General features: G+C 68.0%; 41 protein-coding genes (1 of these 41 running past the window's edge). 19 read left to right on the plus strand and 22 right to left on the minus strand.

The window, feature by feature from the left end; translation table 11 throughout:
• Both AC5YGJ_RS19085 and ubiH read right to left on the minus strand, forming a co-directional pair.
• Positions 1-280: the start of a UbiH/UbiF family hydroxylase gene (locus AC5YGJ_RS19085; protein ID WP_496187425.1), read on the minus strand. 902 nt of this gene lie to the left of the window's left edge; only the first 280 of its 1,182 coding nucleotides appear in the window; it begins with the start codon at positions 278-280; its stop codon lies beyond the left edge, outside the window.
• Positions 277-1,485, minus strand: a complete 1,209-nt coding sequence (gene ubiH / locus AC5YGJ_RS19090) for a 2-octaprenyl-6-methoxyphenyl hydroxylase (protein ID WP_496187426.1) — start codon at positions 1,483-1,485, stop codon at positions 277-279. The genes AC5YGJ_RS19085 and ubiH overlap by 4 nt, the downstream gene beginning before the upstream one ends.
• 107 nt (positions 1,486-1,592) lie before the next feature.
• Between ubiH and AC5YGJ_RS19095 the strand changes: the two genes are divergently transcribed.
• The 10 genes from AC5YGJ_RS19095 to AC5YGJ_RS19140 all read left to right on the plus strand — a co-directional run bounded on the left by AC5YGJ_RS19095 (position 1,593) and on the right by AC5YGJ_RS19140 (position 11,452).
• A complete protein-coding gene (locus AC5YGJ_RS19095) occupies positions 1,593-2,177 on the plus strand; it encodes a hypothetical protein (RefSeq protein ID WP_496187427.1) in 585 nt (194 codons plus the stop codon).
• 8 nt (positions 2,178-2,185) lie between these two features.
• Positions 2,186-2,740, plus strand: a complete 555-nt coding sequence (locus AC5YGJ_RS19100) for a cob(I)yrinic acid a,c-diamide adenosyltransferase (protein WP_249841871.1) — start codon at positions 2,186-2,188, stop codon at positions 2,738-2,740.
• Between the two features lie 9 nt (positions 2,741-2,749).
• Entirely contained in the window at positions 2,750-3,688 is a 939-nt protein-coding gene (locus AC5YGJ_RS19105) for a histone deacetylase family protein (RefSeq protein WP_496187428.1), read from the plus strand.
• A gap of 89 nt (positions 3,689-3,777) precedes the next feature.
• Positions 3,778-6,258, plus strand: a complete 2,481-nt coding sequence (gene lptD, locus AC5YGJ_RS19110; RefSeq protein WP_249841873.1) for an LPS-assembly protein LptD — start codon at positions 3,778-3,780, stop codon at positions 6,256-6,258.
• Positions 6,255-7,598 (plus strand): peptidylprolyl isomerase, encoded by a 1,344-nt coding sequence (locus AC5YGJ_RS19115; protein ID WP_496187429.1) that lies wholly within the window; start codon positions 6,255-6,257, stop codon positions 7,596-7,598. Before lptD ends, AC5YGJ_RS19115 begins: the two co-directional genes overlap by 4 nt.
• Before the next feature lie 3 nt (positions 7,599-7,601).
• Positions 7,602-8,582 carry a 4-hydroxythreonine-4-phosphate dehydrogenase PdxA gene (gene pdxA, locus AC5YGJ_RS19120; RefSeq protein WP_249841875.1) on the plus strand — a complete coding sequence of 327 codons (981 nt, stop codon included), beginning with the start codon at positions 7,602-7,604 and terminating at the stop codon, positions 8,580-8,582.
• The gene (gene rsmA / locus AC5YGJ_RS19125) at positions 8,579-9,382 is read left to right on the plus strand and encodes a 16S rRNA (adenine(1518)-N(6)/adenine(1519)-N(6))-dimethyltransferase RsmA (protein WP_369352424.1); all 804 of its coding nucleotides are present in this window, start codon (positions 8,579-8,581) and stop codon (positions 9,380-9,382) included. Before pdxA ends, rsmA begins: the two co-directional genes overlap by 4 nt.
• A gap of 13 nt (positions 9,383-9,395) precedes the next feature.
• Positions 9,396-9,779 carry a Co2+/Mg2+ efflux facilitator ApaG/CorD gene (apaG, locus tag AC5YGJ_RS19130; protein WP_249841877.1) on the plus strand — a complete coding sequence of 128 codons (384 nt, stop codon included), beginning with the start codon at positions 9,396-9,398 and terminating at the stop codon, positions 9,777-9,779.
• A gap of 15 nt (positions 9,780-9,794) precedes the next feature.
• The gene (locus AC5YGJ_RS19135) at positions 9,795-10,811 is read left to right on the plus strand and encodes a symmetrical bis(5'-nucleosyl)-tetraphosphatase (protein WP_496187430.1); all 1,017 of its coding nucleotides are present in this window, start codon (positions 9,795-9,797) and stop codon (positions 10,809-10,811) included.
• The gene (locus AC5YGJ_RS19140) at positions 10,808-11,452 is read left to right on the plus strand and encodes a DUF1287 domain-containing protein (RefSeq protein ID WP_496187431.1); all 645 of its coding nucleotides are present in this window, start codon (positions 10,808-10,810) and stop codon (positions 11,450-11,452) included. The genes AC5YGJ_RS19135 and AC5YGJ_RS19140 overlap by 4 nt, the downstream gene beginning before the upstream one ends.
• Before the next feature lie 100 nt (positions 11,453-11,552).
• On the opposite strand, the gene AC5YGJ_RS19145 is transcribed toward AC5YGJ_RS19140, so the two are convergent.
• The 9 genes from AC5YGJ_RS19145 to AC5YGJ_RS19185 all read right to left on the minus strand — a co-directional run bounded on the left by AC5YGJ_RS19145 (position 11,553) and on the right by AC5YGJ_RS19185 (position 18,971).
• Positions 11,553-12,044 (minus strand): dihydrofolate reductase, encoded by a 492-nt coding sequence (locus AC5YGJ_RS19145; protein ID WP_496187444.1) that lies wholly within the window; start codon positions 12,042-12,044, stop codon positions 11,553-11,555.
• A gap of 5 nt (positions 12,045-12,049) precedes the next feature.
• Positions 12,050-12,844 (minus strand): thymidylate synthase, encoded by a 795-nt coding sequence (locus AC5YGJ_RS19150; protein WP_496187432.1) that lies wholly within the window; start codon positions 12,842-12,844, stop codon positions 12,050-12,052.
• Positions 12,841-13,734 carry a prolipoprotein diacylglyceryl transferase gene (lgt, locus tag AC5YGJ_RS19155; RefSeq protein ID WP_496187433.1) on the minus strand — a complete coding sequence of 298 codons (894 nt, stop codon included), beginning with the start codon at positions 13,732-13,734 and terminating at the stop codon, positions 12,841-12,843. The genes AC5YGJ_RS19150 and lgt overlap by 4 nt, the downstream gene beginning before the upstream one ends.
• 95 nt (positions 13,735-13,829) lie before the next feature.
• Positions 13,830-14,324 carry a TPM domain-containing protein gene (locus AC5YGJ_RS19160; RefSeq protein WP_249841882.1) on the minus strand — a complete coding sequence of 165 codons (495 nt, stop codon included), beginning with the start codon at positions 14,322-14,324 and terminating at the stop codon, positions 13,830-13,832.
• Positions 14,324-15,211 carry a TPM domain-containing protein gene (locus AC5YGJ_RS19165; protein ID WP_496187434.1) on the minus strand — a complete coding sequence of 296 codons (888 nt, stop codon included), beginning with the start codon at positions 15,209-15,211 and terminating at the stop codon, positions 14,324-14,326. The genes AC5YGJ_RS19160 and AC5YGJ_RS19165 overlap by 1 nt, the downstream gene beginning before the upstream one ends.
• Before the next feature lie 3 nt (positions 15,212-15,214).
• On the minus strand, positions 15,215-15,835 hold the full coding sequence (locus AC5YGJ_RS19170) for a LemA family protein (RefSeq protein ID WP_069139522.1): 621 nt from the start codon (positions 15,833-15,835) through the stop codon (positions 15,215-15,217).
• A gap of 584 nt (positions 15,836-16,419) precedes the next feature.
• Positions 16,420-17,580 carry an MFS transporter gene (locus tag AC5YGJ_RS19175; RefSeq protein WP_496187435.1) on the minus strand — a complete coding sequence of 387 codons (1,161 nt, stop codon included), beginning with the start codon at positions 17,578-17,580 and terminating at the stop codon, positions 16,420-16,422.
• Positions 17,581-17,792: 212 nt separating this feature from the next.
• Positions 17,793-18,542 (minus strand): TerC family protein, encoded by a 750-nt coding sequence (locus AC5YGJ_RS19180; RefSeq protein WP_106550124.1) that lies wholly within the window; start codon positions 18,540-18,542, stop codon positions 17,793-17,795.
• A 33-nt stretch (positions 18,543-18,575) separates the two neighbouring features.
• The gene (locus AC5YGJ_RS19185) at positions 18,576-18,971 is read right to left on the minus strand and encodes a diacylglycerol kinase (protein WP_496187436.1); all 396 of its coding nucleotides are present in this window, start codon (positions 18,969-18,971) and stop codon (positions 18,576-18,578) included.
• Positions 18,972-19,182: 211 nt separating this feature from the next.
• On the opposite strand from AC5YGJ_RS19185, the gene AC5YGJ_RS19190 reads away from it, so the two are divergent.
• Positions 19,183-19,884, plus strand: a complete 702-nt coding sequence (locus AC5YGJ_RS19190) for an SGNH/GDSL hydrolase family protein (RefSeq protein ID WP_249841886.1) — start codon at positions 19,183-19,185, stop codon at positions 19,882-19,884.
• A 283-nt stretch (positions 19,885-20,167) separates the two neighbouring features.
• On the opposite strand, the gene AC5YGJ_RS19195 is transcribed toward AC5YGJ_RS19190, so the two are convergent.
• The 3 genes from AC5YGJ_RS19195 to AC5YGJ_RS19205 all read right to left on the minus strand — a co-directional run bounded on the left by AC5YGJ_RS19195 (position 20,168) and on the right by AC5YGJ_RS19205 (position 23,040).
• Positions 20,168-21,439 carry a sensor histidine kinase gene (locus AC5YGJ_RS19195; RefSeq protein ID WP_249841887.1) on the minus strand — a complete coding sequence of 424 codons (1,272 nt, stop codon included), beginning with the start codon at positions 21,437-21,439 and terminating at the stop codon, positions 20,168-20,170.
• A 155-nt stretch (positions 21,440-21,594) separates the two neighbouring features.
• Positions 21,595-22,308 (minus strand): response regulator transcription factor, encoded by a 714-nt coding sequence (locus AC5YGJ_RS19200; RefSeq protein ID WP_002811889.1) that lies wholly within the window; start codon positions 22,306-22,308, stop codon positions 21,595-21,597.
• A gap of 87 nt (positions 22,309-22,395) precedes the next feature.
• The gene (locus tag AC5YGJ_RS19205; protein ID WP_279920400.1) at positions 22,396-23,040 is read right to left on the minus strand and encodes an arylesterase; all 645 of its coding nucleotides are present in this window, start codon (positions 23,038-23,040) and stop codon (positions 22,396-22,398) included.
• A gap of 75 nt (positions 23,041-23,115) precedes the next feature.
• Between AC5YGJ_RS19205 and AC5YGJ_RS19210 the strand changes: the two genes are divergently transcribed.
• Complete coding sequence (locus AC5YGJ_RS19210; RefSeq protein WP_309334487.1) at positions 23,116-23,763, plus strand: ABC transporter ATP-binding protein; 648 nt, start codon at positions 23,116-23,118, stop codon at positions 23,761-23,763.
• Positions 23,760-26,276: an ABC transporter permease gene (locus AC5YGJ_RS19215; protein ID WP_496187437.1), complete on the plus strand. Its 2,517-nt coding sequence runs from the start codon at positions 23,760-23,762 to the stop codon at positions 26,274-26,276. The genes AC5YGJ_RS19210 and AC5YGJ_RS19215 overlap by 4 nt, the downstream gene beginning before the upstream one ends.
• Positions 26,277-26,387: 111 nt before the next feature.
• Here the strand turns inward: AC5YGJ_RS19215 and AC5YGJ_RS19220 are convergent, their stop codons facing one another.
• From AC5YGJ_RS19220 to AC5YGJ_RS19240, 5 genes are all read right to left on the minus strand, one after another.
• A complete protein-coding gene (locus tag AC5YGJ_RS19220) occupies positions 26,388-27,314 on the minus strand; it encodes a DUF6607 family protein (RefSeq protein WP_496187438.1) in 927 nt (308 codons plus the stop codon).
• A gap of 73 nt (positions 27,315-27,387) precedes the next feature.
• Positions 27,388-27,990, minus strand: a complete 603-nt coding sequence (locus AC5YGJ_RS19225) for a Hemin transport protein (RefSeq protein WP_496187439.1) — start codon at positions 27,988-27,990, stop codon at positions 27,388-27,390.
• Positions 27,991-27,994: 4 nt separating this feature from the next.
• The gene (locus AC5YGJ_RS19230) at positions 27,995-30,196 is read right to left on the minus strand and encodes a TonB-dependent hemoglobin/transferrin/lactoferrin family receptor (protein WP_496187440.1); all 2,202 of its coding nucleotides are present in this window, start codon (positions 30,194-30,196) and stop codon (positions 27,995-27,997) included.
• Positions 30,197-30,349: 153 nt separating this feature from the next.
• Positions 30,350-30,544, minus strand: coding sequence for a hemin uptake protein HemP (hemP, locus tag AC5YGJ_RS19235; protein WP_005412278.1), 195 nt, complete (start codon positions 30,542-30,544; stop codon positions 30,350-30,352).
• Between the two features lie 243 nt (positions 30,545-30,787).
• The gene (locus AC5YGJ_RS19240) at positions 30,788-31,759 is read right to left on the minus strand and encodes an aldo/keto reductase (RefSeq protein WP_496187441.1); all 972 of its coding nucleotides are present in this window, start codon (positions 31,757-31,759) and stop codon (positions 30,788-30,790) included.
• A gap of 193 nt (positions 31,760-31,952) precedes the next feature.
• On the opposite strand from AC5YGJ_RS19240, the gene AC5YGJ_RS19245 reads away from it, so the two are divergent.
• The 4 genes from AC5YGJ_RS19245 (at position 31,953) to AC5YGJ_RS19260 (ending at position 36,486) form a co-directional block, all read left to right on the plus strand.
• A complete protein-coding gene (locus AC5YGJ_RS19245; protein WP_107229884.1) occupies positions 31,953-33,251 on the plus strand; it encodes a NupC/NupG family nucleoside CNT transporter in 1,299 nt (432 codons plus the stop codon).
• Between the two features lie 25 nt (positions 33,252-33,276).
• Positions 33,277-34,233 (plus strand): ribokinase, encoded by a 957-nt coding sequence (locus tag AC5YGJ_RS19250; protein ID WP_249841893.1) that lies wholly within the window; start codon positions 33,277-33,279, stop codon positions 34,231-34,233.
• A gap of 323 nt (positions 34,234-34,556) precedes the next feature.
• Positions 34,557-35,552, plus strand: a complete 996-nt coding sequence (gene dusB, locus AC5YGJ_RS19255; protein ID WP_107230407.1) for a tRNA dihydrouridine synthase DusB — start codon at positions 34,557-34,559, stop codon at positions 35,550-35,552.
• A 106-nt stretch (positions 35,553-35,658) separates the two neighbouring features.
• Positions 35,659-36,486: a methyltransferase domain-containing protein gene (locus AC5YGJ_RS19260; protein WP_249841894.1), complete on the plus strand. Its 828-nt coding sequence runs from the start codon at positions 35,659-35,661 to the stop codon at positions 36,484-36,486.
• Between the two features lie 55 nt (positions 36,487-36,541).
• Here AC5YGJ_RS19260 and AC5YGJ_RS19265 read toward each other — a convergent pair whose 3' ends face one another.
• The 3 genes from AC5YGJ_RS19265 to olsF all read right to left on the minus strand — a co-directional run bounded on the left by AC5YGJ_RS19265 (position 36,542) and on the right by olsF (position 40,204).
• Positions 36,542-37,573: a metal-dependent hydrolase gene (locus AC5YGJ_RS19265; RefSeq protein WP_249841895.1), complete on the minus strand. Its 1,032-nt coding sequence runs from the start codon at positions 37,571-37,573 to the stop codon at positions 36,542-36,544.
• 118 nt (positions 37,574-37,691) lie between these two features.
• Positions 37,692-38,492, minus strand: a complete 801-nt coding sequence (locus tag AC5YGJ_RS19270; protein WP_249841896.1) for a UDP-2,3-diacylglucosamine diphosphatase — start codon at positions 38,490-38,492, stop codon at positions 37,692-37,694.
• The gene (gene olsF / locus AC5YGJ_RS19275) at positions 38,489-40,204 is read right to left on the minus strand and encodes a bifunctional ornithine lipid synthase OlsF (protein WP_496187442.1); all 1,716 of its coding nucleotides are present in this window, start codon (positions 40,202-40,204) and stop codon (positions 38,489-38,491) included. Before olsF ends, AC5YGJ_RS19270 begins: the two co-directional genes overlap by 4 nt.
• A 333-nt stretch (positions 40,205-40,537) precedes the next feature.
• Here olsF and metK point away from each other — a divergent pair, with 333 nt between their 5' ends.
• Both metK and AC5YGJ_RS19285 read left to right on the plus strand, forming a co-directional pair.
• Positions 40,538-41,749, plus strand: a complete 1,212-nt coding sequence (metK, locus tag AC5YGJ_RS19280; protein ID WP_010481882.1) for a methionine adenosyltransferase — start codon at positions 40,538-40,540, stop codon at positions 41,747-41,749.
• 140 nt (positions 41,750-41,889) lie between these two features.
• Positions 41,890-42,396 (plus strand): acyl-CoA thioesterase, encoded by a 507-nt coding sequence (locus tag AC5YGJ_RS19285; protein ID WP_249841898.1) that lies wholly within the window; start codon positions 41,890-41,892, stop codon positions 42,394-42,396.
• The last annotated feature ends 2 nt before the right edge of the window (positions 42,397-42,398 follow it).

Raw genomic sequence — 42,398 nt, forward strand, 5'->3', positions numbered from 1 at the left:
GATCCTCGCCACCGGCGGCATCCCACACCTGCATGCGCCGGTACGGCCAGGCACGGGCCTGGGCGATGCCCGGCCATACGCCCAGGCGCTCCAGCAACTGCACGTTGTCAGCGGCGAAGGCGAATACCCGCAGGTCCGGCTGCGTGGCCTGCCACGCTGCCGGCTCGCGCCCTTCGACCAGCGCTACGGAGAGCCCGGCGTTGGCCAGCGCCAAGGCACAGGCCGCACCGACCACGCCGCCGCCCACGACGGCCACATCCAGGCGCCCGCGGCGGCTCATGCGGCTTCTCCCCGACACAGGCGCGGCACCTCGCCGCGGAAGCCCATCGCACCACCGACCAGCATCGACTGCACCGACGCGCGCTGTGCGGCCACCAGGCCAAGACTGCGCAACGGCCGCATCAACGGCGCCGGGTTGCTGGTCAACCGCGCCAAACCTCCGGAGAAGGCCACCGTCTGCCGGCGGTCTTCCTCGCGACGGGCGGCATAGGCCTGCAGCAGCGCCTCACTGCCGGCATCGTCGCCGCCCTCCTCGAGCAGTTCGGCCAGGGTCAGCGCGTCGCGCAGGCCCAGGTTGAAGCCCTGCGCGCCCAGCGGATGAATGGTCTGTGCGGCATTGCCGAGCAGCACCCCGCGTTCCCCGACCAGCGCGCGTGCCAGCACCTGGATGAGCGGATAGGCACTGCGCGGGCCGGAGTCGAGCAGGCGGCCGGCACGCCAGCCGATCGCCGCCTGCAGGCGCTGCAGCCACGCCGCATCGTCCAGCGCCATCACGGTCTCGGCCTGATCACGGGCCACGCCATGCACAGTACCGAAATGGCGGTCGCCGCGTGGCAGCAGGGCGGTCGGGCCGGTGTCGGTGAAGCGTTCCCAGGCGGTGCCATCCGGTGCGCGCTGGCTGCGCACTCGCGCCACAAACAGGGTCTGCTGGAAATCATGCCGGTCGACCTCGATGCCCAGTGCACCACGCACACCGCTGGTAGTACCGTCGGCCCCCACCACCAGCCGCGCCAGCAGCACGCGTTCGCCGGCCTCGTCGGCCACCCGCACCTGACGGTAGCCGTCGACCACCTCGCCCAGGCCCAGGAAGCGCATCGGCCGGTAACGGCGCAGGCGCGGCAGTTCCTGCAAGCGTGCTTCCAGTGCCTGGCCGAAATCGCGTGCCACCACCACCTGGCCGAACCACGGCCGGTCATAGTCGGCCGCATCAAGCTGCACCCGTCCAAAGTCGCCGGCACGGCTGACATGGATGCGACGGATCGGGCCCGGTGCCATGGCCAGCTTCTGCATCACCCCCAGCGCGGTCAGCGCGTTGACGGTGGCTGCGGCGAAGCTGAGGTTGCGCTGGTCGAACACCACCGGCAGCTCGCCGGCCGGGCTGGCCTCGAGCAGGCCTACATCGCGCCCCAGGCGGTCCAGGGCAATGGCCAGGCTGGCGCCGACCAGGCCGCCGCCGACGATCAACACGTCATGTCGTTCACTCATGGCGTGGATGATACGCGCTCGCCCCCCCGGCAGCCCCACCGCACCCACCTGCGCCGACCGGCGTGGCGGGCTAGAATGAAAGCTGAATCCGCTCCGGGCCCGCCCCCATGTCCGACACCGCCAACCGCGCTTTCGTCCTGTCCGTGCTCGTTTTGTTGCTGGCGGCGACCCGGGTCAACCACTTCGCGGCCATCCCCGACGCATCCTGGGCGGTGTTCTTCATCGGTGGCTTCTACCTGGCGCGCTGGACGCGCTGGGCGTTCCCGCTGCTGATGGTGTTTGCAGTGCTGGTGGACTGGATCGTGATCCGCAGCAGCGGCCTGGATTTCTGGCAGCACTACTGCGTATCGCCCGGTTACTGGCTGCTGCTGCCGGGGTACTTCTCGCTGTGGGCCGGTGGCCTGCTGCTCGGCCGCAACTACCAGGGTGCACGCTGGCCGGTGCTGGCCAAGGGTGCGCTGCTGCTGGTGGCCTCGGTGGCGCTCTGCCATCTGCTGGCGCAGGGCGGCTTCTACTGGACCACGCGCAACGTGGCCGAACCGACGCTGGCCGGCTGGGCACAGAACTATGCACAGTGGTTCGGCCCTTACCTGCGCACCACCGCGATCTATGTGGCGCTGGCCGCGGCGCTGCAGCTGGCCGTGGAGCAGGTGCTGAAGCTCCAGCAGGCCCGCCGCGACATCCATCACTGAGCCGCGCCATGGGCCACCGCCTCTCGCGCATCTATACCCGCACCGGCGACGACGGCAGCACCGGCCTCGGCGACGGCCGCCGCGTGGCCAAGGATGACGCCCGTGTCGCCTCCTATGGCACCGTTGACGAGGCCAACGCCGCGCTGGGGCTGCTGCTGGCCACGACGCTGCCCGACGATGTGCGGGCGCTGCTGGTGCATCTGCAGCACCAGCTGTTCGACCTGGGTGCGGAGCTGTGCATCCCCGGCCATGCCGCGATCCACGCTGCCGACGTCTCGGCGCTGGAGCAGCAGCTGGACCACTACAACGCCGGCCTGCCGATGCTGAAGGAGTTCATCCTGCCGGCCGGCGGCGAGGCCGCCGCACGCTGCCATCTGGCGCGCACCATCGTGCGCCGCGCCGAGCGCGAGACCGTTGCCCTGGCCCGCCACGAAAGCGTGCGCAGCGAGGCCCTGCAGTACCTCAACCGGCTGTCGGACCTGCTGTTCGTGCTGGCCCGGGTACTGGCCCGTGCCGACGGCCACGGCGAGGTGCTGTGGCAGCCCCAGCCGCGTACGCGCTGAGTCGGCACGATGCTGGTCTTCACCCATCCCGCCTGCCTGCTGCACGACCCCGGCCCGGGCCACCCGGAATGCCCGCAACGCCTGCAGTCCGTGCTCGATGCACTGCAGGCCGCCTTCCCGGGCCAGCTGGACTGGCGCCAAGCACCGCCGGCCAAGTTCGGTGAACTCAGCCGCGTCCACGACAGTGCCCTGCTCGACTTCGTGCTGCAGCCGCAGACCGCGCCGCTGCGCCAGCTGGACATGGACACCTGGACATCGCCGGGTTCGGCCAGTGCCGCCGTGCATGCGGCCGGCGCCGGTGTGGCCGCCGTCGATGCGGTGATGCTGGGCGAGGATCCGCTGGCCTTCTGCGCGGTGCGGCCGCCGGGCCATCACGCCACCAGCAGCACCGCCATGGGCTTCTGCCTGCTCAACAACATCGCCATCGCGGCCGCCTATGCGCGCGATCGCCATGGCCTGGAGCGGATCGCGGTGGTCGACTTCGACGTGCACCACGGCAACGGTACCCAGGACATCTTCCAGCACGACGCCCGGGTCTCGTACTACAGCACCCACCAGGCCGGCCTGTTCCCCAATTCCGGCCTGCGCCGCGACCGCGGTGCCGGCAATCTGATGAACATCCTGCTGCCTCCGGGCAGTGGCGGTTTCCGCTTCCGCAATGTCTGGGCCGACGAGATGCTGCCGGCCATCGACGACTTCCGACCGCAGCTGCTGCTGATCTCGGCCGGCTTCGATGCCCATCTGCGCGATCCACAGGCCGACCTGATGCTGGAAACCGACGATTTCGCCTGGATCAGCGCTGAACTTCACGCGCTGGCACGGCGCCACGCGGCCGGCCGGGTGGTGTCGATGCTGGAAGGCGGATACGACCTGCAGGCCCTTGCCGAGTGCAGCGTCGCCCATGTCCGGGCCCTGATGTCACCGGCCCGGGGCGCCCCCGCCGGATGAACCCGAACCGGTGCGACCCGGCCTCCTTCATTGCCCCTATGCAAGGGATGGGGCAAGCTACCGTCCGTTTTCGCCCGAATCCGAACCGCGTGCGCCGAGCCCTCCGCCTGCTTCCCCTGCCTCTGAGCATCGCCATCTGCCTGCCGGCAATGGCCGATGAAAAGCCGCTCAACTGGGGCCTGTGCCCGGCCACCGACGTCATTCCCGCGTTTTCTGATGCGCCCACCCCGGTCCCGGGGCAGGACAAGGCCGCCGCCAGCGCCGCGCGCGAGCAGCAGCCCACCGACATCGAAGGCGACCAGCTGCTCGGCACCACCACCGTGCCGCAGTACGAGGGCAACGTGGCGCTGCGCCGGGGCGACCAGTTCGTCGGTACCGACAAGCTCAGCTTCGACACCGAGTCCGGCAACTACATCGCCGACGGCAATGTCCGCTACCAGGACTCCTCGATCCGCATGGTCGCCAAGCGCGCCGAGGGCAACCAGGAAAGCGACACCCACAAGATCACCGACATCAAGTACCAGCTGGTCTCGCGCCGCGGCAACGGCGATGCCGAGTCGGTGGACCTGCAGGGTGCGGTCGGGCAGATGCACCGCTCCACCTACACCACCTGCGACCCGTCGCAGCCGGTGTGGAAGCTGTCGGCGCCGCAGATCGAAGTGGACAACGACGAAGGCTTCGGCACCGCCCGCAACGCCGTGCTGCGCATCGGCAAGGTGCCGGTGCTGTGGGCGCCGTACTTCAAGTTCCCGATCGATGACCGCCGCAAGACCGGCCTGCTGTTCCCGCAGCTGGGTATGTCCGGGCGCAACGGTTTCGACTACGCGCAGCCGATCTACTTCAATCTGGCGCCGAACTACGACGACACCCTGACCCCGCGCTACATGAGCCGGCGCGGCCTGATGCTCGACAACGAGTTCCGCTACCTCTACAACGGTGGCCGCGGCGAACTGCTGACCGCCTTCATGCCCAACGACAAGCTGCGCGACCGTGACCGCGGCCGGGTGATGTTCAGCGGCTACCACAACGTGGACGAGCACTGGCAGGCGCGCGCCAGCCTGGCCTGGGTCAGCGACGAGCGCTATGTCGAGGACTTCGCCAACCGCCTGGTCGGTGTGACCGCCTCCAACCTGCAGAGCACCGTGGGCCTGTACGGCACGGGCACGAACTGGACGGCCGGCATCATGGCCGACCGCTGGCAGCTGACCGACTACACGCTTGACGAGAATGCCCTGCCCTACAACCGCCAGCCGCGGGTGTATTTCAACTGGGACAAGCCGATCAGGCCGTGGCTGGAAACCGGACTGTACGCCGAAGCGGTGAGATTCACCCACGACGACGTGAACCTCAAGTACGGTACCGATGCGGGCCCCGACCTGCAGTACACCCGTACCGGCCAGACCGTGCGCGCCTATGGCGGCTCGCGCCTTGACGTCAAGCCTTACGTGTCCTTCCCCATCAGCGGCGCGGCCTGGTACATCACCCCGACGCTGGCGTACCGCTACACGGCCTACCAGCTGGACCGTGGCCTGGCCGACAGGATACGCAGCACCGTGCTGACCTCGGAGGGCGTGGACGTGGCCACCGCCACCCCGGAACAGCTGCGCGGCAACACCTCGCCCAGCCGCAGCCTGCCGATCGGCAGCATCGACGCCGGCCTGTTCTTCGACCGCGAGACGAGCATTGGCGGCAAGTCGTTCCTGCAGACCCTGGAGCCGCGCCTGTTCTACCTGCGCACGCCGTACCGCAACCAGGACGACCTGCCGATCTTCGACACCCGCGACTTCACCTTCAGCTGGGGTCAGCTGTTCCGCGACTCGCGCTACACCGGTGCCGACCGCCAGAACGATGCCAACCAGCTGACCCTGGCCCTGGGCACCCGCTTCATCGACCAGACCACCGGCAAGGAGCGGTTCTCGGCCGCGATCGGCCAGATCCAGTACTTCGACGAGTCGCGGGTGACCGTCACCCCCGGCGGTGCGCCGGTGGAAAAGGGCAAGTCGGCCTGGATCGCCGACGGCAACTACATGATCAACGACCGCTGGACGCTGGGCGCCACCTACCAGTGGGACCCCAAGTACAAGCGCGAGGATCTGGCCAGCGTCCGTGCCCGCTACCTGATGCCCAACGATGGCGTGGTCAACCTGAGCTACCGCTACCGCATCAACTCCGGTGCCCCGGCCAACGCCAACAAGCATGACCGGACCCTGCTGGAACAGGCCGACCTGTCGTTCCTGTACCCGCTGAATGCGCGCTGGAGCCTGGTCGGCCGCTACTACTACTCCCTGCAGGACAAGGAACCGCTGGAAATCATCGCCGGCGTGCAGTGGGACAGCTGCTGCCTGGCCGTGCGCGCGGTCGCCCGCCGCTACGTGCGCAACCGCGAGGGCGAGATGAACAACGCCATCCAGCTGGAGTTCGTGCTCAAGGGCCTGAGCTCTCTCGGCCAGGACACGGACCGTACCCTGCGCCGTGCTATCCTCGGCTACAACCGCGACGACCTCTATCTGGTGCCGCCGAGCAACACCGGGGCGACCCGGGACGACTACGATCCGAACCTGATCCCATGACCAAGCGCTTCCCCGTTCTTCTCGCCTCACTGCTGGCGGTGTCCAGCGTGTCCGCCCCCCTGCAGGTGCTTGCCCAGCAGGCGCAGCCGCTTGACCGCATCGCCGCCGTCGTCGATGAGGACGTGATCCTGCAGAGCGAACTCCAGCGCGCGATCGCCAACATCAAGGCCCAGTACGTCGGCCGTGAAAACCAGCTGCCGCCGGAAGACGTGCTCAGCCGCCAGGTGCTTGAGCGCCTGGTGCTGGTCAAGCTGCAGGTGGCGCGCGCCCAGGGCAGCGGCATCCGCATCAGCGACCAGGAGCTGAACCAGGCGATGAATGCCATCGCCCAGCAGAATGGTTCCAATCTGGACGCCCTGCGCCAGCGCCTGGCCCATGACGGCGTGGATTTCAATGATTTCCGTGCCTCGGTCCGCGACGAGATCACCGTACAGCGCCTGCGCCAGAGCTTCGCGCAGAGCCGCATCAGCGTCAGCGAGGGCGAAGTCGATGCCGCGCTGAAGCAGCAGGCCACCGTCGGCAACCAGTACCACCTGGCGCACATCCTGGTGGCCCTGCCCGACGGCGCCAATGCCGACCAGATCGCCACCGGCCAGAAGAAGGCCGACGGCGTGAAGGCCCTGCTCGACAAGGGCGAGCTGGACTTCAACGCCGCCGCCGTGCGCTATTCGGACAGCCCCAACGCGCTGGAAGGCGGCGACCTGGGCTGGCGCAGCCTGGATGAAATTCCGCAGGCCTTCGCCCAGCTGATGGAGAAGATGAAGGCCGGCGACGTGGTCGGTCCGATCCGTGGCCCCAGCGGCTTCCAGCTGCTGAAGCTGGTGGAAGTGCGTGATGCCAGCGCCGCCGCCGGCGAGCACACCGTCACCGAGTATCACGGTCGCCATATCCTGGTGCGCGTGGACGATAACCAGACCGACGCCGCTGCCAAGGCCAAGATCGACACCCTGCGTGCACGCATCGCCGGCGGTGCCGACTTCCAGACCGTGGCCAAGGAGTCCTCCGAGGACAACAACAGCAAGGGCCAGGGCGGTGACCTGGGCTGGTTCCCGGCCGACGCGTTCGGTCCGGCCTTCGGCCAGCAGGTGGGTGGCCTGCAGGACGGTGGCGTCAGCCAGCCGTTCCGCACCGACGCCGGTTGGCACATCGTGCAGCGCGTGGCCACCCGCCAGACCGACGTGACTACCGACAACCAGCGCGCCCAGGTCCGCGAGACCATCGGCCGCCGCAAGCTGGAAGACGAGTACAACCGCTTCCTGCAGGAACTGCGTGGCGAAGCGTACGTCAGCTTCCGCAGCGGCGACCGCGCGGAAAACACCGCCACGCCGCCGCAGTCCTGACCGATGCGCCCCGAGCTCGCGCTGGTACCGGGCGAGCCCGCCGGGATCGGCCCGGAACTGTGTGTCCGCCTTGTCCAGCAGCCGCGTGAAGATTGCCGGCTGCTGGCGTTCGCCGACCCGGACACCCTGCGCGCGGCCGCTGCCGCGCTGAACCTGCCCCTGCAACTGCTGCCCGAAGACGCCGAAGCCCGCGTCCCCGGCGATCTGCGCCTGCGCGTGGTGGCCAATGCCGTGCCCAGCCGTTTCGGCCAGGCCGACCCGGCCAACGCCGGCGCGGTCATCGGCGCCCTGCTCGGCGCCGGCCAGGCCTGCCTGTCCGGGGAGCTGCACGGCGTGGTCACCGGGCCGGTGCACAAGGCGGTCATCAACGACGGCGGCATTGCCTACAGCGGCACCACCGAACTGCTGGCCGACCAGGCCGGGGTCAAGGTGGTGATGATGCTGGCCAACAGCATCGTGCGCGTGGCCCTGGCCACCACCCACCTGCCGCTGCGCGATGTGGCCGATGCCATCACCGTGCACGGCCTGGAACATACCCTGCGCACCGTGCATGCCGCGCTGCGCCGCGAGTTCGGCCTGCCGGCACCGCGTATCGCCGTGCTTGGCCTGAACCCGCATGCCGGAGAAGACGGCCACCTGGGCCGTGAGGAGCTGGACCTGATCATCCCGTTGCTGCAGCGCCTGCGCGCCGAAGGCATGGAGCTGATCGGCCCGCTGCCGGCCGACACCGCGTTCCTGCCAGCCAAGCTGGCCGGTTTCGACACCGTGCTGGCGATGTACCACGACCAGGGCCTGCCGGTGCTGAAGTATTCCGGCTTCGAGCAGGCGGTGAACCTGACCCTGGGCCTGCCCTACCCGCGTGTGGCGGTGGACCATGGCACCGCCCTGGACCTGGCCGGGCGCGGCATTGCCGACCCCTCCAGCCTGCAGGCGGCGACGGCGCTGTGTGCGCAGCTGGCGCGGCAACGTACACTGAGCGCATGAATTCCCCGCATTCCCCCTCCGGCCCGGTGTTTACCGCCCCGGCCAAGAAGCAGCTTGGCCAGCATTTCCTGGCCGATCGCCACTACATCGACAAGATCGTGATGGCGGTCAATCCGAAAGAAGGCGATCGCCTGGTTGAAATCGGCCCCGGCCAGGGCGCGATCACGCTGCCGCTGCTGCGCGTGCATCCGAAACTGACGGTGATCGAGTTCGACCGCGACCTGATCGCGCCGCTGACCGCCGCCGCCGAGCCGCTGGGCGAGCTGACCATCGTCCACCGCGACGTGCTGCGCGTGGATTTCACCGAGCTGGCCGCCGGCCAGCCGATCCGCCTGGTCGGCAACCTGCCCTACAACATCTCCTCGCCGATCCTGTTCCATGCGCTGGAGCACGCCGCGGTGATCCGCGACATGCACTTCATGCTGCAGAAGGAAGTGGTCGACCGCATGGCCGCCGGCCCGGGCAGCAAGGTCTATGGCCGCCTCAGCGTGATGCTGCAGGCGTACTGCCAGGTGACCTCATTGTTCGTGGTGCCGCCGGGCGCGTTCCGGCCGCCGCCGAAGGTCGACTCGGCCGTGGTACGGCTGGTACCGCGCGACCCGGCCACGATCAACATCCACGACCACAAGCGCTTCGCCGAGGTGGTCAAGGCCGCGTTCGGGCAGCGCCGCAAGACCCTGCGCAACGCGCTCAACAACGTGGTCTCCGCCGAGCAGTTCGTTGCCGCCGGCGTGCGTCCCGATGCCCGCGCCGAACAGCTGGACGTGGCCGAATTCATCGCTTTGGCCAATGCCTCCTGATTACACTGCCGGTATGGAAGACGCTGACGTTTACGCCATCTCCGTCGAAGTCGCGCCGCGCTTCCTCGACGATCAATCCGCGCCGGAAGACGGCCGCTATGCGTTCGCCTATACGATCCGCATCCACAACCAGGGACAGGTCGCCGCGCGCCTGGTCGCACGCCACTGGCGCATCACCGACGCCAACGGTCGCGTCGAGCATGTCGATGGTGATGGCGTGATCGGCGAGCAGCCGCGACTGCGCCCCGGTGAAGACTTCCGTTACACGTCCGGTGTCATGCTGGGGACCGATCACGGCACCATGCAGGGGCATTACGACATGGTCGCTGACGATGGCACCGAATTCGCCGCGCCGGTCGCACCGTTCGTGCTGGCCGTGCCGCGTACCCTGCACTGACACGGAGGCCGAACGATGAGTGTGTGGGCGATCGGCGACCTGCAGGGCTGCTATGACGTCACCCAGCGATTGCTGGAGAAGATCCGCTTCGACCCGGCGCAGGACACCCTGTGGTTCTGCGGCGATCTGGTCAACCGTGGCGGCCAGTCGCTGGAAACGTTGCGGCTGGTGCACTCACTGCGCGAGCACAGCGTGGTGGTGCTGGGCAATCATGATCTTTCGCTGCTGGCCGTCGGTGCACGCACCGAAGAGGAACAGCGCAAGGTCAATCCGGACCTGCTGCGCATCGTGCAGGCCGAAGACCGCGACGAACTGCTGGATTGGCTGCGCCTGCAGAAGCTGGTGCACGTGGACCGTGAGCTGGGCTGGATGATGGTGCATGCCGGCCTGGCGCCGAAGTGGACCACGCAGATGGCCGAGAAGCATGCCGCCGAAGTGGAAGTGCAGCTGCACGGCGCCGGCTACCGCAAGCTGTTCCGCAACATGTACGGCGACAAGCCGAGCTGGGCGCCGAACCTGTCCGGCTATGACCGCTCGCGGGCGATCATCAACGTGCTCACCCGCATGCGTTACTGCACGCCGCGCGGGCGTATCGGCATCGAGGACAAGGGCACGCCGGGCACCCAGGAACAGGGGTTGTATCCCTGGTTCGAAGTTCCGGGCCGGGTCGAGCGCGACCTCAAGGTCGTCTGCGGCCACTGGTCGGCCCTGGGCCTGACCATTACCCAGGGCGTGCACGCCATCGATACCGGCGCGGTGTGGGGCGGCAAGCTGACCGCACTGCAGCTGGACACCGACGAACTGCGCGTGGTGCAGGTGCCGGGCCGCGATGTGCCGGCACCGGTGCCCAACGCCCGCCCGCCGGCGCGCCCTGCGCACGAGCGGCCGTCTGCGGCGCCGCAGGGCAAGGAACACGGCGGCGGCAACACGCCCGCGGCCAACCCGGGCAACCGTGGACCGCGTCGCCGCCGCCGTCGAGGCGGGGGTGGCTCCACTGGCCCCGGCAACAACGGCGCCCCGCCGCAGGCATGATGCGCGCGGGCCGGGCACCAGGGACGGTGCTGCTGCTGACGCTGGCCATCGCCAGCGGCTGCCAGCCTGCGCCGCCTCCCTCCCCCGGCACAGCGCAGAGCGAAGACCGCCGCCCGGCGCGGCAGGCTGCATCGCAGCCGCTGGTGGCCGCCGCGCGTGCGCAGATCGGCGTCACCACCCGCTACGACCCGGCCTACCGGGTGCTGGCCTACCCCGGCGGCGACGTGCCGGCCGATCGTGGGGTCTGCACCGACGTGGTGGTGCGAGCACTGCGCAGCCAAGGCCTGGACCTGCAGGCCCGCGTGCATGAGGACATGCGCGACGACTTCAGCGCCTATCCAGCGATCTGGGGCCTGTCACGGCCGGACCGCAACATCGACCATCGGCGCGTGCCGAACCTGATGCGCTGGTTTGAGCGGCAGGGATGGCAGCAGCCAATCACCGCCGCTGCCGCCGACTACGCGGCGGGCGACATCGTCGCCTGGAAGCTCAACGGCAATGGCCTGCTGCATGTGGGCATCGTCTCCGACCGCCGCCTGGCCGATGGCACGCCGCTGGTGCTGCACAACATCGCGCGCGGCACGCGCGAAGAGAACCTGCTGTTCCAGCACGCGATCATCGGCCATTACCGGATGCCGTGAACGTTACAACGCCCGGCTTTGTAGAGCCGAGCCATGCTCGGCTACGACATGTGTCCACCAACAGCAGCCGAGCATGGCTCGGCTCTACAGGAAACCGCGATCAGCGGCGCACGTAGTGTACGAAGCGGAACGCGTAGGCGTGGCGCTCATCGGCCGGGTGCGGCTCGCTGCTCACTTCCTGCCAGTCCTGCGCATCCACTTCAGGGAAATGCGTGTCAGCCGGCACCTCCGCATCGACCCAGGTCAGGTACAGGTCGCTGGCCTGGTCGAGCAACTGGTGGAATATCTCGCCGCCACCGATGATGCACAGCTCACTGGCGCCCTCGCCTACGGCAATCGCCTGGGCCTCCTCCAGCGACGCCACCGCGCGCATGCCTTCGAACGGCACCTGGCCGCTGCGGGTGAGCACCAGGTTGGTCCGCCCCGGCAGCACGCGGCCGATCGATTCGGCGGTCTTGCGCCCCATCAGGATCGGCTTGCCCAGGGTGAGCGCCTTGAAGTGCTTGAAATCATCCGGCAGGTGCCAGGGCATGGTGTTGCCCTGGCCGATGCCATGGTTGCGGTCCAGCGCCACGATCATCGACAGCTTCATCGCGCTCATACCGCCACCGGCGCCTTGATGGCCGGATGCGGGTCGTAGCCGTCGATGCGGATGTCGTCGAACTGGAAGCCGAACAGATCGGTCACTTCGGGGTTCAACCACAGCTTGGGCAGCGCACGCGGTTCACGCGACAACTGCTCGCGGGCCTGCTCGAAATGGTTGGAGTACAGATGCGCATCGCCCAGCGTATGCACGAAATCCCCCACGCCCAGGCCGGTGGCCTGCGCCACCATGTGGGTCAGCAGCGCGTAGCTGGCGATGTTGAACGGCACGCCGAGGAAGATGTCGCCGCTGCGCTGGTACAGCTGGCAGCTGAGCTTGCCGTCCACCACATAGAACTGGAACAGGTTGTGGCACGGCATCAGCGCCATCTGCGGGAGCTCGCCCACGTTCCAGGCGCTGACCACCAGCCGCCGCGAATCGGGGTTGCGCTTGATCTCGTCCACCAGCCACTGCATCTGGTCGATCGCGCCGCCATCAGCAGTGGCCCAGCTGCGCCACTGCTTGCCGTACACCGGGCCGAGATCGCCGTTGGCGTCGGCCCACTCGTCCCAGATCCGCACCTGGTTGTCCTTCAGGTAACCGATATTGGTGTCGCCCTTCAGGAACCACAGCAGCTCGTGGATGATCGAGCGCAGGTGCAGCTTCTTGGTGGTGACCAGCGGGAAGCCTTCGTTGAGGTTGAAGCGCATCTGCCAGCCGAACACGCTGCGGGTGCCGGTGCCGGTGCGATCACTCTTCTCCGCGCCGTGTTCGAGCACATGCGAGAGCAGGTCCAGGTAGGCCTTCATGCCTTGCCCTCGGCGGCCACCGGCGGCTGCGGCTGCGGCTGCAGCACCGGCGCACGGCGCGACATCACCAGCAGCACCAGGCCGAAGGCGATCAGCGGCAGGCTGAGGATCTGGCCACGGGTCAGCCAGTCGAACGCGACGTAGACACCGTTGTCGGGCATGCGCACGAACTCCACCGCGAAGCGGAACAGGCCGTACATCAGCGCGAACAGGCCACCGACGAGGTAGCGATGGCGCGGCTTTGCCGACACCGCCCACAGCACCACGAACATCACCAGGCCTTCCAGGAAGGCTTCATACAGTTGCGACGGATGGCGCGCGAACTGGTTCAGCGCGCCGGTGGCGAACTGCGCCTGCAGGGTCGCGTGGTCCAGCTGGTTCAGCGGCGCCGGCAGGCCGGACGGGAACACCACGCCCCAGCTGCCGTCGGTGTACTTGCCCCACAGCTCGGCGCCGATGAAGTTGCCGATGCGGCCAAAACCCAGGCCCAGCGGCACCAGCGGCGCCATGAAATCCATGGTGTCGAAGAAGTGCAGCGCGTGCTTGCGCGACCACCACCAGCAGGCACCGAGCACGCCGAGCAGGCCGCCATGGAAGCTCATGCCGCCATCCCACACCTTGAACAGCAGCAGCGGGTTGTGCAGGAAATCGCCCAGCGCGTAGAACAGCATGTAGCCGATGCGCCCGCCCAGCACCACGCCCAGCATGGCGTAGAACAGCAGGTCGGAGAAGCCGTTGGCATCGACGCCCGGCAGGCGCCCTGCCGCGATGCGCCTGCGGCCGAGCAGCCAGGCGGCGGTGAAGCCGAGCAGGTACATGATGCCGTACCAATGCACCTTGATCGGCCCCAGCGAGAGGGCGATGGGGTCGATGTCGTGGAAATAGATCATGGAAGACGCCTGGCAGGAGTACGGACATTTTAGCGTCCCGGCCCGGCCCCGGGCCGGCATCGGCACGGGTCGGCCCGCACATCGCAGAACGGGGTTCAGCCCAGGATCTGCGGGGTGTCCGGCAACGCATCATCCTCGGACCGCGCCGCGGCCGGAAAGTGCCCTTCAATCAGGCTCGACACCTCATCGATGGCCCCCTGCAGCGCCGCCACCGGATTGGCACCGCGCAGGCCCTCGCGCAGATGGGTGCAGACCCGCTGCCATTGCGCCGGGCTGACCCGTCCGTGCAGGCCACGGTCGGCCACGATCTCGATGGCGTGGTCGGCCAGCAGCAGGTAGATCAGCACGCCATTGTTATGGGCGGTATCCCAGGTGCGCAGGCGGGCGAAGGCCTGCTCGGCGGCCTGGCGCGGGGTGACCCGCTGCCACAGCGCGTCCAGCGGCAGGTCGGCCTCCACCGCGAACATCACCTGCCCGCCATGGCGCTGCTCACCGGCGGCGATGGCCTCGGTGATCGCCTGCAGCGTGGCCGGCGGGAACGCCCGCCGTACCGAGGGCGAGAACACATGGCGACACAGACGTTGGATCATCACCAGCCTCCCGAAGCACCGCCGCCGCCGGAACGGCCACCACCGCCGCCCCAGCCACCGCCGCCGCCGAATCCACCACCGCCACCGAAGCCGCCGCCGCCCCAGCTGCCACCGCCCCAGCCGCCGCCACCGGCAAAGCGGCCCGGGTGGCCGGACAGCATCGCCACGATCAGGCCCACGATGCCCGCCAGGCCACTGGCCAGCAGGGTGGAGGTGAACAGGAACGCCGCCAGTGCTGCACCGGCACCACCCAGCAGGCCACGCAGCGGTCGCGGTACGCGCGAGAACACGCCGCGCAGGATGCTGCCGGCGAACACGCCGATGAACAGCGCCAGGAACCAGGTATCGCCGCCACCCTCGGGCTCGCGGCCACGCTGGCTGCTGACCGGCGCAGGCAGTGCTTCACCGTCGACGATCTTCACCAGCACTGCAGTGGCATCGGTGATGCCACCGGCGTAGTCACCGGCGCGGAAACGCGGCACCAGATATTCCTGGATGACACGGTTGGCGATGGCGTCGGGGATCGCCCCTTCCAGGCCGTAGCCCGGTTCGATGCGCACGCGCCGGTCGTCCTTGGCCACCACCAGCAGCACGCCGTCATCCACACCCTTCCGGCCGATCTGCCATTGGTCGAAGACACGCGTGGTGTACTGCGCGATGTCTTCCGGTTGAGTCGTGGGTATCACCAGCACCTGCAGCTGGCTGCCCTTGCGCTGCTGGAGGTCCAGCGCCTGCTGTACCAGCGCCTGCTTCTGCGTGGCATCCAGCGTGCCGGTGGTATCGACCACCGGTGAATCCAGCGCCGGAATCGGCGCCAGCTGCTGCGCCTGCGACGCCAGCGGCAGCCACAGCAGCAGGAGGGCCAGCAGCGCAGCGGCCAGGCGCATGGGTCAGTGGCCCGGCTGCGGGGCCGGCTGCTGCTGCGGCGCGTTGCCGAAATCGACCGCCGGCGCGTTGGAGATCTGCGCTTCGTTTTCCACGGTGAAGTTCGGCTTGGTCTTGTAGCCGAAGATCTTGGCGGTGATCACCTGCGGGAAAGAGCGGATGTAGGTGTTGTAGTCCTGCACCTGCTGGATGTAGCGGCCACGGGCGACGGTGATGCGGTTTTCGGTGCCTTCCAGCTGCGCCTGCAGGTCGCGGAAGTTCTGGTCGGACTTCAGCACCGGGTAGTTCTCGGTGACCACCAGCAGCCGCGACAGCGCGCTGCCGAGTTCACCCTGGGCCTGCTGGAACTGCTTGAGCGAGGCCTCGTCATCGGCGTTGACGTTGATCTGGCCAACCCGCGAACGGGCGTTGGTGACTTCGGTCAGCACGCGCTCTTCCTGGCTGGCGAAGCCCTTCACGGTCTGCACCAGGTTGGGCACCAGATCGGCGCGGCGCTTGTACTGGTTGAGCACTTCGGACCAGCTGGCCTTGACCGCCTCATCCTTCTGCTGGATGGCGTTGTAGCCGCAGCCGGACAACAGGGAGGCCAGCAGCATCAGGGGCAGGACACGGGTGAACAGGCGCATGGCGGAGGTTCCGGGTGGGCTTGGCGCCGAGCATGCCACGGTTGGGGTGAAGGTCGGCCATCGGGCGCCGCCCCCTCCGCGGTGGTTGACGGGTTCTCTGTGGTTGGCCGGGAGGGCAAGTTGGCTGGGGGGCGCTGCAAGTACGTCCATGTAAGCTCGATCGCCGCATCCATGCGGCTCACGCCCCCAGCCAACCCACCCTCCCGACCATGGACGGTTTCCTGGCACCGCGGGAAAGATCAAAAAAGAGCAAGAGCAAAAGCAAAATCCCATGCTCCATGCATTCGTGCCGACCAACGGTCGGCACCTACCAAAGCAGAACCAGGGTCAGAGCCCGTTGCGCAACAACGGCATCCGACCCCGGTCATTGCAGCAGATCGCAGGAAACTGTCGAAGGCGGGGTGGGTCCGGTTGCGGGGGTGTCCGCGGCATGGATGCCGCGGCCAAGCCCCCATGGACGGGTTTACGGCGTCCCCCGCCACCGGACCCACCCCGCCAACCCACGGAATGCAGGCTTTTGCCGTTGACGTTGACGTTGATTCGGCGGGTGCAGGGCTGCAAGCCCTGCCGGAAACCCTCCCCTCTCAGCAGGCTTCGGCCACCGCCGTGCAGGGACGCCCCAGCCATGCCAGCACCAGCGCGGCAGCAGCCAGCAGGCCACCGGCCACCGGAATGGCCGCGTAGCCCAGGCCCAGGCTGATCACCGCCCCACCCAGCGCAGCCCCCAGCGCATTGCCCAGATTGAACGCACCCACGTTGATCGACGAGGCCAGGCCCGGCGCTTCGCTGGCCGCCTGCATCACCCGGATCTGCAGCGGCGGCACGATGGCGAAGGTCGCCGCACCAAACAACAGCACGCCCAACGCGGCGGTAGCGTGGCTCATGAAGGCCAGCGGCAGCACGAACATCAGCACGGCCAGGACCGCCAGCAGGATGCGGGTGGCGCCATCCAGCGACCAGTCGGCCATGCGACCACCGATGCCGTTGCCGAGGGTGAAACCGATGCCGATCAGCGCCAGCGATACCGCGATGAACGCGTTGGAGGCAGCGGTCAGTTCAGTCAGCACCGGCGCCACGTAGGTGTAGAGGGTGAACATCGCGCCCGCACCCAGTACCGTGGTGACCATCGCCAGCAGCACCTGCGGCTGCGCGATGGCTTTCATCTCGCGGCGCACGTCCGGGCGCGGGCCAGGCGCCGAGGCCGGAAGGGCCAGCCCCAGCGCGGTGATCGCGACCAGGCCCAGCACCGCCGTGCCGGCAAAGGACAGGCGCCAGCCCAGCTGCTGGCCCACCCAGGTGGCCAGCGGCACGCCACCGATGTTGGCGATGGTCAGGCCCATGAACATGGTGGCCACGGCAGCGGCCTGCTTTTCCTTCGGTACCAGGCTGGCAGCGACCACCGCGCCGATGCCGAAGAAGGCACCGTGGTTGAGGCTGGTGACCAGCCGCGACAACAGCAGCAGGCCGTAGTTCGGCGCCAGCGCGGACAGCAGGTTGCCGACCACGAAGATCGACATCAGCAGCATCAGCGCGGTGCGCTTGCCGAAGCGCCCCATCAGCAGGGTCATCACCGGGGCACCGAGCATCACGCCCACGGCATAGGCGGTGATCAGCATGCCGGCGGTGGGAATGCCGACGCCGACGCCGTCGGCGATGACCGGCAGCAGGCCCATCGGGGCGAATTCGGTGGTGCCGATGGCGAACGCGCCGACGGCAAGGGCCAATAGGGCGGCTCTGGAGTTCATGGGATCGTGTGGGGCGGAAACGGGCAGGTGCGTAGCCTGCGCGCTTTGCCGCGGGCGATTAAGCCTCGCCCCGGGAAAACACTGTTGATTCCAGTTCACAGACGGGCACGCCTGCCTCGCTGGGCATGGCCCGGCGAGCGCAGCGGCGCCCAGAACGCAGAACCCCCGGCGTTGGCCGGGGGTTCTGGGTGACACGCTTGCCTGTGACCTGCTTACCAGTCGCCGGCACCCGGCACGTGGTGGTCGCGTGCGCGGCGGCGCATCAGCAGGTTCAGCCACTCCACCAGCACCGAGAAGCCCATCGCGGCGTAGATGTAGGGCTTGGGCACGTGCACGTCCAGACCGTCCAGGATCAGCACCGCGCCGATCAGCAGGATGAAGGCCAGCGCCAGCATCTTCACGGTCGGGTTGGCGTCGATGAAGCGGCCCAGCGGGTTGGCCGCCAGCAGCATCACCATCACCGACAGCAGGATGGCGGCGACCATCACCGGAATGTGGTCGGCGATGCCGACGGCGGTGATCACCGAATCCAGCGAGAACACGATGTCGATGATCGCGATCTGCAGGATGACCATGCCGAATACGCCCGACGCCTTGCTGGTGGCCGGGTTCTCGTCTTCGCCACCGGTGATCAGCTCCTTGATCTCCATGTAGCCCTTGATGATCAGGAACAGGCCACCGACGATCAGCACCAGGTCGCGGATGGAGATGCCCATGCCGGCCACGGTGAACAGGTTGGCCGACATGTGTGCCAGGTAGGCCAGCGACACCAGCAGCGCGATGCGGGTGATGCACGCCACGGCGATGCCGAGCTTGCGTGCGAACGGACGGCGCTCTTCGGGCAGCTTGCTGACCGCGATGGAAATGAACACCAGGTTGTCGATGCCGAGCACGATTTCCAGCGCGCTGAGGGTGAACAGGGTCACCCAGGCGTTGGGGTCGGCGAGGAACTCAAAGGACATGGAATCTCTTCAAGGCAGTGGGGGAATGGGGTTTCAGCCGTAGGTTCCGGCCAGCGCGTGCGGCACCACGACCAGGGCCCAGCACAGCAGCACGTTCATCATCAGCACGAACACCGCCGCCGAGCCCATGTCCTTGGCGCGGCCGGCCAGCTCGTGGATCTCGCTGCCATAGCGTTCGATCACCGCCTCGATGGCCGAGTTGGCCAGCTCCATCGCCAGCACCAGCAGCATCGAGCCGATCAGCAGCGCGCGCTCCACCGGGGTCTGGCCCAGCCAGATCGCCAGCGGGGTCAACAGCACCAGCAGGTAGACCTCCAGCCGGAACGAGGACTCGTGCAGCCAGGCGGCGCGCAGGCCCTGCCAGGACCAGCGGGCGGCCTGGAAGATGCGACGCGGGCCCCGGGGCAGGTGGCCGAAGTGGTCAGCCACGGGCGAAGCATCCAGCAACAGGGGCGCGGCGCAGCGACCGCTCAGACGCACGGCAGGGAATCATGAGTGCACAGGAATAGGCAGATGGACGCCATTTTGCCACAAGGCCAGCCGCCATACCCTGGATCGCCCCGGCGAATGGCCTGCCTGAGGCAAGCACCGCATCGCCGCGCCCTTCTAAGATGGGGGTCCCCGCCTGCTGGAGCACCAGATGTCCCGCCGCCCTACCTGCCTGCTGATGCTGGGCCTGCTGAGCGCCGCACCGTTGGCGCAGGCCCTGAGCCCCCCCTCGGCACCGCGTGTGCCCGAACAGGTCTCCAACGTGGCCTGGGCCGACGACATGGCCCGTTTCGCCCGCGCTGACCGCACCAGCCCGCCACCGCGCGGTGGCATCGAGTTCATCGGCAGCTCCTCCATCCGCTACTGGGAGAGCCTGGCCACCGACTTCCCCGGCCAGCCGGTGTTCAATCGCGGCTTCGGCGGTTCGGAAGTGCGTGACAGCACCTGGTATGCCGACCGCATCGTAGTGCCGTATGCACCGTGCAAGGTGTTCTTCTACGCCGGTGACAACGATCTCAACAGCGGCCGCAGCGCGACCCAGGTGCGCGACGACGTGGTCGCCTTCGTGCAGCGCGTGCATCGCGACCTGCCGAAGACCACGGTGGAGTACCTGTCGATCAAGCCGAGCCCGTCGCGTGCGCACCTGCTGCCGGCGATCAACCAGGCCAACACGCTGATCAAGGCCGCGTTGGCCAGACTGCCCAATACCGGCTACACCGACATCTATACGCCGATGCTCGGTACCGACGGCCAGCCGGATGCGAAGCTGTTCCGCGAGGACATGCTGCACATGACCCCGGCCGGCTATGCGATCTGGACCCAGGCGCTGGCGCCGAAGGTCAACTGCAACTGAGCAACCCCATCCACGCATGGCGTGGATCTACTGTGGATCGCGGGAAACTGTCGAAGGCGGGGCGGTGTGGGTTTGCAGGACCGTTGGCGCCATGGATGGCGCCATCGAGCCCCCATGGGTGAGGGCGCTTTGCTTGCGAAGCACTGCTTCGCAAGCGCCCGAACGCCCAGCCGCTAGCGGCTGGGCCGGACCGCGGAGCGGGGTTTACGGCGTGTCCTGCAGTGCCTGCTTCTGAAGTTGACGTTGCCTCGGCGGGTGCCGGGCGCAGCCCGGCAAAAGTCCTCTAGCGGAAGATCACCGTGGCCTCGGTGCCCTGCCCCGGTTCGCTGCTCAGGCTGACCTTCCAGCCGAAGCGGTCGCACAGCCGGCGCACGATCGACAGGCCCAGGCCGGTGCCCTGCGGGCGGCTCGGCTCGGCGCGGTAGAACGGCTCGAATGCCCGCGCCAGTGCCTCGGCCGACATGCCGATGCCGGTATCGCGCACCACCACCCGATCGTTGTGCACGGACACGTCGATGCGCCCGTCGTCGGTGTAGCTGCAGGCATTGCGCACCAGATTGCTGACCACCACCTGCAGCACCCGCGGCGGCGCATGCAGCTGCACCGGGCCATCACTGTGCAGGTGCACCGACACCGGACGGCTGCCCAGCAGTTCGTTGGCGTTGTCCACTTCGTAGCGGACGATGTCGTTGACGTCGAACAGTTCGATCTGCGGCTCGACGTCGGCCTCGCGGGCCAGGATCAGGAACGCATCGATCACCGCCTCCATGTCACGGCCGGCACGCTGGATGCGCTGCAGGCTGCGGCGCAGGCGCGGCTGCAGGGTCTCATCGCCCAGCGCCATGTCGCTGGCCACGCGGATGACGGTCAGTGGCGTGCGCAGCTCGTGGCTGGCATCGCGGGTGAAGTTGCGTTCGCGCGCGACGTGCGCGCTGACCCGGTTGGCCAGCGAATGCAGCGCAGCGGCCAGCTGGCGGGTCTCACCCTGCATGTCCGCCGGCAGCTTGTTCGGCTCCAGATCGGCCGCCTCCGGGTGACCCGGGTCCCAGCGCGATACCCGTCGTGCCAGCCAGTTCACCGGCGATACCAGCCGTTTGGATGCACGGTAGGTCACCCAGCTGGCGCCATACACGGCCAGCAGGGTCAGCAATACCGGCACGATGCCGAACCAGAACGCCAGCATTTCCGCGCGCGAGCGCAGGAACACCAGGTACAGGCGGCCGGCCGGGCGTACATCCACCAGCACCAGCTGATCGTCCTTGGGCAGCTCGTGGAAGCCCGGTTCCAGGTTGCGCAGGTTGGCCGGCAGGCTCAGCGCCGACTGCCCGTTTTCCAGCAGGTAGCCGCGGATGTTCTGGGTGTTCGGTGGTGGCTGCACCGGCGAGGCGTCGTGCAGCGTCCAGTAGTACGCCGCCTCCTCGCGCAGGGCCGCGCCGACCAGGCTGTGCTTGATCACCAGCGATACCAGCCAGGCACCCAGCAGGATGCCCAGGCTGGCCAGCACTGCCTGCAGGATGAAAGCGATACGGATCTTGCGCGGCAGGCCGTGCGGCATTGCGGAGTCCCGGTCAGAGCGCTGCGATTATAGGCAGCGCACCGCGCCGTAGTCGTACACGGCAGATGACCGCCGGCGCTGCCGGCGGCTCATCGACCTGATCCTGCGGGGCCGTTGCCCGGCCGTGCCTGCATCTGCACCGGCGCGGGCTCCGCTCAGGCCATCGGCTGGGCAATGTCGGCAATGCGGTAACCGGCACTCTGCACGGTGTGCAGCAGCGGACGGTCGAACGGCTTGTCGATGATCTTGCGCAGGTTGTACAGATGGCTGCGCAGGGTGTCCGAATCGGGCAGGCCGTTGCCCCAGATCTCGCGTTCGATTTCCTGGCGGGTGACCACACGCGGCGATTCGCGCATCAGGATGGTCAGCAGGCGCAGGCCGATCGGCGACAGCTGCAGCTCGGTACCGGCACGGGTTGCACGCATGCTGACCGGATCGAGCACCAGGTCGGCGACCTTGAGCACTTCCGAACCGACCTGGCGACGTTCGCGGCGGATCAGCGCGCGCAGGCGCGCTTCCAGTTCCTGGATCGCGAACGGCTTGGTCAGGTAGTCATCGGCACCGAAACCCAGGCCGGTGAGCTTGTCGTCCAGCGTGTCGCGTGCGGTGAGCATCAGCACGGGGGTGGACTTGCGCGCATCATTGCGCAGGCGACGGCACACTTCGATGCCATCCAGGCGCGGCAACATCAAGTCGAGCACCACGACGTCATAGCTGTTTTCCGCCGCAAGGCGGTAGCCATCCAGGCCGTCCTGTGCATAGTCGACTTCGAAGCCGCGACCTTCCAGGTATTCCCCGATCATCTCGGAGATGTTGCGGTTGTCTTCGACCACCAGCACCAAGCCGGAGGTCTCCTTCGTCTGACGCATGTGATTCCCTCTAACTTCAGCTTTGTGAAACATGCCGTATCGACGGTGGACGTGATGTGAAGTTCCGTCAAGAGGAAATCAAACGGTTCAGAGCAGCGGCCTGAGCAGCGGCCAGACATTGTCCAGCACCTTCGGCTGCGCCTGCGCGGTGGGGTGCAGACCGTCGGCCTGCATCATGCCCGGTTGCAGCGCCACGCCTTCCAGCAGGAACGGCAGCAGCGGCACCTTGTACTGCGTGGACAGCGCGCGATAGACCGCGGCCAGGCGCTGGCGGTAGGCCAGGCCATAGTTGGGCGGCACGTCGATGCCCAGCAGCAGCACCTTGGCCCCGGCCTTCTGGCTGGCCTGCACCATCTTTTCCAGGTTGGCCTGCACCTGCAGCGGGGTCAGCCCGCGCAGCGCGTCGTTGCCGCCCAGCGCGATCACCACCACACTCGGCTTCTCCTTCGCCAGCAGGCCCGGCAGGCGGGTCAGCGCGCCGGCGGTGGTTTCCCCGCTCATGCTGGCATTGACGATGCGCGGTGGGGTTTTCGACTGCTGCCTGACCCGCTTGTCCAGCAGGCTGACCCAACCGGCATCGGCGGGGATATTGTGGGCGGCACTTAGGCTGTCGCCAAGCACCAGCACGGTACCGGCCGGACCTTTGGCACAGGCCAGCCCGGGCAACAGCAGCAACGCTAGCAGCAGCACCATCATCGCGCCGGCTCGCCGGCTCCATCCCGTCTTGCGCATTGGAGTCTCCTCATCGACAGCCTGTCCCCCCGCAGCGCGTCCGTCGCCATCGCCGTCGACCAGGTCGGCAAATCCGTGCAGGGCCCGGAGGGTGAAGTCCACATACTGGACAACATCACCCTGACCGTCCATGAAGGCACCAGCGTGGCCATCGTTGGCGCTTCAGGTTCCGGCAAGACCACCCTGCTCGGCCTGCTGGCCGGGCTGGACCTGCCCAGCCGTGGCCGCATCGCGGTGGCCGGGCAGGATCTGGGCAGCCTGGACGAAGAAGCGCGGGCGCAGCTGCGCGCGCGCACCGTCGGCTTCGTGTTCCAGAGCTTCCACCTGCTGCCGGCGCTGACCGCCGCCGAGAACGTCGCGCTGCCACTGGAACTGGCCGGCCGCGAGGACCGCGCGCGGGTCGATGAGGTACTGGCCCAGGTCGGCCTGTCCCACCGTGCCCGCCACTATCCGCGCCAGTTGTCCGGTGGCGAGCAGCAGCGCGTGGCACTGGCACGCGCCTTCGTCACCCGCCCGCACATCCTGTTTGCCGACGAACCGACCGGCTCGCTGGACCACGCCACCGGCCAGCACATCAGCGACCTGCTGTTCGAACTCAATGCCGGCAGCGGCACCACGCTGGTGCTGGTCACCCATGACCTGCGCCTGGCCCAGCGCTGCCAGTACATCCACCGCATCGACAACGGCCGCCTGCTGCCGGTCGAACACGGGGCCCAGGCATGAACCTGCTGCGCCATGCGTGGCGCGCGCTGCGCCGCGAAGCCCTGGCCGGCGACCTGCTGACCGTGTTCGCCGCACTGGTGCTGGGCGTGGCGGTGATGACCGCGGTCGGCACGCTGGTGAACCGGGTCAACCTGGCCCTGACCGGCAGCGCGGCGGAGATGCTCGGCGGCGACCTCGGCATCGCAGGCCGCACCGATCCGGCAGCGGCCTTCGCCGAAGAAGCGCAGCGCCGTGGCCTGGCACACACCCGCATCGCCAGTTTCGGCAGCGTGCTGTTCCAGGGCGATGCCAGCCAGATGGCCAGCATCAAGGCGGTGCAGGCCGGCTACCCATTGCGCGGCACGCTGCGGGTGCGCGCCACGCCCGGCGGCGCGCTGATCGACAACGCCGGCATGCCGCCGCAGGGCCAGGCCTATGCCGACCCGCGCCTGCTGCAGGGGCTGGGGCTGAAGGCCGGCGATGACCTCGAATTCGGCAGCGGCACGCTGCGCATCGCCGGCATCATCGAGTCCGAGCCGGACACAGGCGGCGACCTGCTGACGCTCTCGCCCACCCTGCTGGTCAACCGCGCCGATGTGGAAGGCACCGGGCTGCTCGGCCCCGGCAGCCGGGTCAACTATCGCCTGATGTTCGCCGGCCCGGCCGACCAGGTTGCCGCGCTGCGCCAGTGGCTGCTGCCCCAGGTGAAGGGCCAGCGCCTGCTGAGTGTGGACGACACCCAGCGCGGCGTGCGCCAGGCCTTCGACCTGGCCGGCCGCTTCCTCGGCCTGAGTGCGCTGCTGGCGGTACTGCTGGCCGGCGTGGCGACCGCACTGGCGGCCAACCGTTTCGCCCTGCGCCGCATCGACCAGGTGGCGGTGCTGCGCTGCCTGGGCGCACGCCAGCGCGACGTCCTGCTTGGCCTGGCGCTGCAGCTGCTGATGCTGGCGGTACCGGCCTGCGCACTCGGCATCGGCCTGGGCATGGCGGCGCAGGAGGGGCTGGTGCAGGTGCTGGGCAGCCTGGTGCCGCAGCGCCTGCCGCTGCCCGAAGCGATGCCGGCACTGACCGGCGCCGGCATCGGCCTGCTGCTGCTGTTCGGCTTTGGCCTGCCGCCGCTGCTGCGTCTGCGCGGGGTGCCGCCGATGCGCGTGCTCAACCGCTCCTTCGCCGCGCTGCCGCCGGCCTCGCTGCTGGCCTACGTGGCCGCGCTGGGCGCCAGCCTGCTGCTGGCGGTGCAGGTCACCGGTGACCTGAAACTGGCGCTGTGGGTGCTCGGCGGCCTGGCGGCGCTGGCGGTGGCGGCCGGCGCGGTCGGCTTCGTGCTGCTGCAGCTGCTGCGCGGCCTGCAGCACCGCCTCCACGGCAACTGGCGGCTGGGCCTGGCCGCACTGACCCGGCGCCGGCTGCTGGCGGTGATGCAGCTGGTCGGGCTGTCGCTGTCGCTGTGTGCGTTGCTGCTGCTGGCGGTGACTGGACCGGGCCTGCTGCAGCAGTGGCGCGAGCGGCTGCCGGCCGATACGCCGAACTACTTCCTGATCAACATCCAGCCCGAACAGCGCCAGGACGTACTGGCCGCGCTGCGCGGGCTCGGCGCCAACGACGCCAGCGTCGAACCGATGGCCACCGGCCGCCTGATCGCGATCAACGGCAAGCCGCCGCTGCGGGTGGACCGCACGCCGGAACAGAGCGGTCAAGCGGATCAGGGCGAAGGCCAGCGCGATGACGACGACGAGAACCGGCCGTTGAACTTCAGCTGGCGCAGTACCTTCCCGCCGGCCAACACGCTGGTCGACGGCACCTTCTGGAAGGCCGACAGCACGGCGCCGGAAGCGTCGGTGGAGATCGGTTGGGCCAAGCGTTATGGCGTGCATCCGGGCGACCGCATCAGCATTGCGGTGGGCGAGCAGCAACGCGAGTTCACCGTCACCAGCGTACGCAAGGCCGACTGGAACACCTTCCGGCCCAACTTCTTCGTGCTGTTGAACCCCAATGCGGTGGGTGACACCCCGCACAACCTGCTGTCGGCATTCCATCTGCCGGCCGGCAAGGCCGCCGGGCTGGGCGAGCTGGTGCGCGCGCAGCCGAACCTGTCGCTGCTGGATGTGGATGCGGTGATCTCGCAGGTGCGCGATGTGATGGAGCGGGTGGCGCAGGCGGTGCAGCTGGTGATGGTGTTCAGCCTGCTGGCCGGCGTGCTGGTGCTGCTGGCCGCGCTGCAGGCCACGGCCGGCGAACGCCGCTACGACAGCGCGGTACTGCGCACGCTGGGCGCGACCCGGCGGCAGCTGCGTGGTGCGGTGCTGGTCGAGTTCGGTGCGCTGGGCACGCTGGCCGCGTTGCTGGCGGTGGGCGCGGCCGCGGCCATCGGTGTGGTGGTTTCGCAGAAGGTGTTCGAGCTGCCGCTGCTGCCGCCCTGGCCGGGCCTGCTGCTGGGCGGGCTGGTCGGTATCGGGCTGAGCCTGCTGGCCGGCTGGTGGGGCACCCGCCGCATCCTGCACACGCCGCCGGCGCTGGCCCTGCGCGAAGCCTGACGCGACGCCGGAACCGGTAGATCCACGCCACGCGTGGATGCGGGAAAGAGCGTGCCGAGCAAGCTCGGCAACTGCCAGAACGAAGCGGAGTCAGTCGAGTCTGACCCGACGTTATCGGGCCTTTTCCACGTACTCGGCGAATACCGCGTCGATCTGCGTGTCCTTCACCTTCTTGCCGGCCTGGATCTCTTCGGCCTGGGTGAACAGCGGGATGATCATCGCCATGCCGTCCAGCTTGGTCTTCAGATGCACGCCCGGGGCCTGGCCGAGGAAGCCGTCCCAGCGCTGGCGCACCTTGGCCCAGTAGCCGGCGGTGGCTTTCCAGTAGTTGCGCGCCGGCGTGAAGTCGATCTCGGTGGTCTTCACGTAGTCGTTGAAACCGAACTCGCGGGCGATCTCCACCTGGCTGCCATCGGCGTTGCGCTGCACCTTGGTGTTGAACTGTTCGTGGGTCCAGCCGTTCGGGGTCAGCGTGTGGCGGTTGATCACGGCCAGCGCGTTGTAGTCGCTGCGCTTGGTGTACTCACGACGCGGCAGCGGGCGCCAGCTCAGGTCGCTGGTCCAGCTCGGCACGTTGTTGGTGTAGCTCCATTTGCCGGTGCCGCAGTAGCGCGGGGCATCGCTCACTTCGTACACGCACTGGGTCCAGGCGCCCTGGTTCACGGCGGCCGGAATATTGCGTACCTGCCAGGTCTGGTCGGCACTGAACTCGAAGCGGTTGGGCGCTTCGTACACCCAGTCCTGGCGCCAGTGCTTGGTGATGTGGCCGCTCTTCTCGTCCAGCAGCAGATGCTGCAGCACGATGCGCTTGGGACTGTCCTCGACCACGACGACCACTTCGTTGCCGCCGCTGCGCATGGCCGGCGCACGCTCGTAGCCCGGCTTCAGCAGCACGGTTTCGTCGAAGGCGAAATCAACGGTGTACTCGCCCTGCATGGCCAGGATGCTGTCATGGTCGCGGGCGATGTCGGAGGGCTGCGCGCTGGCAACGCCGCTGGCGGCGAGCAACAGCAGGGCGCTGGCTGTCTGGAACTTCATCGGGGTCTTCCTTCGGGGTTGCAGGTTCGTTGAGAGGCCATCGGTGGCCGACAGGCGTTCGATCAGGAAACGATCACAGGCGGATCAGCGGCAGGTCGCCGGGGACGCGTTGCGCCGGGCGCCGCGCCGCATCGGCGCAGCAGCAGTCGTCGATCGCCAGTTCGCCCTCGGCACCTTCCATGCGTGCGATGCGGCGTGCCGTGGCCGCGCCCAGTGACGACAACGTGGACAGGCTCGCGGCCAGCGTGCGGCCCTCGTCGGCGGCGTGCAGGCGCAGTGCGCACAGGCGCCAGCGCTGCCCGCCCAGATGACCGGCCAGGCGCCGCCACAGGCGTTCGCCCACGCTGCCATCGCTGTCGTGCTCCGGGCCCGGTGGCAGCGATGCGACCAGCCGGTCCCAGGCCAGGAAATCGCTGTCCGGCAGCAGGTACAGCCGCCACACGCAGCGGCCGCGTCCGTCGAGGAAGCACAGGCTTTCGCGCAGACCCTCGCTGTCCACGCCCTGGCAGGCGTGCACGCGCACCGCCTGGTGCCAGCCACCCAGTTCGCTGCCGTCAGCGTTGTGCAGGCACAGCACGGTGCCCAGCGCTGCCAGCTGCGCCGGCGTGGGCCACGCCTGCTGCGAAGGGCGCGGCAGGGCGGACGACAGACGACGGGCGGACAGGGCTCGGCTCATGGGATCACCAGGACACGGCAAGGCTGGCCGACAGGGTGCGGCCGGGGCTGGTATAGCGGTCCAGCACGCGGCTGGTCGGCGACAGCGTCGACCCCACGCTGGAGACGTTGGACCAATCGATGTAGCGCTTGTCGCCCAGGTTGAACACGCCGACGTTGAAGGTGGCGCCCGGGGCGAAGTTCCAGTGCGCCATCAGGTCGGCCACACCGTAGCCGGCCGGGCGGTACACCGTGGCCGAAGCGACGCGGTCCTTGCGCTTGACGAAGGTGCCGGCCAGTTCCACGCCCCAGGTGTCGGTGTCATACATCAGCCCGACGGTGCCACGCAGCGGGTCGACCGAATCCAGCGGTACATCCTCGGTCTTGTTGTCGCCACGCGACCACGCCACCGCACTGCGCAGTGCCCAACCCTGCAGGCTCGGGCTGATCTGGCCGAAGTCGACGCCGGCCTTCAGTTCGGCGCCATAGATGCGGGCGTCGGCGATGTTGCGCGACTGGAACACCATCAGGCCCTGTGCGTTGGTACCCACCAGCGACTGCGACTCGATGAAGTCCTTGTACTCGTTGTAGTAGCCGCTGAGGCTGACGTAGGCGGCCGGCGACAGGAAGCGCAGCCCCAGTTCCATGCCATCACTGGTTTCCGGCTTCAGGTCCGGATTGGGAATGGCGGTGTAGCCGAAGGCGAAATTGGTGAAGCCGAGGTTGACGTCGTTGTACGGCGGCGAACGGAAGCCATGCGAGTAGCCGGCAAACAGCGACCATTGGTCGGTGAAGCGGTAGACCAGGCCGAACTTCGGCGAGACGCTGGTCTTGGTCAGCTTGGCCACCGCCACGCCCGGGTTGTCTTCGGCGAAGATGCTGTCCACCTCCGGCTTCAGTTCGTAGCGGTCCACGCGCACGCCAGGCACCAGCGACAGCTTGTCGCCCGCCAGGCGCATTTCATCCTGTGCGTACAGTCCCAGCTCGGTGGTCTTGCTGATCGGGAAATCGCGGACTGGGAACGCATCGGGCAGGATGGTGGTGCTGGTCTGGCCGTTGGCCAGGACCTGGAAGCCATCGCGCTTCTGGCGGATCTCGGTGCGTGCGCCCTCGAAGCCATAGGTCAACGCGTGCTCGACGCTGCCGGTGCTGAAGGCCTTGTTGAACTGGGCCTGCAGGCCATACACGCGCTGGTCGAAGTTGAACTCGCGGTGACGACGGCTGCGGTTGGCACGGTCTTCGTCGGTGATCTGGGTGGTTTCGCTGTGCTGGGTATACAGCTGCCAGTGCAGGCTGTCGGCGAAGCTCTTGTCCAGCGCATCCATTTCATGCGCGAACGACACGCGGGTTCGGTTCTGCGTATCGCGTGCCTTCATGCCGGTGGTAGTGGTGCGGTCGATCGAGGACAGCACGTTGGTATCGGTGTTGTCTTCGTTGCCTTCCACGGTCAGGCGGAAGCGTTGGTCCTCGCTCGGTGCGTAGACCAGCTTGGCCAGGCCGCTGCGACCGTCGCGGTCCTGCGGATTGGGGGCGGTGCGGGTGTTGTCCAGGCTGCGCACGTCGCCCTTGTTGTCGGTTTCCTGGCCCTGGCGATGGTTGATGTTGACCATGCCGCTCCAGTGCTCACCACCGAAGGCGCTGGTCACCCCGCCAAGCAGGCCTTTCCACTCGCCGTCGTAGCCGAACTTCAGGCCGACGTAGCTGTCCTTGCCGTCCTTGAGGTAATCGGCCGGGTCTTTGGTGACGAACGCCACCACACCACCGAGTGCGTCCGAGCCGTACAACGAGCTGGCCGGGCCGCGCACGATCTCCACGCGCTTGAGCGTGTCCAGATCGGTGAAGTTGCGGTTGGCGTTGGAGAACGAGCCGATGTTGAAGCTGGTCGGCATGGCGATGCCATCGGTCTGCACGCGCACGCGATTGCCGTCCAGGCCGCGGATGCGGATGCTGCCCAGGCCGAAGCGCGCCGCGCTGCGGCTGACCGACAGGCCCGGCTCGTAGCGCAGCAGATCCTTGATGTCCTGCACCAGATGGCGATCCATCTGTTCGCGGTCGATCACATCGACGGTGGCGGCAACGTCGCTGACCGCGCGTTCGGTGCGCGTGGCGGTGACCTGCACGCGGTCGAATTCGCGCGCCTCGGGGGCGGCGCTGGCCGCAGCAGCGGCGTGTGCGGACAGCGGCAGCGCGATCCAGACGGCAAGGCAGAGGGCGGTATGGCGGGTCATCGGGTTCGGTCGGTCAGGCAGGGGAACCCCCGGTTACCGGCACACCCGGAAGGTGCACGCGGTAGACCGAGGGGGAGAGAGCGGGCGCGGACGGGTCGCCCACCCTGCCGACGCTGCCGGCAGGAGGGAGGGAGGCGGGCGACCAGACCGCGGTTACTTGGTCAGGATCAGCTTGTCGTTGCTGGTGTGCCGCAGGCGGTAGAAGCGGTCGCCGTGCTGGATCAGGATTTCACGACGGCCCTTGAGCAGGGCTTCGCTGTCGATGACCTCTTCCGGCGGAACGACGCGGACCGGACGATCGCGGAGGGTCAGCGTTTCGGGGCGCAGCAGTACAGGTTGAGCATTCATGAGCATCTGGACTCGTGCGAGGGACGAGTTAAATGATAATGATTCTCAGTTGACAATCAACAACCATTCTCACTTTCATTGATGAGATTAATGATCGAATTCGTAAATTCGATAGATTTCGTCAATCAAAATGGCGTGGCACCTTTATAGAGTCGAGCCATGCTCGACTGCTCTTGGCGCCGTCGTCTGGAAACACCCGCGCTGCGCGCGAAGTCGAGCATGGCTCGACTCTACAAAGGGTTGTCAGGCGAACGCGGCTTCTGCCTGCGCCCAGCCGGCGGCATCCACCCGCTCCAGCACGTCCAGCGCCTGCAGGTTCTGCAGCAGCTGCTCGACCCGGCTGGCGCCGAGGATCACGCTGGACACGTTCGGGTTGCGCAGGCACCAGGCAATGGCCAGCGTGGCCGGGGCCTGGCCCAGCGCGCGCGCCACTTCGCTGAAACGGCGTACCTGCGCCAGGCGCGCTTCGGCGTCGGCCCCCAGCACCAGGTCCTGCAGCCATTCCATGCCTTCCCGGCCCAGCCGTGCATCATCGGGAATGCCCTGGTCGTACTTGCCGGTCAGCAGGCCCGAGGCCAGCGGCGAGAAGACGGTGGTGCCCAGGCCGGCGCGGGCGTACAGCGGCGCGTACTCGACTTCGACCCGCTCGCGGTGCAGCAGGTTGTACTGCGGCTGCTCCATCGACGGGCCCTGCAGGTTGTGGGCTTCGGCAACGTCCAGCGCCTGCTGGATCTGCGCAGCCGACCATTCCGAGGTGCCCCAGTAGAGGATCTTGCCCTGCCGCACCAAGGTGTCCATGGCATGCACGGTCTCGGCAACCGGTGCGTCCGGGTCCGGGCGGTGGCAGTAGTAAAGGTCCAGGTAGTCCACCCGCAGACGCTTGAGCGCGGCGTGGCAGGCGTCGGTCACGTGCTTGCGCGACAGGCCGCGCTGGGTCGGCCGCGGGTCCTTGGCGCTGCCGAAGAACACCTTGCTGGACACGCAGAAGCCATCGCGCGGCAGGCGCAGGTCGGCAATCACATCGCCCATCACCTGTTCGGCGCGGCCGTTGGCATAGCCCTCGGCGTTGTCGAAGAAGTTGACGCCGTGGTCCCAGGCGGCGGCCACCAGGTTGCGGGCCTGGTCGCGCGGGATCTGGTCACCGAAGGTCATCCAGGCGCCGAAGGACAGGGCGGAAATCGGCAGGCCGGTGGAGCCCAGGCGACGGTAGTGCATGCAAATCTCCTGCTGCGGGCCCGCATCCGGGCCGGGATCGAACCTCATTCTACCTGCCGGCGCCGGCCGCAAGCCCTTGCCGTTGCTGGCCTGATCGGTACCGATGGCCGCCTGCACGCTGCTTTTCCTTGCCCCGGCCCCGGCCCTGCACTAGGCTTCCCGTTTTTCGCGACGCCCCAGGGGAGTCACTCACATGGTCGAAGGTTTGGGCAGGATCGGCTTCGGCCTGTTCGGGTTGGCGGTGCTGATCGGCATCACCTGGTTGTTTTCCAACAACAAGCGCGCGGTTGACTGGAAGCTGGTTGCCACCGGTATCACCCTGCAGATCGCCTTCGCGGCGCTGGTGATCCTGGTGCCGGGCGGCCGCGACGTGTTCGACGCGCTGGGCCACGGCTTCGTCAAGGTCCTGAGCTTCGTCAATGAAGGCTCGAAGTTCATCTTCGGCTCGCTGATGGACACTCAGAACTACGGCTTCATCTTCGCCTTCCAGGTGCTGCCGACCATCATCTTCTTCTCGGCGCTGATGGGCGTGATGTACCACCTCAACGTCATGCAGGCGATCGTGCGCGTGATGGCGTGGGCGATCACCAAGGTGATGCGCGTGTCCGGCGCGGAAACCACCAGCGTCTGCGCCAGCGTGTTCATCGGCCAGACCGAGGCGCCGCTGACCGTGCGCCCCTACATCGCCAAGATGACCCAGTCCGAGCTGCTGACCATGATGATCGGCGGCATGGCGCACATCGCCGGCGGCGTGCTGGCGGCCTATGTGGGCATGCTCGGCGGCGGCGACCCGGTGCAGCAGGCGTTCTACGCCAAGCACCTGCTGGCGGCGAGCATCATGGCGGCGCCGGCCACCCTGGTCGTGGCCAAGCTGCTGATTCCGGAAACCGGCACCCCGCTGACCCGCGGCACGGTGAAGATGGAAGTGGAGAAGACCTCCAGCAACATCATCGACGCAGCCGCCGCCGGCGCCGGTGACGGCCTGAAGCTGGCGCTGAACATCGGCGCCATGCTGCTGGCCTTCATCGCCCTGATCGCCCTGCTGAACGCCCCGTTGACCTGGATCGGTGATGTCACCGGCCTGGCCGCGATGATCGGCAAGCCGACCAACCTGTCGACCATCTTCGGTTACGTGCTGGCCCCGATCGCCTGGGTGATCGGCACCCCGTGGGCCGACGCCACCACGGTCGGTTCGCTGATCGGCCAGAAGGTGGTGATCAACGAATTCGTGGCCTACACCGAACTGTCGCAGATCGTGAACGGCCAGATCGCCGGCGTGACCCTGTCCGACGAAGGCCGCCTGATCGCCACCTACGCGCTGTGCGGCTTCGCCAACTTCAGCTCGATCGCCATCCAGATCGGCGGTATCGGCGGTCTGGCCCCGGAACGTCGCCACGACCTGGCCAAGTTCGGCCTGCGCGCGGTGCTGGGCGGTACCATTGCCACCTTCATGACGGCCACCATCGCCGGCGTGCTGACGCACTTCAGTTGAACCCTTGGTTGAGAAAAGATTCCCTATGAGCAGCAGTGTCGTTGTCGTCGGTTCCTTCAATGTCGATCACGTGTGGCGGTGCGAGTCGCTGCCGGCACCGGGCGCGACCATTGCCGGCCGCTACAGCACCGGCCCGGGTGGCAAGGGCTTCAACCAGGCCGTGGCCGCCTGCCGCGCCGGCGCCGAGACGCACTTCGTGTGCGCGCTCGGCGATGACGCCGGTGGTGCCACCGCACGCGAACTGGCCGCGCAGGATGGTTTCGGGCTGATCGCCGAGGCCAGCAGCGAGCCGACCGGCACCGCGGGCATCTACGTGGACGCGCGTGGCCGCAACACCATCGTCATCGGCCCCGGCGCCAACGCCGCGCTCAGCACCGACTTCCTGCAGCAGCAGCAGGCGCGGCTGACCGCCGCCAAGGTGGTGCTGGTGCAGCTGGAATCGCCGGTGCAGACCATTGAAGCGGCACTGGCCACCGCCCGCGAGGCAGGTGTTACCACCGTGCTCAACACTGCGCCGGCCGACGCGCCCTCGACCATCGGCCTGCTCAAGCTGGCCGATGTGATCACCCCGAACGAGACCGAGTTCGTCGCCCTGCTCGGCCGCCATGTCGGCGAGCGCGTGGATGCCAACGACGTGGCCGCGCTGGATGGCGCCAGCCTGCATGCGCTGTGCCGCAAGCTGGTCGGCAACGGCACGGTGGTGGTGACGCTGGGGTCGGTGGGCGTGTTCGTCTCGCATGCCGACGAAAACCTGCGCGGCGACACCCAGCCCTACTACCGCGTGGGTGCCGAGCAGGTGCAGGCGATCGACACCACCGGTGCCGGTGACGCCTTCAACGGTGCACTGGCGGCCTCGCTGGCGCAGGTGGCCGACGCCCCGTTCGCCCGCCACGTGCGTTTCGCCAACCAGTTCGCCGGCCGTTCCACCGAGAAGGAAGGCGCCGCTGCGGCGATGCCGCGCTTCACCCCGGCCGACGTGTAGATCCACTCCATCTGTGGATGAAGAGGCCCGGGCATGCAGATGCCCGGTTTTTTTTTGGCCGTCCATCCACGCATGGCGTGGATCTACCGAGGGATGGCCACACCCCCGTGGGAAGCGACCGGGGAGCCCGTGGTAGATCCACGCCATGGGTGGATGCGCGTTACCGGCCCACCCAGCCGCCCACCATCACCCGCGCCTGGGGGCGGCGGAAGCAACCGTCAAGCATCTGCTGATGCCGGTACGGCATGAGGTCGGTGCCGATCGGCCTGAACCCGGGGCCCACCGACACCGCCCAGGCCCCGCCCGCGCTCTACAATGGGCGCATGCAGATCGGCCCGTACACCATTGCCCCCAACGTCGTGCTGGCGCCCATGGCCGGCGTCACCGACAAGCCGTTCCGCCTGCTGTGCAAACGGCTGGGCGCGGGCCTGGCCGCCTCGGAAATGACCATCAGCGACCCGCGCTTCTGGAACACGCGCAAGTCGATCCACCGCATGGACCATGACGGCGAGCCGGCGCCGATCAGCGTGCAGATCGCCGGCACCGAGCCGCAGCAGCTGGCCGAGGCGGCGCGCTACAACGTCGACCATGGCGCGCAGATCATCGACATCAACATGGGCTGCCCGGCCAAGAAGGTGTGCAACGCCTGGGCCGGTTCGGCGCTGATGCGCGACGAGCAGCTGGTGGCGCGCATCCTGGAAGCGGTGGTCAACGCGGTGGATGTGCCGGTCACCCTGAAGATCCGTACTGGCTGGGATTGCGACCACCGCAATGGCCCGGTCATTGCCCGCATTGCCGAAGACAGCGGCATCGCCGCGCTGGCCGTGCACGGCCGCACCCGCGACCAGCATTACACCGGCCAGGCCGAATACAGCACCATTGCCGAGATCAAGGCCGCGCTGCGCATTCCGGTGATCGCCAATGGCGACATCGATTCGCCGCAGAAGGCCGCCTACGTGCTGCAGCAGACCGGCGTGGATGCGGTGATGATCGGCCGCTCGGCGCAGGGCCGGCCGTGGATCTTCCGCGAAGTGGCGCATTACCTGGCCACCGGGCAGGAACTGCCGCCGCCCTCGCTGGCCGAAGTGCGCGACATCCTGCTGGGCCACCTGCATGCGCTGCATGCCTTCTATGGTGAGCCGCAGGGTGTGCGCATCGCGCGCAAGCACCTGGGCTGGTATGCCAAGGACCGGCCGGAGAACGCCGCCTTCCGTGCGGTGGTCAACCGTGCCGAAGACCCGCAGAGCCAGATCGCGCTGACCACCGAGTACTTCGACCGCCTGATCGCCGGGGAACCGGCATTGCCGTCGGCCGCCTGATCACCTGCGCATTTGTAGCGTCGAGCTTGCTCGACTGGTTTTCAGAACAGTCGAGCAAGCTCGACGCTACGCTCCCCAGCAAACTCGACCTCCACACGAGCCCGCCATGACTCCGCCGATCTCTTCCCCGACCTACCTGCACGGATTCTCCGGCACCGAGCAGCAGCGCCTGATGACCCAGGCCCGCCTGCTGGAATCGAGCATCTTCGGCCAGATCGACTACAGCGGCGCGCGGCGCCTGCTGGAAGTGGGCAGCGGCGTGGGGGCGCAGACCGAGATCCTGCTGCGCCGCTTCCCCGAGCTGCACGTGACCGGCGTGGACCTGAGCGAGGCCCAGCTGGCCACTGCCCGCGAGAACCTGGCCCGCACGCCGTGGTGCAGCGACCGCTACACGCTGCAGCAGGCCGACGCCGGCGAGCTGCCCTTCGAAGCGCGCAGCTTCGATGCCGCGTTCCTGTGCTGGGTGCTGGAGCATGTACCGTCGCCAGCGCGCGTGCTCAGTGAAGTGCGCCGCGTACTCGCCCCCGGATCGCCGGTGTACATCACCGAAGTGATGAACGCCTCGTTCCTGCTCGATCCGTACTCGCCGCACATCTGGCGTTACTGGATGGCCTTCAACGACTTCCAGTACGACCATGGCGGCGATCCGTTCGTCGGTGCCAAGCTGGGCAACCTGCTGTTGGCCGGCGGCTTCCGCGATGTGCACACCGAGATCAAGACCATCCACCTGGACAACCGCGAACCGGCCCGTCGCAAGACGATGATCGCGTTCTGGGAACAGCTGCTGCTGTCGGCCGCCGACCAGCTGCTGCAGGCCGGTACGGTGGATGAGGAAACGGTGGAAGGCATGCGGCGCGAGTTCCGCCTGGTGCAGAACGATCCGAATGCGGTGTTCTTCTATTCGTTCGTGCAGGGCCGCGCTACGGTGTATTGAGGGTCCGATCCACGCATGGCGTGGATCTACGGTGCCATCCACGCATGGCGTGGATCTACGGCGCGGTGTGCCAGATCCGCTGCCACATCGCTGCCAGCCGGCCCTTCATCTCGGCCCGTGCCTGCGGGCTGGCGTAATCGGTGCGGCGCTGCTCGGGCACGATCGCCTGCCACCGCCCGTCCACCTGCTCGGCCACCACGAAGTTGAAGGTGTAGTCCGGTTCCAGGCCCATGCGCAGGTCGCTCAGCACCAGCCGGCCTTCCACCACCTGCGCACGCATGAAACCGCGGTTGAACCACTGCAGCTGCTGCACCGCTGGAATCGCCGCGGCTTCGCGCAGTGCCTGCACGTTGGACGCATGGCCCTCGAACTGCATCGGCCCCTGGTCGGCCAGCAGCGAGCGGTCAGCCACCACGTAGCCGCTGGGTGTCATCGCCACCACCCGCCACAGCAGCGTGTTGAACGGCATCGGCACCGAGAAGCGTGGCGCGTCGCCCAGCCCCATCGCCGCCAGGCTCTGCTGCGCGGCACGGTCGACCTGCGCCTTGGCGATCAGGCCCCAGCCCAGGTAGGCACTGCTGACCAGCAGCGCCAGGCCCAGCACCGTGCCCGCCCACGGCCGTGCACGTCCGAACCAGGCCAGCACGCAGCCCAGCAGCAGCCACACCGTGTAGGCGGGATCGATGATGAACACGCTCGAGCCCATCGCCGGATGCGGCCGCAGCGGCCACCACAGCTGCGTGCCGTAGACGGTGAAGGCGTCCAGTACCGGATGGGTGACCAGCGCCAGCTGGATCGCCCAGAACCAGCGCGTCGGCGATTGCGCGACCCGACCGTTGCCGAAGCGCTTGAACAGCCACCAGATCAATGCGGCCACCCACGGCAGCACCAGCAGCGAATGGCTGAAGCTGCGGTGCTCGATCATGTTCGCCACCGGATCAGCGGCGGTGAAGCCCAGCCACAACGCGTCGAGGTCCGGCAGGGTACCCAGCGCGGCACCGGCCAACAGGGCCGCGCGGCGATGGCCGGGCGGGGCGATGGCAGCGGCAACGGCGCCACCAAGTACGATCTGGGTCAGGGAATCCATGGCCCGATGCTAGCGGCTTGCGGGCGGTGCATGTAGAGCCGAGCCCATGCTCGGCTGCTCTTCGTTGCGCGTAACGGCAGCCGAGCATGGGCTCGGCTCTACAAGGGGACGGACGCGGTCAGGCCGCCTGTGACAATCGCGCGCCCGGCAACTCCACCAGCGTCTGGCCATTGTGATCGAGCAGGCGCAACGCGCCATCATGGTCCTCGGCCAGCGCCGTCAGGCTCTCCACCCAGTCGCCGTCATTGGCGTAGACCAGGCCATCGCGCTCCACCAGCGTGGCGCGGTGGATATGACCGCAGACGATGCCATCCAGCCCGCGCCGGCGCACGTCGTCCAGCCCGGCCTGCACGAAGCGCTCGATATAACGCTCGGCCGCGCCACTGCGCTTCTTCAGGAACTCCGACAACGACCAGTAGCGCATGCCCAGCCGGCGCCGCACCGCGTTCAGCGCCTGGTTGCCGGTGAGGATACGGTAGTACAGCCAGTCACCGAACTTTTCCTGCAGGCCACCAAAATGGGTCACGCCGTCGTACTCGTCGCCGTGCGCGACCAGCAGCCGGCGCCCGTCGGCAGTCACGTGGATGGCACGCCGGCGCACCTGCATTGCCGGCAGCATCACCCCGCACACGTGGCGCAGCGAGGCATCGTGATTGCCCGGGATGTAGATGATCTCGGTGCCGGCGCGGCGCAGCGCATGCAGGGCCTGGATGACTTCGCTGTGCGACTGCCGCCAGTTGGCACGGCGATGGGCCATCCACCACAGGTCGATGATGTCACCGACCAGGTACAACCGATCACAGCGCAGCTGCGAGAGGAACCGCGCCAGCTCGGCGGCATGGCAATGACGCGAACCCAGGTGCACGTCGGAGACGAACACGGCGCGCCGGTGCGGCGACAGGTTCGCCAGCGTGCTCATGCCGGCACCCCCGCGTCGCGCAGGTAGCGCTTGCGCTTGTTCGGCCGGATCGCGCACAGGTCCACTTCGATCAGGCCGTCGATCGAATCACTGAAGTCCGGGTCGACGCCGAAAGCCAGGAAACGCGCACCGCCGGGTTCGCACAGGTCGGTGTACTGGCGGTACAGCGTCGGCACCCCGGTCCCCAGCGCGGCCAGGTTGGCCTTGAGCACATCGAACGCGGCGCCGGCATCCAGTTCACCGAAGCTCGGTGGCGCGGCGAAGTACTGGAACGGCCGGTTCGATTCGGCCAGCCCGGCGGTACCGCTGTAATAGCGCTGGTAGTACGCCACCAGCTGCTCGCGCGCATCACGAGGCAACGCCGCGCTGATCGACACCGCACCGAACAGGTAGCGGATGCCCGGCCGGCACTGCAGGTAGGCGCCGATGCCCTGCCACAGGTAGTCCAGGCTGCGGCTGCCCCAGTAGTCGGGCACCACGAAGCTGCGGCCCAGTTCCAGGCCCTCGGCGATGTGGGTGATGGCGTCGTCGGAATAGCGGAACAACGACGCGCTGTAGAGCCCGGACAGGCCGTGCCGGGCCAGCGCCTGCGCGCCGCGCATGATCCGGTAGGCGCCGGCGATGCGCTGCGCGGCCGCGTCCCAGATCACGATGTGTTCGTACTGTGGGTCGTAGTCGTCCAGGTCACGGCTGCGGCCGGTGCCCTCACCCACCTGACGGAAGGTCAGTTCGCGCAGGCGGCCCAGTTCCAGCAGCAGCGGAGAGTCGGCCGTACACGTCGCCAGCAGGATCTGCTTGCCGTCGGCGGTCTGGCCCAGCTGGGTGGCCGTGGCGATGCCGGCGGCAACCTGCGAGGGCGGCACGGGGGACGCCAGCGGCTCGGGGCCTGCGAAGGCAGCGGCATTGGCGGCCACACCGTTGCGGCCCAGCGCATACAGCGCGCGGCGCACCGCCAGCAGCTGTGCGCCCGGATCACCGCCCTTGCCCAGCTGCATCGGCTCGCCGATGCTCAGCCGCAGCGGGCGGCCACGACGGGTGAACATTTCGCGCGCCAGCAGCGCGGTGCCCGCCGGCTTGAACAGGGTCGAGGCGCCGTAGAACAGCGCCGAGTTGCGCGCCTCCACCCGCACCGGCAGCACCGGCGCGCCGGCGGCGCGGGCAAAGCGGACGAACCCGCGCTGCCAGCGGCCATCGCGGATACCGCGCAGCGACAGTCGCGAGACTTCACCGGCCGGGAACACGATCACGCACTGCTCGGCCGCCAACGCTTCTTCGACCGCATGCAGGCTGCCGCGCTGCGCCTTGCCACCGAGGATGCGTACCGGCAGCAGCAGATCCTGCAGCGGCGCAATCGCCCCCAGCAGGTCGTTGGCCACGATCCGCACGTCGCGGCGGATGCGGCCGACCGCGTCAAGCAGTGCGAGGGCGTCCAGCGCCCCGGACGGATGATTGGCCACGATCAGCAGGCGGCCGCTGGCCGGAATCTTGGCCAGGGCGGCGGGGTCCACCTGGTACTGGCCGTCGATGAACTCCAGGCCGGCGGCGACGAAGCCGAAGCCGCGCAGGCCGGAGCTGCGCTGCAGGAAGGCCTCGATCTGGTCCAGCCGCGACCAGCGGCCGACGCTGCGCAGCAACGGCCGCGCCAGCTGGCCACGACGGCCATGGAACCAATCGGGGAAGCGTTGCTGGAGACGCTGTTCGAGTTCCTGCATGGCGGATCCACTCATGCCCGGCGGCCGGATTGGCCGACAGCCTGCGCCCGGCAGGCGGCAGCCAGATGGCGGTTCTGGGGCAGAACGATGACGACGGCCCCCCGCCCGTCGGCGTCGCGACCTGCGCGGTCGGGGCCGCCAGGCCGCCCGCCCGTTGTCACGCTGGTGGAACACTGGGCCTCGAGGCTGGGCCCCAATCCCGCGCTGGCGGCCCCTGCGGGCCTACGCGGGCTTAACCACCGGCAACCGGTACCAGTTCACAATGCACAGGCGGCGCACCCCGTGTATCATGCGCGCCCATCTTTCCATCCGAATCAAGGGATATACCGCCTGATGTCCAGCTATCTCTTCACCTCCGAGTCGGTCTCCGAAGGCCATCCGGACAAGGTTGCCGACCAGATCTCCGATGCGGTGCTGGACGCGATCCTGACCCAGGACCAGCGCGCCCGCGTGGCCTGCGAGACCATGGTCAAGACCGGTGTTGCCATTGTGGCCGGTGAAATCACCACCAGCGCCTGGATCGACCTGGAAGCGCTGACCCGCAAGGTCATCACGGACATCGGCTACGACAGCTCCGACGTCGGCTTCGACGGCGCCACCTGCGGCGTGCTGAACCTGATCGGCAAGCAGTCGCCGCACATCGCCCAGGGCGTGGACCGCAAGAAGCCGGAAGAAATGGGCGCTGGCGACCAGGGCCTGATGTTCGGCTATGCCACCAACGAGACCGACAGCTACATGCCGGCGGCGATCCACCTGTCGCACCGCCTGGTCGAGCAGCAGGCCAAGATCCGCAAGAAGAAGAACTCGCCGCTGTCGTGGCTGCGCCCGGACGCCAAGAGCCAGGTCACCCTGCGCTATGAAAACGGCGTGGTCTCGGCCATCGACGCGGTGGTGCTGTCGACCCAGCATGCCCCGGGCATCAAGCAGAAGGACCTCATCGAGGCCGTCCGCGAAGAGATCATCAAGCCGGTGCTGCCGGCCAAGTGGCTGCACAAGGGCACCAAGTTCCACATCAACCCGACCGGCAAGTTCGAGATCGGCGGCCCGGTGGGCGACTGCGGCCTGACCGGCCGCAAGATCATCGTCGACACCTACGGCGGCTGGGCCCGTCACGGTGGTGGCGCGTTCTCCGGCAAGGACCCGTCCAAGGTCGACCGTTCGGCTGCCTACGCCGCGCGCTACGTCGCCAAGAACGTGGTTGCCGCCGGCCTGGCCGACCGCTGCGAAGTGCAGGTCTCCTACGCCATCGGCGTGGCTGAGCCGACCTCGATCTCGGTCACCACCTTCGGCACCGGCAAGATCAGCGACGACAAGATCGAGAAGCTGATCCGCAAGCACTTCGACCTGCGCCCGTACGGCATCATCAAGATGCTCGACCTGGTGCACCCGATGTACCAGCAGACCGCGGCCTATGGCCACTTCGGCCGCAAGCCGAAGGAGTTCAGCTACCTCAACGGCGAAGGCGAGACCGTCAACGCCACGGCCTTCTCCTGGGAGAAGACCGACCGCGCCGCCGCCCTGCGCGCCGATGCGAAGCTGAAGTAAGAAACACGAAGGGCCGCGCAAGCGGCCCTTCTCTTTTCAGGTAGAGCCGGCCGCTGGCCGGCTTTCTCATGATGCCGGGAAAACAGTGCGCGGTTGCTGGCCAGCGGCCGGCACTCCCCGGTTGTCGATACAATCGGGCCATGTCGACCGAACTGAAAACCCACCAGCTGTCCATGACCGTGCTGATGTCGCCGGAGATGGCCAATTTCTCCGGCAAGGTCCACGGCGGCGCCATCCTGCGCCTGCTCGACCAGGTGGCCTACGCCTGCGCCAGCCGCTACGCCGGCCGCTACGTGGTCACCCTGTCGGTGGACCAGGTGATGTTCCGCCAGCCGATCGCGGTGGGTGAACTGGTCACTTTCCTGGCCTCGGTGAACCATACCGGCACCTCGTCGATGGAAATCGGCATCAAGGTGGTGGCCGAGGACATCCTCAAGCGCAGCGTGCGCCACGCCAACAGCTGCTTCTTCACCATGGTGGCGGTGGATGAGGACGGTCGGCCGACGCCGGTGCCGCCGTTGCAGCCGGCCACCTCCGATGAGAAGCGCCGCCAGGCCGCCGCGCAGATCCGCCGCCAGCTGCGCCAGGAAATGGAACAGCGGCACCTGGAACTGCTGGCGTCGAACCCGCCCTCGGCGGAGGAATGAGG

The organism is Stenotrophomonas sp. CS3K5 (assembly GCF_059515225.1).

Excerpts from the sequence above, each read along its gene's own strand:
- AC5YGJ_RS19285 (WP_249841898.1), top strand. The coding sequence starts at position 41,890 with ATGTCGACCGAACTGAAAACCCACCAGCTGTCCATGACCGTGCTGATG.
- AC5YGJ_RS19115 (WP_496187429.1), top strand. The coding sequence starts at position 6,255 with ATGACCAAGCGCTTCCCCGTTCTTCTCGCCTCACTGCTGGCGGTGTCC.
- AC5YGJ_RS19265 (WP_249841895.1), bottom strand. The coding sequence starts at position 37,573 with ATGGATTCCCTGACCCAGATCGTACTTGGTGGCGCCGTTGCCGCTGCC.
- AC5YGJ_RS19105 (WP_496187428.1), top strand. The coding sequence starts at position 2,750 with ATGCTGGTCTTCACCCATCCCGCCTGCCTGCTGCACGACCCCGGCCCG.
- AC5YGJ_RS19225 (WP_496187439.1), bottom strand. The coding sequence starts at position 27,990 with ATGAGCCGAGCCCTGTCCGCCCGTCGTCTGTCGTCCGCCCTGCCGCGC.
- AC5YGJ_RS19245 (WP_107229884.1), top strand. The coding sequence starts at position 31,953 with ATGGTCGAAGGTTTGGGCAGGATCGGCTTCGGCCTGTTCGGGTTGGCG.
- AC5YGJ_RS19195 (WP_249841887.1), bottom strand. The coding sequence starts at position 21,439 with ATGCCGCACGGCCTGCCGCGCAAGATCCGTATCGCTTTCATCCTGCAG.
- AC5YGJ_RS19270 (WP_249841896.1), bottom strand. The coding sequence starts at position 38,492 with ATGAGCACGCTGGCGAACCTGTCGCCGCACCGGCGCGCCGTGTTCGTC.
- AC5YGJ_RS19160 (WP_249841882.1), bottom strand. The coding sequence starts at position 14,324 with ATGATCCAACGTCTGTGTCGCCATGTGTTCTCGCCCTCGGTACGGCGG.
- AC5YGJ_RS19215 (WP_496187437.1), top strand. The coding sequence starts at position 23,760 with ATGAACCTGCTGCGCCATGCGTGGCGCGCGCTGCGCCGCGAAGCCCTG.
- rsmA (WP_369352424.1), top strand. The coding sequence starts at position 8,579 with ATGAATTCCCCGCATTCCCCCTCCGGCCCGGTGTTTACCGCCCCGGCC.
- dusB (WP_107230407.1), top strand. The coding sequence starts at position 34,557 with ATGCAGATCGGCCCGTACACCATTGCCCCCAACGTCGTGCTGGCGCCC.
- AC5YGJ_RS19140 (WP_496187431.1), top strand. The coding sequence starts at position 10,808 with ATGATGCGCGCGGGCCGGGCACCAGGGACGGTGCTGCTGCTGACGCTG.
- metK (WP_010481882.1), top strand. The coding sequence starts at position 40,538 with ATGTCCAGCTATCTCTTCACCTCCGAGTCGGTCTCCGAAGGCCATCCG.
- AC5YGJ_RS19145 (WP_496187444.1), bottom strand. The coding sequence starts at position 12,044 with ATGAAGCTGTCGATGATCGTGGCGCTGGACCGCAACCATGGCATCGGC.
- AC5YGJ_RS19175 (WP_496187435.1), bottom strand. The coding sequence starts at position 17,580 with ATGAACTCCAGAGCCGCCCTATTGGCCCTTGCCGTCGGCGCGTTCGCC.
- AC5YGJ_RS19250 (WP_249841893.1), top strand. The coding sequence starts at position 33,277 with ATGAGCAGCAGTGTCGTTGTCGTCGGTTCCTTCAATGTCGATCACGTG.
- AC5YGJ_RS19260 (WP_249841894.1), top strand. The coding sequence starts at position 35,659 with ATGACTCCGCCGATCTCTTCCCCGACCTACCTGCACGGATTCTCCGGC.
- AC5YGJ_RS19100 (WP_249841871.1), top strand. The coding sequence starts at position 2,186 with ATGGGCCACCGCCTCTCGCGCATCTATACCCGCACCGGCGACGACGGC.
- AC5YGJ_RS19095 (WP_496187427.1), top strand. The coding sequence starts at position 1,593 with ATGTCCGACACCGCCAACCGCGCTTTCGTCCTGTCCGTGCTCGTTTTG.
- pdxA (WP_249841875.1), top strand. The coding sequence starts at position 7,602 with ATGCGCCCCGAGCTCGCGCTGGTACCGGGCGAGCCCGCCGGGATCGGC.
- olsF (WP_496187442.1), bottom strand. The coding sequence starts at position 40,204 with ATGCAGGAACTCGAACAGCGTCTCCAGCAACGCTTCCCCGATTGGTTC.
- lgt (WP_496187433.1), bottom strand. The coding sequence starts at position 13,734 with ATGATCTATTTCCACGACATCGACCCCATCGCCCTCTCGCTGGGGCCG.
- AC5YGJ_RS19200 (WP_002811889.1), bottom strand. The coding sequence starts at position 22,308 with ATGCGTCAGACGAAGGAGACCTCCGGCTTGGTGCTGGTGGTCGAAGAC.
- AC5YGJ_RS19180 (WP_106550124.1), bottom strand. The coding sequence starts at position 18,542 with ATGTCCTTTGAGTTCCTCGCCGACCCCAACGCCTGGGTGACCCTGTTC.
- AC5YGJ_RS19165 (WP_496187434.1), bottom strand. The coding sequence starts at position 15,211 with ATGCGCCTGGCCGCTGCGCTGCTGGCCCTCCTGCTGCTGTGGCTGCCG.
- apaG (WP_249841877.1), top strand. The coding sequence starts at position 9,396 with ATGGAAGACGCTGACGTTTACGCCATCTCCGTCGAAGTCGCGCCGCGC.
- AC5YGJ_RS19240 (WP_496187441.1), bottom strand. The coding sequence starts at position 31,759 with ATGCACTACCGTCGCCTGGGCTCCACCGGCCTGCCGATTTCCGCCCTG.
- AC5YGJ_RS19190 (WP_249841886.1), top strand. The coding sequence starts at position 19,183 with ATGTCCCGCCGCCCTACCTGCCTGCTGATGCTGGGCCTGCTGAGCGCC.
- AC5YGJ_RS19220 (WP_496187438.1), bottom strand. The coding sequence starts at position 27,314 with ATGAAGTTCCAGACAGCCAGCGCCCTGCTGTTGCTCGCCGCCAGCGGC.
- AC5YGJ_RS19170 (WP_069139522.1), bottom strand. The coding sequence starts at position 15,835 with ATGCGCCTGTTCACCCGTGTCCTGCCCCTGATGCTGCTGGCCTCCCTG.
- AC5YGJ_RS19150 (WP_496187432.1), bottom strand. The coding sequence starts at position 12,844 with ATGAAGGCCTACCTGGACCTGCTCTCGCATGTGCTCGAACACGGCGCG.
- AC5YGJ_RS19135 (WP_496187430.1), top strand. The coding sequence starts at position 9,795 with ATGAGTGTGTGGGCGATCGGCGACCTGCAGGGCTGCTATGACGTCACC.
- AC5YGJ_RS19205 (WP_279920400.1), bottom strand. The coding sequence starts at position 23,040 with ATGCGCAAGACGGGATGGAGCCGGCGAGCCGGCGCGATGATGGTGCTG.
- hemP (WP_005412278.1), bottom strand. The coding sequence starts at position 30,544 with ATGAATGCTCAACCTGTACTGCTGCGCCCCGAAACGCTGACCCTCCGC.
- ubiH (WP_496187426.1), bottom strand. The coding sequence starts at position 1,485 with ATGAGTGAACGACATGACGTGTTGATCGTCGGCGGCGGCCTGGTCGGC.
- AC5YGJ_RS19230 (WP_496187440.1), bottom strand. The coding sequence starts at position 30,196 with ATGACCCGCCATACCGCCCTCTGCCTTGCCGTCTGGATCGCGCTGCCG.